The organism is Qipengyuania marisflavi (assembly GCF_005884405.1).
In the GTDB taxonomy this organism is placed as follows: Bacteria; Pseudomonadota; Alphaproteobacteria; order Sphingomonadales; family Sphingomonadaceae; genus Qipengyuania; species Qipengyuania marisflavi.
This window is the reverse complement of sequence record NZ_VCAO01000001.1, coordinates 1-57008: the sequence shown is the minus strand read 5'-3', so window position 1 is coordinate 57008 and position 57008 is coordinate 1. Positions and strand designations below refer to the sequence as shown.

Below are 57008 nucleotides of genomic sequence, written 5' to 3'. Positions count from 1 at the left end.
GCCGCCCTGCTCCATACCCGGTGAGCCAATCGGCATTCCCGGCACGGCCAGTCCGGTCACATCGGTGGGCCGGTCTTTCAGCAATTTGGCAATGGCCTCGGCAGGTACATGCCCTTCGATGATATAGCCTTCGATCTCCATGGTGTGGCATGACCATAGCTGCTGAGGGACACCCAGCCGTTCTTTCAAAGCCGCCATATCCGCTACATCCTGCGCCCCCGCCTTCCAGATGGTCGCGCCATGCAAGGCAGCAGCCGCAATTGGCATCACGGTACATTGTGTAGACGGCGCTATGGGCAGCCGGGGCACAGGCCAGCACCCCCAATGCGAGCGAGACGAACAGACCCGCATTGCGGAGTTTGAGCGAAAGGGAGCCAATAATGATGCGTCTCCGACAGCAGCAGAGTGAGGTTGCTCCCCTACGCTGTCGATCTCTGTGGGATCAAGGTGTGGCCGTGATTAGTGGCACAAAGCCTGCGTGAGCCAAGCGGTCACGAAATGGTAGCGGAGGAGGGTGGTAGCGGAGGAGGGAAATATAGAGAGCATATAACGTGCTGATTTACCTAATAAACTTTTTGAGTCGTCTTGCAAATACCCCCATCAATACCCCCAAAATCGGACAGATGAGATAAAGCGCCTTTGGCAAACGACGACTTGTTATTCGTAGTGACTGGTAAAACGAGCGTCGGCCGTTTTTGGGCCGATCAGAAGGCGAAACGCCAGGTCACGATCCATGCGCCTGATCGGACATCGAGGGCATGTCATGGTCGGGCATGGATGGCATATAGTGGCCCGCATGAGGATCGGGTGTGTTGCTAGGCTGGGCATTCACCGGCGGGGGAGTGGCCGCAGGGGACGACGCTACTACCGGAGTGCTCGCCGGTCGGTCTGGTTGCCTACCGGCAGTCGCAGCTTCACCCGACCGGTTCGTGTTGGCCTCTCCAGCGGGAAAGGCAGCGTTGTCTCTTTCGCCTTCGCCAGCACCTGTGCTCTCGGTCGGCGGGGCCGTATACAGTGGCAAGGCTTCAGCTTCTGATGAAGTGTCCTGCGTCTGATCACAGGCAGCGAGCCCTAGCCCCAATGCCGCCGCAGCAAGGGGGGCAACAAACGCGTTCCGATTTGATCTGCGCATCATTCTATCCTTCAAAGCCAGAAGATACCAAGATGATTGGCACCGTGCGCAAGCTCGCCGCCCAGAAATCCCTGCACCAGCACTAGAGCGGCCATGGCAAAGATTGCGGCGCGAAACGCGGTCCGGCTCGCGGAAGCACGGCTCGCCAGATAGGCCATCGCCAGACCGAGAACCGCGATCAGCATTCCGTTCCAGCGATGAACCTGCATCGCAGTATCTCCGCCGAACCAGAGACCGGTATGGATCCAACCGAATATGGCCGCCACGACCGCCCCGGCGGCACCGCCATAAACAAGTACGCGCACTGCCGACTCTAGGCCTGTGCCCTTCCGTGCGATGACGAATAGCTCGGTGAGAGCGGCCATAAAGAACAAGGCGATCGGAAAGTGTACGGTGGCGGGATGCAGCGACTTGAGCACACCGACCACGCCCTTGTCGCCTTCGTCTGCATCTTGTCCCTTCGCCCCGTCATGATCAGCAGCCGTGTCGCCGTGCCCCTGCGCAGCCTGGATATCTTTTGACGCCGCATCGGAGACGACAGCACTGGCCGCTTCGCCATGTTCCTCGTCGCCATGGGCCTGGGCCGGACTTATCCAGAGCAGACTGGCGGCCACAATAGCCATGAATTGTATTCGTTTCATTCTCTACGGGCTCCGGTCTTGGCGATGGTCGTGCAACCTATTGTGTCTGTAATGCTCTGCGAACCTTCATCTCTTGCGGTGATAGAGCGCGGCGATCGTCGACGCGTGAGGGTTCAAATTTTACTCACGAGATGGTCGGACCTCCTGCCTTGCACCGCGCCCTGGTAAGAGTGTGGCCAGGCTCAGGCACAAAGCGAGAGCCCGGCCACCGCCTCCTAATCGTCTTGCGCCATGTTCTCGTGAGCCGCCATCTGCTCCATCATGTCATGCATCATCATCATGTGCTGGTGACAGGCCGCCATCATATCGGCGTTGTCCCCCTGCATCATGCCCGCCATGTGTTCCTGCATTTTTGCACGATGTTCGGCCATAAGCCTTTGGCGTTCGGCAGGATCGCTCGCCGCGTGGGCCTGCTGCATCAGCGCGCGCATTTCAGCCATCTTCTCGCGGTGGGCCGTCATGGCCGCCGAATCCTGCATCATATGGCCAGCGTGTGACTGCTGCTGCGCCGCCGCTTGATCCCCGTGGTCATGCTGTTGCCGGGCCATTGCCGGGGTGGTTGCCAGGCCGGTGGCGAGCGCGAAAGCTAGAACTGTCAGTTTCATGGTCGATTTCCTTTCGTCGGTCTTGCGGTGGATGCTGTGTGCAGTCATCCTCTTTACGCAGCCGCCATCTCTTCCCCTCAAACAATCCGCAGCAGCGGTGGGGCTGGTGGGCCGAAGCACGGCCGGTTGCAGCGGTGCTGTTTTTCGGCCACCTTTTTGAGAGAAGCCGATAACGACGAATGGGGAGTATCATGGTGCCAGCAGAGCCGTCGGAGAAGCAGTCGTGAGCACGGTCAATGAGAACGGCAGCTGGGATATCCCGGAGCCCGATCATGCCGATCTGGTGCAAATGCGCATTCGCCTCATTACTCTCGAGAACATAGTTCTTGGCCTTTTGTCCGGGGCGAGCGATGAACAGATCGAACAGATTAGGAAACGTGCGGACATGATCGAACCGCGCCCCGATGCGAGCCGGCACCCGCTTACCGAACTGGCAGCAGGTGACATGCGGAAATTTCTCAAACGCGCTGCTCGCATGGCCGAGTCGGAGGGCCGCGAAAATCATGACTGATCCGGGCTTTGGGGCAGCGAAGGCGCTATGCAGGAAGTGGAAATCCGGCCGCTTGCTATTTGCTGGCGCAGATTTTTCGGGCGTACCTGCAACATGACCAGAACCCATTGGCTGATCCTTATTTGCGGGAGCCTGATCGCGTTCGTCTGGGAGATTTTCCAGATGCCATTCTTCGAACCGGGTGATCTCGAACCCTTCGAGCGGACCATTCGCTGCGGCATTGCAAGCCTGGGCGATGGCGTGATCCTGCTGACAGCTTATAGCCTTGCAGGATTACGTGGCGGGCACGCGTGGCTCTGGCAAGCCGCCAAAATGCCCTATGCGATCTATTTCGGCTTCGGGCTTGTCGTCGCGATCGCCGTCGAAATGATCGCCACATCGCTTCCGGCAAACAGTTTCCTGAGCTGGCGCTACAGCGAGTTGATGCCGCAAGAGCCAGTGACGGGACTGGCGCTGATCCCGATCGCGATGTGGACGATCGTGCCCGCGCTAACGATCCTTCTGGTCCGCTTTGCCCGAGCCGAACCTGATTAAACTGGGAGCGGCTTCAGGGGGCATTCGGCACATGTTTCGCCCGCCGCCTGATCCTGGGAAACCGGTTGGCAAGCAGGACAAAGCCCGAAACCGCGATGATTGTCCCGCCGATCCCGAACAGTAGCAGCCACCAGCTGTTGATGCGGTCGCGCTGCGTCCAGTCCATGATATGCAGCCCCCAGATAAAATCGAACAGACGCCAGGTGTCGCTGCGGGCAGCGAGCACCGAGCCGCTCGATGCATCGATGTAGACGCGGGTATTGTCCTCATCGCCATAGGTAATCTGCCACGCGGGGAACGGACCCCGGAATTCGGTCCCGACAGCACCTTCGATGAGGCGCGTGGTCGCTATGGTGGTTGGTGGCCCCGTCCAAGCATGGCGAGCGATGGCCTGTGCGCTCGCGCTCGAAAGAGGCGAAAGGAGAGCGCCGCTGTTCGGGTCGCGGAGCGAGACGCTTTCATCGTCCCGACGGATCTCGGTTACTGTCCTGCCGCCGACCGCGCGCGTCGCAAGGGAAACCACCCCCTCCCTGCTATCGAGCCACTCGGGCATGGCAGCATTAGCGGGCAGAACCTCCGGTGCGCGCGAAACGACATGTTCGGACCGGACCTCTTCGATGTCGAGGAACGACATCAGCGCCCCGGTGGCCATCCATAGAAGCACCTGGACGCCGACAAAGACTGCCAGCCATTTGTGAAGCTTGCTGCCCAGCACATGCAGACGCAGCTTGAAAGAGCGTGTCGCCAATCGGTGTTCCCCCGATCAAATCAGTTGTTACGCGGCGCTCGTGACGACGAATGGTACTGAACGATCTTCCAGCCATCCGCATCATGGGCAAGCACCGAGGTCGCAACGCCTTCGCGGTCGATCACGCGGCCGTCGGCCAGTTCGATCCGATAGGTGTACGATTCGCGGCCATACGCCATATGTCCCATCCGGGTGACTGCGAGCGTCGGTTCGCCGAAGGTGAAGCTGGTTATTGCATCGAGTTCCGGTCCCAGGTGATGCTCCATGTAATACGTGAAGCTGCCTTCCGCCTTGCCGTTTTCGTAAACGAAGGATTCCTCGGCAAACAGCGCGGCCATGGCCTCTGCATCGCGCGACGTCAGGGCATCCCGATATGATGTCAGAACCGCCTCGGCTTCCGCAACGTCATCATTCATCGCATCCATATGCTCGGCGTGGTTCATGCCCTGCTCCGTATGGTCCATCTGCGTCGAAGCCATAGGGTCCGAGTGCGCGGAATGATCCATGGATTGTGCCAGGGCGGGAGTGCCGCCTGCAGCCAAGGCCAGGGCGACCGCGCTTAGAGATAGTCTTATCCTCATTGTATATTTCCTTCTCTTAAAACCAGAATCGCATGCCCACGACGTAATTCGTCACGCTAGGGTCTTCCCCTGCGGCGCGTGCAAAATCGGCACTCTGACCGATCCGCCACTCCTGGGAGACGCCGACATAGGGCGCGAATTCGCGTGCGAACTCGTAGCGAAGACGCAGACCTGCCTCGATCCGGTCGAGGCCAGCGCCAATGCCGAGTTCGGGAATATCCTGAGCCGAAAGAGCGATTTCGGCTCGCGGCTGGAGGATCAGCCGCTGCGTGATGCGCTGATCAAGCTCGCCCTCGAAGCGCGCGGTTACATCACCCTTGTTCGATACGAACGCTGCAACGTCGACCTCGAACTGGTAGGGAGCAATGCCCTGTATGCCAATGACAGCATGGGTGCGCTCGGGTCCTGTTAAATCCTGGCGCACACCTGTCTGTAGGTCGAAAAAGGGAGCGATCGCCCGGCTCCAGAGTGCCTGGACTTCGGCTCCCTCGACAGGCTCACCGAAGCTGCCTTCGCCCTCGGATTTGAACCAGAACTTGTCGATATCACCACCATAATAGCCCTGGATGTCCCAAAGATATCCATCCACTCCCTCGCGGGCGCGGTATTCGAGCCGGTCGCCCTGAAACCAGAAGCGCATCCCGCCGTCGGTCTCGCGGACAAGTTCGCGCCGCGCTTCGTTCATGGCTTCCTCGCCCCAGATCGCGACCGCCGCGCGCGCGGGACCGCTCCCGGCTTCGGGAGGAGGCGGCAGCAGCGGGATATCGTCGTTCGAGCCCATCTGCATCGCCGAATGGTCCATGCCCTGCATATCCTGCGATCCCGTCTGCCCATGGTTCATCTGGCTGTGATCCATCTGCCCATGGTCCATCGACGAGTTGCTGGCTTCCGCCTGACCCATGTCGCCTTGGTTCATCTGCGAATGATCCATCGCGCCTTCGGCAGGCGTGCCATGCGGCATCGAGCCATGATCCATTCCTTCATGACTCCCGGGTGTAGTCTCCGGACGGGCAGCGTCCATCGGCATTGCCATGCCCGAATGACCATCCTGAGCGGTCGTCGAACCATGAGACATAGTCGAATGGTCCATCGTCGAATGATCCATGGCAACTTCAGGCTGGGCCACTGGTTCGCAAGCTCCTTCGGCTACCGGGTGCCCCATCGCGCGATGGCGCTGGGCTTCTTCTTCGCACTTTGTCTTGGCGTCAGCCTGCGCCTCGGCGCTCTGCTGCGGCTCCGCGGGCGAATGACCGGCATGCTGCGCCGCAGCGGGGGAGGCGAGAACTGAGCCGACTGCGATCGATGCGAGCAGGCTGGTAATACGAATCTTCATGCTTCGCTCCCATCGGGATTGGCGACAGTGACGATCTGAAACATCCCGGCATGCATGTGGTAGAGAAGGTGGCAGTGGAAGGCCCAGTCGCCCGGCTCGTCCGCCGTCAGGTCGAACTGCGCGCTGCCGCCCGGCTGCACGTTAACCGTGTGCTTGAGCGGCTGACGATCGGCAGGTGCGCCGTTAACCAGTTCGAAGAAGTGCCCATGCAAGTGGATCGGGTGCGCCATCATCGTGTTGTTTATCAATTTGACACGCACGCGTTCGTTATAGGCAAAGCGGATCGGCTCGTCGGAGACGGCGGAGAACTTCTTGCCGTCGAACGACCACATATAGCGTTCCATGTTCCCGGTGAGATGGATTTCCATCCGCCGCGAGGGAGTCCGCCCCTCCTGATGAGGTGTCAGCGAGCGGAGCTTGCGATAGTCGAGGGTGCGGTGGGGGACATCGGCAAGGCCGATGCCGGGGTCGCCCATACGGTCGACCGGGTTCATCGAGACCATGTCGAGACCGGGCCCGACCTTCACGTCGGGAGGCAGGAGCGATGTATCGCGCATCTGCATACCTCCCGCCATGCCAGCCATTCCGGCCATCTCCGCCGAACCGCCATCCATACCGGACATCCCATCCGCGCCAGCCGCTCCGCTCGATCCGTGGTCCATTCCGGCCATACCGCCGGCGCCATGATCCATGCCGGTCATACCGGCATCGTTGCTGCCAGCCCCGTGGTCCATACCGCTCATGCCCATATCAGCCATGGTCAGAAGCGGGGGATCGCGCAGCGGCGGAATGGCCGCGCGCGCGCCAGGCGCGCTCGCAAGCGTTGCGATCCCCATTCCGGACCTATCCACCGACTCGGCCACCAATGTGTACGCCTGCTGCTCACCCGGCGTCACGACGACGTCGTAGGTCTCCGCGACGCCGATCTGGAACTCGTCCACTTCGACCGGCTCGACGTTCTGCCCGTCGGCTTGAACGACGGTCATCGGCAGGCCTGGAATGCGGATATTGAAGAAGGTCATGGCCCCGGCATTGATGAAGCGCAGCCGCACGCGCTCGCCCGGACGGAAGAGATATTCCAGATTGTCGAGCGGGCCATGACCGTTCAGCAGGTAAGTGTAGGCTGGGGCCGACACATCGCTAAGGTCGGTCGGCATCATACGCATTCTCGCCCACATCCGGCGATCCTCGCCCGAAAGCGGATAGTCGTCGGTCCAGGTATTCATGTTGTAGTTGAAGTAGCCTTCGCCCTTCTTGAGCTTGTCGAAAATCGTGTGGGGCGACATTTCGCTGAATTCGCTGAGCACCACGATATATTCGCGGTCCGCCTGGACCGGATCGGGTCCAGCCGGATCCACCACAATGGCGCCGTAATGCCCGGCCTGTTCCTGCAGGCCGCTATGCGAGTGCCACCAGTAGGTGCCCGACTGGCGCACCGGGAATTCAGCGGTGAAGGTCTCTCCGGGCTTGACGCCGGGGAAGCTTACACCTGGCACCCCGTCGAGTTCGAATGGCACGAGCAGCCCGTGCCAGTGGATCGAGGTGTCTTCCTCGAGCTGGTTATGGACGTTCAATCGGACGGTCGTGCCTTCCTTCAAACGCAACAACGGGCCGGGGATCGTGCCGTTGACGGCGATGGCGCCGCCGCGTCTGTTGCCGGTTGCAAAGGCAGACCGCGCGACAGTGAGGTCGATATTCGGCCCGGATACTTCATCCAGCCCTTTGCGGGCGTTTCCTGCAAGGATGTCCGCGCCGCGCGCCCAGGCCGGCATGGCACCGGAGAGACCAAGCAGGCCCAGCCCGCTAGCACTTGTTCCAAGGAATCTTCGGCGATTGAGGGCAGGCATAGGGGGCTCCTGAAAATGCGTATACCGTCACATACGCGGTCAGCTGCCCTACCCCTCAAACTTTTCGAACCGCTCCTTCAGCCGGTTGCGCGCACGATAGATGCGCGTCTCGACGGCTTTCTCGGTGGTGCCGAGCAGCTCGGCAGCCTCGGCCTGGCTGTACCCCTCGACAGTGACCAGCACGAGCGCCTCTTGTAGGCGCACCGGCAAGCGCCCGATTTCGGCCTGGACCAGCCGCAGCTGTTCGCGGGCTCCGGCAACATTTTCGGGATTAGGGGCATCGTCGGCAACGGCGTCGGCTTCCCGCCCATCCGGCAAACCAAGGAAGCCAATAACTTTCCTGCGGCGGAGCTTGTCGCGGCACCGGTTGAGAACGATTGTCGTCAAATAGGGACCGATGGGCTTGCTCGGATCGAGGCGATGACGTGTCAGCCAGACCGACGCGAGACCGTCCTGAACGACATCTTCGGCCCGCGATGGTGAACCCAGCATGCGCGTGGCAAGCGCAATCAACCGGGCGATCTCGCTCTCGACGAGAGCTGTGAACGCCCGCTTGTCACCGGCTATCGCCCGCCCGATCAGAGCTTCATCCGAAGTGTCATCCACCGCTGCCAAGGCTGGTCAGTCACGCGGATCGCGCGTGAGGGCCGCGGACACTTTCCGGTCGAACTGGAGCTGCTGATCGGAATCGAGAATTTCCCGCATGTCGAAGACGTGGCGCACGGTCGCTTTTTGCAAATCGCCCATGCGCGCATGCACCTCGTCGATCGCGGCACTGACTTCGGGCCCGTATTCTTGCTCGGTTTCCATTGCCTGGGCGAGCTGGGCGTTGGCTGCGCGCGCAGAGGCTTCGAGCCTTGCCTGTTCTACCGCGAAACGCGCTTCGAGCGCATCGAGCCGCTGCTCCTGGTCAGCCGTGAGCGACAGCTCATCGTGCACGAACTGGTGCAGGCCGCCCTCGGCATCGTTGTTGGCCCAGCGATCGGCGGCAAGCGCTCCTAGGCATCCGGCGAGCGCCGCCAGCAGGACCGCAAGGACAAGGTGAAACTTCTTCAACGTCTATGACCCCACATGAAGCAATGCAGCGGGTGACAGGGATTCTCCGCCAACGAGGCTCTCGCCAACAATTTCTGTAGGAGCGCCGTTTTCGGACGGCCATCCGCTGGTCCCTGCGCCTGCCGTTAGGCCGACGACAAACAGACCGGCGAACAAGGCCATTCTGCGCCGCTGATCGGCAATTTCCCCCAGCTGCCCTGCGCGCTGCCAGACGCCGTTCATGAAGTCGGGCGGCACGTCGCCAGCCTTCTGCGAGGCCATGGTGCCGAGCATCGCATCGAGTGTCTGATTGTCACGCATCCCTTGCTCCTGTCGGTTGCACGGTTCCTATACGCGATGCTTCGCGCAAACCCTCAAGTTTCTTTTTTGAGGGGTGCGGGTCGGCGACGCGTAAGAGGAGTAAGTCAAGCAACAGCGGCAAGTACCAGCGTCGAATAGGAGCCATGGCATGAAAAGCGCGGCAGTTCCGCCAAAAGAGCGCGAGTTCACTCCGCCGCTGGGCAAAAGCTGGCTCACGCCGTTCTATGATCGCGCGATCGCAGTCTTTACGCGCGAGAGACGGTGGCGCCGCGCAATCGTCGAAAAGGCCGCATTGCTGCCCGGCGACAAGGTCATCGATGTCGGGTGCGGCACCGGGACCTTGCTCAGGGCGCTGATGGCCAACTGCCCCGAAGCCGGCTTCATCGGCGTTGAGCCCGACCCCGCAGCGCTGGCTATCGCGCAGCGCAAGTTCGGTGCCGGAGCCGATATGGTCCGGTGGCACAACGGCTTTCTCGATAGTCTCGAGCTTTCCGACGGCTGGCGGCCAAACAAGATCGTCAGCAGCCTCGTCCTTCACCAGGTCCCCGTATCGCAAAAGCGCGCGATCCTCGACCAGATCGAGAACCTGCTCGCCCCCGGGGGCATGGCGCTGATTGCCGACTATATGCGGCAGGATGCTCCACTCATGCGCGCGCTGTTCCGTTCGAGCGTTCAGCTTCTCGACGGCGTCAAGGACACCCAGCCGAGCGCCGACGGAGCCGTCGAGAAATTGCTCGCCGAGATTTTCGCGGACGCCGAATTGCTCGATCGTATCCATACCGCGACCGGAACCATTTCTCTCTGGCGCGGCATCAAGAAAGGCAATGCTCAATGAACCTCATGAAAGATTCGAGACCGCTACGCCGTTCGCTGGCGGCCTCGCTCCTCCTCGCCATTGCAGCCTGCTCGAATGCGGCCCAGGCCGCGACCTACACCATGTTCCGCGACGCAGGGTGCGGCTGCTGTCTCAATTGGGCCGGTCACGTAGAACACGGACTCGAAGCAGAGGTCGCCTCGGTCGACACCGACGACATGGCTGCGCTCAAGACAGCCAGGGGTGTGTCGCAGGATCTGTGGTCGTGCCACACGATGGAAGTCGATGGCTATATCATCGAAGGCCACGTGCCCGCCGATGCCATCGCGAAACTATTACGCGAAAGCCCCGAAGGCGTGGCAGGCCTGGCTGTGCCCGGAATGCCGCTTGGCTCGCCCGGAATGGAAGCCGGGGACCGGGTGCAGCCGTATGATGTCATCGCCTTCGGCTCAGGCGGGCAGCGCGTTTTCGCATCCTACCCGTGACCATGGACAAGCCATCTCAGCGCCAACTCTAACGGAGGACCATCATGTCAGACTATTCGGTCAAAACCTCAATACTGATATGGGGCTGGACACTCAGCCTCTTCCTGCTTTTCAGCTACCTGATCTGCATCGGTTTCGGCCTGCTCGCGCCCGAACAGGCGCATATGCACGAAGCGTGGGCGCCGCTGCTTCCCGGGTTCGAATGGCTGACCATCTCGGGCTTTCTGGCAGGCGCTCTCGGCAGCTTTTTGTACGGTTGGTACATCGCGATCATTGGGGTGCCAATGCTGCGATTTTTCCGGAACCGATTCAGGACGTAGCAGATCGGCGGCGATGGCCGCTTGCCTTGAAACTCGCGGAGCGTTTTTCGGTCGCGCAGGCAGTCCGCTTTAGGCCGCAATTTGCTCGAGCGCCCCGAGCAAAACGCAACTCTCCGGCTTTGTCCTGAAAGTTTTTTGAGGGACGCGGCAAGGGCGAACGTACTGGTCGACATAATCTTTCTTTCACGGGAGACCATCGACAGGGGAAAGTCTTGCAAGACCATGAGCACGAGAATCAAAGCGAAACGGCTGGCTCGATAACCCTGCTGGGCGGCGTTGCGATGGGTACCGGCGTCATGATCGGTGCCGGCATATTCGCGCTGACCGGGCAGATCGCCGAGCTCGCCGGTCCGCTCTTCCCCCTGTCTTTCATCGCCGGCGCGCTGGTAACTTCGCTGGCGGCCTACAGCTATATCAAGATGTCGAACAAATGGCCGTCTTCGGGCGGCATCGCGATGATCTTGCAGAAGGCCTACGGACCCGGCGTCATTGCCGCGTCGGCATCGCTCCTGATGGCTCTGTCGATGGTCATCAATGAAAGCCTCGTGGCCCGCACCTTTGCGACTTACGCGCTGCGCCCGTTTGGCCTCGAAAGCAGCGGGTGGCTCGTTTCGCTGGCAGCGCTTGCACTCATCATCTTCGCCTATCTCGTCAATGCAGCGGGCAACAAGTCGGTAAGCGGCTTCTCGCTCATCATGTCCGCCATCAAGATCGGCGGTATCGCGCTGTTCGCAGTCGCGGCGATCTGGGCCAGCGGATTTTCATCAGGCGCATTTTCGCAGTCCGTTTCGCTGACCAATGCAGAAGCCCTGCTCGCCTCGGTTGCTTTCTCGATCCTCGCCTTCAAAGGCTTCACCACGATTACCAATAGCGGCGGCGAAATCGTTGACCCGCACAAGAATGTCGGCCGAACCATCATGATCTCGATAGCCGTCTGCATCGTGATCTATCTGCTTGTCGCAGTGGCGGTGGGTTCGAGCCTGAGCATATCCGAGATCGTCGAGGCGCGCGATTATTCGCTCGCGGCTGCGGCGCGTCCGGCGCTGGGAGAACTGGGCTTCTATTTCACCGTGGCGATCGCGATCGCCGCCACCACTTCGGGCGTGATAGCGAGCGTATTTGCCGTGTCGCGCATGCTTGCGATGCTGACCGACATGAAGATGATCCCGCACAGCCATTTCGGCATGAGCGGCGGGATTCGCAGCCACATGCTGGTCTATACGGTGGTCATTGCCGGGACGCTTGCGGTCCTGTTCGATCTGTCAAGGATCGCCTCGCTGGGCGCCTTCTTCTACCTCGTCATGGATATGCTGGTTCACTGGGGCGTCCTGCGCCACCTGCGCAAGGAAGTCGGCGCGCGCGCAACAATACTTCTGACAGCGCTCGCGGCAGATGGCGTGGTCCTCGCAGCCTTTACCGCGGCCAAATTGCGCAGCGATCCTGCCGTTGTCGCCTACGCGGCGATCGGCATCGTCGCAGTCTTCGTGGGAGAATGGATCTACCTCTCGCGCAATTCCGAAGCGCCCGCATCTCCTGAAGATGATGGGTCAGGAGAGAAAAGGTGATGGCACCTTCTTCAACCAGCTTTGCCGCTTTTACGCCGGGCTTTTTCGAAACCGTTCACCGAAAACCGGCGTTGAGCACGAGAAACGTCAGGCAAAACAGATGGAGCGATTCATGACGACCCGAACAGCGGCGGTCTACCGTATGGTCATGGAGGACCATGTCTGTCCCTATGGCATCAAGACGGTCGATCTCCTCACACGGCAAGGCTTCGAGGTCGAGGATCATCACCTGACCAGCAGGGAGGAAACCGACGCATTCAAGGACAAGCACAACGTCGAGACCACCCCGCAGACCTTTATCGAAGACAAGCGCATTGGCGGCTATGACGATGTCCGCGAGTTCTTCGGCAAGAGCCGTTCGCAGCCAGAGGAAGGCGAGACCAGCTATCAGCCGGTCATTGCGATTTTCGCGGTCGCGCTGCTGCTCGCGCTAGGGCTGAGCTGGGCGTTTTTTGACGATCTGTTCACCGTCCGGGCCGCGGAATGGTTCGTCAGCCTGTCGATGACCCTGCTCGCCGTCCAGAAGCTTCAGGACGTGCGCAGTTTCTCGACAATGTTCCTCAACTACGATCTGCTCGCACGGCGCTGGGTGCCCTATGGCTTCGTCTACCCGTTCGGCGAAGCCGCTGCCGGCATTCTGATGACCGCAGGCGCGCTGACCTGGCTCTCGGCCCCGCTGGCATTGTTCATTGGCACCGTCGGCACTGTCAGCGTCTTCAAGGCTGTCTACATCGACAAGCGTGAGCTCAAATGCGCTTGCGTCGGTGGGGGCAGCAATGTGCCGCTCGGCTTCGTCTCGCTGACCGAAAATCTGTTCATGATCGGAATGGGTCTGTGGATGGGCGCGAAGCTTCTCGCATGATCACCGCGCTCCTTCTCGCCGTCTTTCTGTTCCTTGCAGCCGTCGCTTCCCACCTTGCCATTCTGGGTGTCGGCCACCGGCTTCTCGATCGCCGCCGCGATACGCTGGGAAAGCTTGCAGTCTCGCTACTCGTGCTCGCGTCGCATTTCCTGGTCGCGATCCTTTTTGCCGCAGGTTTCTGGCTGGGCGCGCAATGGGGCCTGGGAGGGTTCGACAAGGCGCCTTCCATGGACTGGATGGACTACTTCTATTTCTCGCTCATCAACGTGACCACACTGGGCCTGGGCGACATTTATCCGACCGAGCACCTGAGAGTTCTCGCCGGCGTCGAGGCCCTTACCGGCTTCGCTCTCATCAGCTGCTCGGCGCAGCTATTCTGGACCATGATGCAAAAAGGAGAAAAAGCATGACCGAAAAGACCTCCCACTCGGACAAGGGAGGGGGCGGCAGCTACTGGCGATTCATGGCCATGGTGTCGACCTCGACCGTGATCATGTTCTTCCTGATGTATGCCAACACCTTTACCGTCGATGATCTTTTCTGGAGCGAAACGCGCTTCTGGATGATGTTCGTCATGGGCGCGATGATGATGGTTGTCATGCTGCTCTTCATGTGGGGCATGTACAAGGACCGGACCAAGAACTTGATCATCCTGGGCGTCGGGGCCTTTGTGTTCGCGCTCGCACTATGGCTGGTGCGCAGCCAGACCACCGTTGACGATACCGAATATATGGCAGCAATGATCCCGCACCACTCAATCGCGATCATGACCAGCGAACGCGCGAGCCTGAAAGATCCTCGCGTGCGCGAACTCGCGCAGGCCATCATTGTCGCACAGCGCCGCGAAATCGCCGAGATGAAATACCTCATAGACGATATCGAGCAGAACGGTCCTCGAACCGAAGAACGCCTGCCCGAGGAGATGCAGCCATGAACAAGATAGCTTTCACGGCGCTCATCGCGCTGCCGCTTGCCGCCTGCAATTCGAACACCGCTCCGGGCAACGACCGCGAAGCCCAGCTCGACCCGCCTGCCACTGCCGCGCCGATCGAGGACGCGGCCAGTGCACTGGCAAATGTTGACCCGGGCCTCATGCTTCCCGGGACCATGAATGACGCGGACCTTGCTGCTCTGGGCGCAGGACAGGCCTGCCAGTTCCGCCTGACCGAAGTGGCCTTTCCCTCGTTTGTCTATGACGGTGACGGGGGCGGAGCGATCAAGATCAATGGCAAATTGATCCCCGTGACCGCCGATGGCCCTGGCAGCTATGCGAACGGCGAGCTTCGGATCAAAACCCGCATGCTGGATGATGAAGGCGATGCGGGCCTGCAAATGCAGGAGATGATCGTGGCAGCACCAAGAGCCAAGGATGAGTTCGGCTTTTGGGGTTATACCACCTGTCCGGCCGACGGAGCCTGATACTGGCAGGGCGCATGGGCGGGCCGTCGGCTAACCCAAGCGCCCGCGCCTCCGCCCTTCGTCGCCCTCACCATTTTTACAGGAACAAGCAGATGACCGATACGAGGCCCATCGCTGTCTTCGGCGCAGGCGGGAAGACCGGCACCGAGCTCTTGAGGCGTGCCATTGCCCGAGACATACCGATCCGCGCCTTTGAACACACCGTGCCTGGGCCAGGCGAGCGGGTGGGCGACTTCGAATATATCGAATGCGATGTGCTGTCGGATAATTTCGCGGGCGATCTCGATGGCTGCCGCGCGGTTATCTCGACCCTCGGTGTCGCTTTCGGTCCGGGCAATGCGATCGATCCACCGCCGCTCTATACCGATGGCACGCGCAACCTGCTCGAGGCGATGGCACAAGCGAAGATCGACCGCATTGCCGTAATCTCCGCTGCCTTCGTCGAACATCAGTCGAGCGTCCCGGCCTGGTTTGAACTCACTGCCAAGCCTGCATTGTTCAATATACTCGAGCAGATGCGCTCCATGGAAGTGATGCTCAGCGACGCCCAAGGTATTAAATGGACGGCCGCACGGCCGGGCTGGCTGCTGGATGAGCCTTACACTGGCGACGCCGTGATTACGGACGAGCGGCTGGCGGAAGGCTGTTTCCGGTGCCGTCATGCTGATCTCGCGGCGAGCCTGCTTGAATTCGTGTGCGAAGACACCTGGATCAACGCAAAGCCTGCCATCGGCAGGCCCGAAGCCGAACGTTTCGAAAGTCCTGGTGCCATCAAGGCCGAACTCGGTATCGATTGAGCGTCGTATCATTTATCGTTCTGTAACAAGCCCGAACGTTACAAGTTTTGAGCAACAGATAAGGAAAATTGTATGTTTCTGGAGAAGATCAAAACCCCTGGCCTCTCGCACCTTTCCTACATCATCGGTTCGGGCGGACAGGCAGCGGTCATCGATCCGCGCCGGGACTTCGAGGTCTATGTCGAAAGGGCCCGGGCTGAAGGGCTGGAGATAACGCATATCTTCGAAACCCATCGCAATGAGGATCTGCTCAGCGGCTCGCCGATCCTTGCGGACTTGACTGGTGCGACGGTTCACCACGGTCCCAATCCGGCCGGAAACGTGGCCTTCGCCAACACTACGCGCGAAGGCGATTGTTTCGAGCTGGGTCAATTGAAGATCGAAGTGCTTGAAACACCTGGACACACCGACGATCATCTCGCTTTCGTCATCCATGACAGCGAATATTCCGAGGGACCGGTCGGCGTCTTTACCGGCGATGCCTTGTTCGTCGGCGATGTCGGACGCACCGATTTCTATCCCGAGCGCAAGGAAGAAGTCGCGGGCCTTCTTTTCGACTCCCTGCAGAAACTTTGCCGCCTCGGCGACCAGGCGATCATCTACCCGGCGCATGGTGCGGGCTCGGTCTGCGGGTCGGGAATGGCGGACCGGGAATTCTCGACAATCGGCCACGAGCGGCGCAACAACCCGCGCCTGCGCATCTCCGACCGCGATGAGTTCATCAAGGCGAAGGTAGCAGAACACCACTACCAACCTCCCTATTTCCGGCTGATGGAACGGCTTAACCTCGAAGGGGCCGATGCCGCGCCGCGGATTATGCGGCCAAGGCGTCTGGGGCTGGACGACCTTCGCGAGAGCGGCGCCGATCACCTGGTCGATGTGCGCGAGCCGCTCGCCTATGCCGCCGGTCATATGCCGGGTGCCATGTGCCTTCCGGTGGGAATGATACCGGCCTTTGCCGGATGGTTCCTCGGTGAAGGCGACAGGATTGCCCTCGTCGCTTCCGAGGAAGACCAGCTAGCCCACGCCATGGCCCATCTGGTGCGCATCGGTCTCGATAATGTTGTCGGCGGCTATGTCGGCGTGGTTCCAGCCGCTGCTCAGGGCAAAGCGATGCGCAGCATTCCCATGATTGGCACCGAGGAAGTCGCGCGCAGGCTCGATCAAGACAGCTGCGAATGGACTTTGCTCGACGTGCGCGACGCGGACGAACGACAAGATGCAAGCATCGACGGGTCAGAGCATATCTATGTTGGCGAGCTCAACACGCGATGGAAAGAGCTCGACCGCGACCGCCACTACACGCTGATGTGCGCGAGCGGCATGCGGGCGAGCGTTGCGGCAGGCTGGCTCGCAAGCCAGGGCTTCAAGCGCCTCGACATCTATCTCGGTTCCATGGGCGCTTGGAAAAACGCGCATGGCTGAAGTTTGGCCTGTCAGACTTCGAGGCGCAGACCCCGCAGCCGCAGCGCATTGCCTATCACCGATACGGAAGAGAGGCTCATGGCTGCGGCCGCAATCATCGGGCTGAGCAGCACTCCGAAGAAGGGATACAGCACGCCTGCCGCGACCGGAATGCCGAGTGTGTTGTAAGCGAAGGCGAAAAACAGGTTCTGCCGGATGTTGCGCATCGTCCCACGCGACAGCACGATGGCCTGCACCACTCCTGTCAGGTCGCCGCGAACCAGCGTCACGCCTGCGCTTTCGATTGCGACATCGGTGCCGGTGCCCATCGCAATACCAACATCGGCGGCAGCCAGCGCAGGAGCATCGTTGATCCCGTCCCCGGCCATGCCGACCCGGCGACCTTGCGCTTTCAGCTCTTCGATCTTGCGGTGCTTGTCTTCGGGCGAGACATTCGCATGCACTTCGTCGATTCCCATTTCACGGGCGACCGCTTCGGCAGTGCCGCGGCTGTCGCCCGTGAGCATAACGACCCGGATATCGCGCTTGTGCAGTGCCGCAATGACCGCTGCACTGGTAGGCTTGATCGGATCGGCCACCGCGATGAGCCCTGCCGGACGGCCATCGAATGCCACGAACATCACTGTTTGACCCTGCCTGCGGCCACTTTCGGCCGTGCCGAGCCAGGCCTCGTCATCGATCCCGACGCGCCGCATCATCTTCTCATTGCCGATCGCAACCCGGCGGCCCTGGACATTGGCTTCAACACCTTCCCCGGTCGTCGAAGCGAGATCCGTGGCATTGGCGGGCGAGACCCCGCGCGTCCGCGCACCTTCGACGATGGCGTGGGCCAGCGGATGTTCGCTCCCCATTTCGACGCCTGCAACCGCAGCCAGGAAATCGGCTTCGTCGATTCCTTCTGCTGGCGTCACCGCCACCAGATCGGGCTTGCCCATCGTCAACGTGCCGGTCTTGTCGACCACTAGCGTATCGATCTTCTCGAGTGTCTCCAGCGCCTCGGCATTGCGGATCAGGATGCCATGCTGGGCACCCTTGCCCGTGCCGGTCATGATCGACATCGGCGTAGCGAGACCAAGCGCGCAGGGACAAGCGATGATCAGGACCGCAATGGCATTGACCAATGCGTAGGCAAGCGCAGGTGCGGGACCCCAGATTCCCCAGACCACGAAGGTGGCGATGGCTATCACCACCACCGCAGGCACAAACCAGCCCGCCACCTGATCCGCCAGTCGCTGGATCGGTGCGCGGCTGCGCTGCGCCTCGGCCACCATCTGGACGATCTTGGACAGCATCGTGTCCTTGCCCACGCCGGTTGCGCGCATAATGAACCCACCAGTCTGGTTGACTGTGCCGCCGATGACTGTGTCGCCAGCCTGTTTGGCGACCGGAAGCGGTTCGCCGCTGATCATGGATTCGTCGATGGCGCTCGATCCCTCCTCGATTTCTCCATCGACCGGAACCTTATCGCCGGGGCGGACGCGCAGACGATCGCCTGTGGCCAGCTGGTCGAGCGGCACCTCGCGCTCATCGCCGGAGCCGAAGATCTTGACCGCGCTGGGCGGTGCCAGCTCGAGCAATGCGCGCAAGGCGCTCGAGGTCGAGCCCCTGGCCTTGAGCTCGAGGACCTGTCCGAGCAGGACAAGCGTGGTTATGACCGCTGCCGCCTCGAAATAGACCCCGACCCGTCCCGAATGGTCGCGGAACGCTGCAGGGAACAGATCGGGCGCGACCGTCGCCACCACGCTGAACAGATAGGCGATGGCAACGCCAAACCCGATCAGCGTGAACATGTTGAGATTGCGCGTCTTGAGCGACTGGATGGCCCGAACGAAGAACGGCCAGGCTCCCCAAAGAACAACCGGTGTGGCAAGGGCAAACTGCGCCCATTGCGCCCAGGCAGGTTCGATCAGCCCGTCGAAACTGAGCCCCGGTGCCATGTCGCTCATCGCGTAGACGAACAGAGGCAGCGTAAGCAGTGCGCTCCACCAGAACCTACGCCGCATGTCGACCAGTTCGGGGTCGGGGCCATCGCCCAGCGAAACCGTTTCCGGTTCGAGCGCCATGCCGCAAATCGGGCATGAACCTGGCCCGGGCTGGCGGATTTCAGGGTGCATCGGGCAGGTGTAGATCGTGCCTTCGGGCACATCCTCGACCGCGTCGAGATGCGCGCCCGAGAGATAGAGCTCGGGATCGGTGACGAACTTGTCGTGACAGCGCGGCGAACAGAAATAGTGTTTCGCGCCATCATGCGTCGCGATATGCTGAGCCCCGTCGATTGCAACGCTCATGCCGCAAACCGGGTCGATCGCAGTACCCTCGATTACGCTCTCGTTCTTGCTCATCGCCTGTCCTTCCTAGCTCTTCACGACTACGAACTGCCCCATCATGCCTGCATCCTCGTGTTCGAGAATGTGGCAGTGATACATGTAGGGCAGGTCTGGGTCGGTGTGTTCTTCAAAACGCAGGAGAAGGCGTACCTGCTCGCGCGGGTTGACGATCACGGTATCCTTCAAACTGGTTTCCAATGGTGGGGGCGCTCGGCCATCGCGGTCGATCACACGAAACTGGACGTTATGGATATGAAACGGGTGGGCCATCATCGAAGCGTTGGCGATCTCCCAGATTTCCCATTGGCCGACCGGCACACGTTCGTTGATCACATTCATGTCCATCGCAGCACCGTTAATGGACATTCCGCCGCCCATCATGCCCATGTCGAGAACGAAACGCCGGGTTCGGACGGCTGACGACAGGTCGGGTGGAGCAAGCGATGCCAGTTGTGTCGGCACCCTGATGCGCTGGGCCGAACTTGCCGGCCTGATATCGAGGATTTGAAACACGTCTGCGGAAGCATCGCCGCTATCGCCGCGCCCCGTCATCCCGCCGCCCATCATTCCGCGTCCGCCCATCATGTCCATGGCGTTTTCGGGACTGCTGGCAAGAAGGCGAAGCGGGCGTCCTTCCGAGAGATCGATAATTACCTGCGCGCGCTCCCCCGGGGCGAGCCTGACCGAGCGGACGATGTGCGGACGATCGAGCAAGCCGCCATCGCTCGCGATCAGTTGCATCGAACGATCACCTTCGAGCGAAAGATCGTAAAGGCGGGCGTTCGATCCATTGAGGATGCGCAGCCGCAATTGGCCTGTCTGTGCGTCGAACACAGCGTTTTCAGTGCCGTTGACGAATATCCGGCTCCCGCGCACGCCCATCATCCGCGTGTGCATGCTCAGCGGGTACACCAAGCGGCCGGATCCATCGATGACGCGGTCCTGCACGATCAGCGGAATGTCGTCGACGCCATAGTCGCTCGGCAAGTCGAGGCGCTCTTCCTCGTCATCGCGAACAAAAATCGGCGCGGCAAGCCCGGCATAGACCTGCGGCCCGGCTTCGCGTTCCAAATGCGAATGACACCAGTAGAGCGAAGCCCGCTGGCGAACTTCGAAAGAGGGGCTCCAGCGTTCGCCGGGACGGATCAACTGATGCGGTCCGCCATCGGCTGCGGCAGGAAGTTCGAAACCATGCCAATGGACCGTAGCGCCTTCGGCCAGCTTGTTGTCGATATGAAACTGCACCCACTCGCCCCGGCGCATTTCAAGCGTCGGTCCCAGATAGGGTGCGTCGATGCCGATGGTGGGCGAAGCAACACCGGGGACGAATTCCTTCTGGCCCGGTGTCAAAGACAGGCGGAAAACCCGTGCGCCCTGCTCAATCTCGCCACGCTGCAAGGGCGGTATAGCGAGTGGATTGGACCCGTCAGTGCTGTCCAGCATCGATGCGTCTTGCGCTTTGCATCCCGCAAGCGGGAACGCGGCAAAGCCTGCAGCAGCAAAACCAGCGCTTTTGATCAGTGTGCGGCGGTCCACGGGGAATGCCTGGGTGATGCGCGGTATCCGGATCATGCTCCTCCTGTTTCGCGATGGGCGGCACCAGATTTGCCTGGCACCACCCAACCTATTTACTCCTTCGTGATCGACGTGATCACACTGCCTTCAGAACCAGTACGAAATTCAAAGGCAATTCCCTCACCGACGCTTACTTCGCTGCGCAGTTGCTCATCGGCTTCAAAAGCCATGGTCATCGCAGGCCATTCGATCGCTGGGACCGGACCGTGGTCGACGGTTATCGTGCCCGCTTCGGCATCGATTGCAGTGACCGTGCCTTCTGCGCTGACGGTTTGCATTTCGCTGCCAGGTTCCATCATTGGCATATCCTCGCCGTCCATCATCATTTCATTTTCTGCCATCGGCATGTCGTTCATGTCGGCAGTGTCCTGGCCAGAATCGCAGGCCGCCAGCGCCAGCGGAAAGGCCAGTAGGCTCATGAGGGTTGTGGTACGCATTCTTCTTCTCCTTGCGGTTGGGTTGGCCGTTCGGGCCGGGGGCGCCGCATCAACAAATATGCGGCGGGGATAACGAACATCGAAAGCAGCGGCGCGGTGATCATGCCGCCCACCATCGGCGCGGCGATGCGGCTCATGACCTCCGAACCTGCGCCGGTTCCAATGAGGATAGGGAAGAGACCGGCAAGAATGACGGCCACGGTCATCGCCTTGGGACGCACGCGCAGAAGAGCACCCTCCCTGATGGCTTCGCCCACGCCGTCCGCATCGAGGGCACCGCTGCGCCGGGCCAGCGCAGACTTGAGGTAGATCAGCATGATGACGCCGAACTCGGCAGACACACCGGCAAGCGCAATAAAACCCACCGATGTCGCAACAGACTGGTTGTAGCCCATCAGATAGAGCAGCCAGAAGCCGCCGGTGAGGGCAAAGGGCAGCGTGCCCATAACAAGTAGCGCTTCGTCGAAGCGGCGGAAGATCAGGTACAGCAAAACGAAAATGATGCCGAGCGTCGCGGGAACGACGACCTGCAACCGCTCATTGGCGCGGGTGAGATATTCAAACTGGCCCGCGTAGGAAATGCTTACACCGGCAGGCAGATCGACGCCCTCTGAAACTGCCGCCTGAAGATCGCTTACGACCGAGGTCAAATCGCGCCCGCGCGTATCGACATAGACCACGCTGATGAGACGGCCTTGCTCATTCTTGAGCATCGGGGGGCCATCGCTGACGCTCACCTGCGCTACGGTGCCGAGCGTAATTTGCTGGCCAGAGGGGGTTAGCAAAGGCAGCGCGTGCAGTTCTGCGAGGCTGTCGCGGATCTCGCGCGGATAGCGCACATTGATGGGATATCGCGCCAATCCTTCGACCGTTCTGCCGATATTCGCGCCGCCGATCGCGCCTGACACAATCTGCTGAACATCGGCGATATTCAGCCCGAAACGCGCCGCAGCGACCCGGTCGATGTCCACATCGACATAGCGGCCTCCCGAAAGACGCTCTGCCAAAGCGGAGCTGACGCCGGGAACCTGTTTTGCGACATTCTCGACCTGCAACGCCACGCGCTCGATCTCGCCAAGGTTCTCGCCAGACACTTTCACGCCTATCGGGCTCTTGATACCGGTCGCGAGCATGTCGATGCGATTGCGGATCGGGGGCACCCAGACATTGGCGAGCCCCGGCACCTGCACCGCACGATCAAGCTCTTCGACGAGCTTCTCCGGCGTCATTCCGGGTCGCCACTCTTCTCGAGGTTTGAACCGGATGGTCGTCTCGAACATCGTGAGCGGTGCCGGGTCTGTTGCGGTATCCGCGCGTCCTGCCTTGCCGAACACGGTGTCGACTTCGGGTACGGATTTGATCAGTCGATCAGTCCGCTGAAGCAATGCCGACGCTTCACCAGGAGACAGACCAGGCAACGCGCTTGGCATATAAAGCAAGTCGCCTTCGTCGAGCGGCGGCAGGAATTCTCCTCCAAGGCGGGTGAACGGGACCAGCGCTGTAAGGAATACGAGGCCTGCCACAACCAATGTGGTTTTCGGTCGGCGCATTACCCAATCAAGACCGGGCCGGTAGGCGTTGGTCAGCAAGCGATTGAGGAGGTTGGTGTCCTCCTTGGGTATCTTGCCGCGGATCAGCCAGCCCATGAGTACGGGAACCAGTGTCACCGACAGAATGGCGGCCGCCGCCATGGCATAGGTCTTGGTAAAGGCCAGTGGGGAAAAAAGGCGGCCTTCCTGCGCCTGCAGAGTAAACACCGGCAGGAACGATAGGGTTATGATCAGGAGGCTGAAAAACAGCGCTGGCCCCACCTCTTTCGATGCGTCCGCAATCAGTTTCCAGCGTTCATCGTTGGACATCTGCTCGTCGGGATGGTCCTCTTCCCAATGCTCGATATGCTTGTGCGCGTTCTCGATCATGACGATGGCAGCGTCGACCATCGCGCCGATTGCGATGGCTATGCCGCCCAAGGACATGATGTTCGCATCGACCCCTTGAAAACGCATCACGATAAAGGCCGCCAGCACCCCCAATGGAAGCGTGACGATCGCCACCAATGCTGACCGCACATGCCATAAGAATAGCGCGCAAACGATCGCGACGATAATAAACTCGGCGATGAGCTTTCCGGTCAGGTTTTCGATCGAGGCATCGATCAGCTTCGAACGATCATAGGTCGTGACAATCTCGACCCCTTCGGGAAGACTGGCCTGGAGCACGTCGAGCTTCTCTTCGACAGCCGCGATGGTTGCCCGCGCATCCTCACCCTGTCTGAGCACGACAATACCGCCTGCGACCTCGCCTTCGCCATTGAGTTCGGCGATTCCTCGCCGCATTTCGGGGCCAAGCTGGATCGTGGCGACATCGGACAAGGTGACGGGGATACCGTTACCCACCGATTTCAGCGGAATCTGTCTGAAGTCGTTGAGAGATGTGAGATAGCCCGAAGCGCGGACCATGAATTCGGCCTCGCCCATTTCAACCACCGATCCGCCGGCCTCCTGATTTGAGGCCTGGATGGCACGCACGACATCGCTGTATGTGACGCCAAGCGAAGCCATCCGGTAGGGTTCCAGCACGACCTGGTACTGCTTGACCATGCCGCCAACGCTTGCAACCTCTGCAATGCCGGGGATGGTCTGGAGCTCATAGCGCAGGAACCAGTCCTGAAGACTTCTGAGCCCAGCAAGATCGCTGTTCCCCGTTCGGTCGACGAGAGCATATTCGTAAATCCAGCCCACCCCCGTCGCGTCCGGCCCCAGCGAGCTTGTCACACCTTCGGGCAGTTCGTTTTGCACTTGGTTGAGATATTCCAGCACGCGCGAGCGCGCCCAGTAGAGGTCCGTACCGTCCTCGAAGATCACATAGACGAAGCTGTCGCCGAACATCGAATAGCCGCGCACCGTTTCCGCGCCCGGCACCGAGAGCATCGTCGTTGCGAGCGGGTATGTGACCTGATCCTCAACGATGCGCGGAGCTTGGCCCGGATAATTAGACCGCACCACGACCTGCACATCAGACAGATCGGGGATCGCATCGACAGGCGTTGCGCGCACCGCCCAGAAGCCAGCCAGCGTGACCGCGATAGCCGCCAGAACGATGAAAAACCGATTGGCGATCGATGCATCGATTATGCGCGCGATCATCGGTCGGTCTTCCGAATGGATTCGATACGCGGACCGGTGTCGTGCTGCGAGAACGTAAACTCGACCTTGTCGCCCGGTTCAATACCGTCAACTAGAGCGGCGTCTTCGAGTGCGAAGGGCATGACCATGCTCGGCCATTCGAGAGCGGGAACCGGCGCGTGATTGAGAGTGATCGAAGCACCAGCGATTTTCGTCACTCTTCCCGTAGCGGTGTACGTCCTCATGTTTGGCGAGCCTTCCGACGCCATGCTCATGGTCCCATCGATCGACCTGACGTCGATCCCGCTAAGACTTGCTTCGGAGTCGATCAGGAACTGACCTGAAGTGACGACCTGCTCGCCCTCCGCAAGGCCTGCGAGTATCTCTGTCCTGCCATTCGCTTCGCGCCCGATTTCGACCTCAGCAGGCAGGAACGCGCCTTCATCCTGCTTGAGCATCACGAGATTTCGGCGTCCGGTTCGAATGACCGCCTCCGACGGTACCAGCAAGGCTCGCCGTGTGTCGGGTGAAAGCGACACCTGCGCGAACATCCCCGGTTTCAACCTGCCGCGCGGATTGGGTAGCTCAGCCCGAACGGTGATGGTTCGGCTCGCGGCATCGGCGCTTGGAAGGATGGCAACAATCCGTCCCGCAAATCGCTGATCCGGATACGCTGCCAAGGTCGCACTGATGGGCTGGCCCTGCCGGACATTTGCGGCCTGGACTTCAGGAACCGAAGCTTCAAGCCATATCGGCGTAAAGCCCGTAATCTCGGCCAAAGTCTGACCTTCCATTACAGTCATGCCCGAGCGCACCCCAAGCATTGTTACGGCACCGCCCACGGGAGCCGTGACGGTGATCGTGTTTTGAGCTCTGCGTGTGCGTTCAACCGACGCGATCATTGCGTCGGTCATGCCGAGCAAGCGCATGCGCTGCCGCATCGCGTCTGCAAGTGCCTGATCGCCGGTATCGAGCACAGCAATGTATTCACGCTGCGCGCCGCCCCAGTCAGGGACAAGAATGTCGACTATCGGAGCGCCGCGACGCACGACATCGTCCTGTGCAAGACCATAGGTGCGTTGGACATATCCGCCCGCTCTTGGCTGGACGATGGCAACATCCCGGCTGTTGTACGCGAGGACGCCCGTCACGGTGATTTCCGGCTCGAGAACTCCGAACTCGGCCGCTGCAGTGCGAATGCCGAAATTCTGGACAAGGCCCGGATCGATCCGGACGCCCGCTTCCGCAGCTTCTCCCGCGCACTTGGGAACCAGCATCATGTCCATGAAGGGCGACTTACCGGGCTCGTCAAAGCGTTGTCCGGGCACCATCGGATCGTACCAATAGAGCACGTCCTCACAGTCAGTATCCGTCGCCGACCCAGCCCCGCTGCTCTCGCCGCCGAGCATGTGAAGACCGTAGCCAGCAGCCAGGCTGACAAGGGCAATACCTAGCCCAGCCGCAAACAAGCGTTGGCGCTGCGTAAATCGTTCGAGCACGGAGTTCATGGCCTGCCCTCCCCGTATGTGAGTTGTAGTTTGACCGCCGCCTGCACCGCCGCCTGTTCGCGTTCGAGAATTTCCAGCTCGAGCAGGGCAAGTGCGGATTTCGCCGCAATCACATCGACGAGATCGGCACGCCCGGCCGCAAAGCTGGCTGTCTCGAGCTCAACGCGGTCACGCGCGAGCGGAAGAAGTTCATCACGCGCGCGGCGCCATTGGCGCGTAGTGCTGCGCCAAGTGGCGAGATGGGCTTCGAAATCCGCAACCAGCGCGCGCCTGCGATCCTCGCGGTCGGCCAAAGCGGCAGCGGCATCGGCTTCGGCGGCGGCGATGCGCGGATTCTGCCGCCGGTCGGTGAAGATCGGAAGAGTAATCGACCCCATGACCGACACCGCATCGCCAAACGCCTGGTCGCGACGACCATAGGTGACGCTCACCCCAAAATCCGGCCGCTTTTCAGCGCGAGCGAGCGCCACACCGGCTTCGGCCCGATCTTGTTCCGCATCGGCCAGAATGAGTTCGGGATTCTCTTCCAGTTCGAAGCGAAGCTGGTTTTCATCCAGAGCCGCCGTGGGAGCCTCACCCAAGGCAACCGGGTCAGGGAACGGTATGTATCGGGAAAGCTGCGCTTGCGCCGTCTCGCGCTCGGCCTCGATCGACGTCGCTGCATCCTCGATCCCAAGCAGTTCGCGCCGGATCGCCAGACTCTCTGCCGGGCGGGCCGACCCGGAGGCGACGGCGCTGTTCGCTGCGGGTACGAATGCCCTCAATTCGTCCAGCGCGGCGTGGGCAAGCTCAATCCGCGCCTGCGCATAATAGAGCCTCACCCAAGCCGTTCCCGCATCGGCGAGGAGATCACGGTCGGTCACACCCAGGCGCGCTTCGGCTAGCCTCACTTCCGAACTGGCAACGCCAAATTTCGCCCGTCGGCGGGCGAGGTTGGGTATCTCCTGCTCGATACCGATGGCGACTTGCGTAGGAAGTTGCCGGTCAAGCTCGAACGCCGCGGGACCGCTGACCGGAAGATTCATAACCCCTGCGCGTACACGCGGGTCAGGAAGCTCGTCTGCCGCTTCCGCAGCCTCGCGCCGTGATTGCACACGCAGCGCGCCAGCTTCTAGAGCGGGTTGCTCGACTCTTACCGATGCAAGGGCTTCTTCGTATCCGACAGACTGCGCTTGCGCAGCTTGTGCGCTGAGCAGGGCCGAAAACGGCAACAAGCCAATTCGCCAATCCATAATTCTCACTCTTTCAAAGCGAACTGGCCGGGAACGACTGCGGCGTACGCGTCAATCGACACGGCGCAAGTCAAGTAATCCGTCAAGCTCGCAAACGGCGCAGAGCACCGCCCGGGAAATGCTAGATGGTGAGTTCAGTTTGTGGAGGGGGAGATTCCGGCGGTCGAGGCTGGCCGTCGAGCCTGCTGGCGCTAGCGGCCAGATACGTAGGCGCAACAGGAAACGGTCCTGCATGCGCCAGTCCCGGACCCGCAAGCGCTAGCGGCGGGAGGCAATTCATGGCTACGAGACAATCGAGGCTCATCTCGCAGCATGAGCCATGCTGTTCGGTGGAGTCCGTTTCGGAAACCATCTGTTCGGGCATCGCGTGTTCAGACATGCAGTGCTCGGCCATGCTTTGCGCCATTTCAGCACAATCAGCCGACCCAGCCATATCGCTCTGCGGAACGGCCGCTTGCGCAGCAACCTGCACAAACAGTCCGAAACTGAAGCAAATCAGGGTCAAGGCGCGAACAAACTTCACGAACCTGCGATAGTCTGAATACGGAGCCGAGGCAATCCAGCGACCAAAATGCGAATTTCGAGCATCATCTTCCGAATTCGTCGCCTTTGATATGTTCGGTGCCCGCTTCCTTATGCTTATCCCTGTGCGCATCGCGAAGGATATCGATCCCGCCATACAGGGCAATGCCAGCAACCGCGATCCCAACCACGAGATCCGGCCAATTTGCGCCTGTAAGCATAACGATGATCCCGGCGACGATGATGCCGCCGTTCGATATGAAATCGTTGAAGCTAAAGGTGGTCGCTGCGCGCAGATTAACATCCTTTTGCTGAAGCTTCTGGAGCATGCGCAGGCAGATGAGGTTCACCACCGCCGCGATGGCCGCCATGGCGATCATCATCAGGCCGCCCGGCTCCGAGCCTTCGATGAAACGCCTGACGGCATCGGCGATAACACCTCCGGCGAAGATCAGGAGCATGATGCCTGAGAAACGCGCGGCCCCTCGTTTCCAGGATTGCGAACGGGTGAGAGCCAGAAGACTGAGCGCGTAGACAAATGCATCGGAAGAATTGTCGAGCCCGTTGGCCAAGAGCGCGTTCGAGTCCGCAAAATAGGCAACGACAAAGAAACCAACCGCGATTGCGACGTTGAGCCACAATACGATCCACAATGTGCGTCGTTTGTCCGCCGAATCCAGATCGAAGTCATCGTTGCAGCTCATACTGGCTTCTCCGCTATGTCTTTTGTGCTGCCCTTCTCTTTATACGCCAGAAGGCGAAGCGCATTGGCGACCACGATCAGCGTTGATCCCTCGTGAACCGCGACAGCGGGGCCTATCCCGAGACCGAAAATGGTTGCCGGGATGAGCACGACAACAATTCCAAGACTGACGATCATATTCTGCCGGATGATCGACCGGGTCTGTCGGCTCAGATCGACGGCGAAAGGCAGTCGGGCGAGATCATCGGCCATCAGCGCGACATCGGCTGTCTCCAATGCAACGTCCGATCCGGCAGCCCCCATTGCTATCCCGACGGTGGCATTCGCCATGGCCGGAGCGTCATTGACCCCGTCTCCGACCATCGCAACCTTGTCCTGGCCGGCAAGCTTGCGGATGGCCTTGACCTTGTCATCGGGCATGAGATTGCCCCAGGCCTCGTCGAGGCCGACTTCCGTTCCAACCGCATCGGCCACTCTTTGGTCGTCGCCCGAGATCATGATCATTCGGGTGATCCCGAGGCCGCGCAACGCTTCGAGCGTCGCCTTTGCCGCCGCTCGCGGCGTGTCGAGCAAACCGATCGCTCCGAGATCGCGCGTTTCCGAGCGAACGCCCATTGTCGTTCGCCCGCGCTCGCGCATGCCCTCGATAGCATCCGACAGTTCGGCACTGAGCGGAGGGACCCCGTCTTGCCCGAACATTTCGAGCTTTCCGATCCACACCCGCTCACCGCCGACAAGCGCGGTGATGCCCTTGCCTGTGAAGCTTTCGAGATTGGTAGCTTCGGGCAGAGTCTCATCGCCGAGCCGCTGCTTGCCGTCCCTGACAATCGCCTGTGCCAGGGGATGATCGCTCAGATTTTCAGCCGCCGAAGCAATCGCAAGCAGTTCGTTTTCAGATACACCCTGCTCGGGTTCGACATCGGTAATGCGGGGTTCGCCTTCGGTAAGAGTACCGGTCTTGTCGAACGCGATGGCCTTGAGCGCACCGAGATCCTCGAGCGGCGCGCCGCCCTTCACCAGAATGCCGCTGCGTGCAGCTCTGGCCACTCCGGACAAGACCGCGCTCGGGGTCGCGATCGCCAAAGCGCACGGGCTCGCAGCCACAAGCACCGCCATCGCCCGGTAGAAACTGTCGCGGAACGGCTCGTCGATGACAACCCATGCGAAAAGGAGCAGGCCGGCCAGAGCGAGCACGGCAGGCACGAAAATTCGCTCGAAGCGCTGCGTGAAGCGCTGGGTAGGAGATTGCTGAGCCTCGGCTTCGCTCACCATTTGGACGACCTTGGCTAGGGTCGTATCGCTCGATCGCCGGGTCACTTCCACTTCGAGCGCGCCCGATCCGTTGATCGTCCCCGCGAAGACGCGATTGTCATCCGCAAGATTGTCAGGATTGGCGCGCGCAGAAGCGACATCCGAAACCGCGCTCTTGTCGACCGGCACGCTTTCGCCGGTCACCGGAGCCTGATTGATGGCACTGACGCCGTCCAAGATGAAGCCGTCAGCCGGAAGGCGTTCGTTCGGACGCACGATTACCACGTCGCCTAGCGCAAGCTCCTCGACCGGGATCTCAACTACGTCAGGTCCGCGCTTTACCCGTGCGGTGTCCGGGGCAAGCTCGGCGAGCGCTTCGATAGCTTTCTTCGCGCGCCCCATCGCGTAGTGTTCGAGCGCGTGGCCGAAACTGAACAGGAACAGCAGTAGCGCGCCTTCGGCCCATTCCCCGAGAAAGGCGGCGCCCGCAGCGGCGACAAGCATGAGGCTGTCGATTTCGAACCGGCGGAGGCGCAAATTGTCCCACGCCTCTCGGAGAGTGAAGAAGCCTCCGAAGAAATATGCCGCTATATAGCAAGCGAACGGCAGCCAGACCGGATGCCCGTCCCACAGTTTCTCGATCCCGAAGCCGATGGCGAGAAATGCGCCCGAAGCGAGCGAGAAAAAGAGTTCAGTATTAGCGCCGAAGATGCCGCCGTGACTGTGCCCGGAATGATCTTTATCGTCATGGCGGTGTTCTTCAGCATCCCTGGCATTTGCGGCGATTTTGTCGGCCTTGATTGAAACCCCCAGTTCTTGCAGCGCATTGGCAATCGCGGTCTCATCGGTACGCCGGCGGTCGAACTCGGCGACCAGCTTTCCGCTCGCATCGGCATTTGCTTCAAGTACGCCGGATTCGCGGGCTACCAGATCTGCGACCGTCTGCGCCCGGCGCACCGAATTAATGCCCTCGGTTTGCCACACAACATGCCCGTAGCGCCCGGAAATTTCCGCTCCTGCTACGTGCGCAAGTTCTCTGATCCGCGCGATCGTGAGACGATCGGGATCGTAAGATATTGCAAGCTGGGCAGGTGTACTGTTCGATCCTGCAAGGACCTCGACCGCATGCACCCCGGCCCGCGAACTGAGCAACGACTGCAGCCGAGCGATACATCTGTCGGTGTCGCTCGGAATGTCCGGGAGAAGCGACGATAGTTCGAGTTCGATATTCCGTGTCACTAGCTGTCGCTCCTCGCTGCTGCTGATGTCTCAACCTGGGTCGCGCGCGGTTTTCTCGCGAAGATCAGGCTTACAATGGCTGGCAATACGAACAGGGTGAGCGCGGTGGCGGTGATCAACCCGCCAATGACAACCGTAGCCAATGGACGTTGCACTTCGGCCCCGGTTCCCGTCGCAAGCGCCATCGGAACAAAGCCGAGCGATGCGACAAGCGCTGTCATCAACACTGGCCGCAGCCGTGCGATCGCGCCCTCGATGATCGCGTCGCCCAGTTCCAAGCCTTGTTCGAGACGCTGCTTGATCGCTGTGATCATGACGAGGCCGTTCAGCGTCGCAACTCCGGAGAGAGCAATGAACCCCACCGCTGCCGAGATGGAAAAAGGCATGCCGCGCATAGCCAGGAAAAAGACCCCGCCAGCCAGTGCCATGGGGATTGCGCTGAACACCGCCAGCGCAGGGACCCAACCGCCGACCGCCAAATACAGGAGCAACAAGATGACGCCGAAGGCGAGCGGAACCACGATCAGCAGACGCTGCTGAGCCTGTTGCAGGTTCTGGTACTGACCGCCCCATTCGATGAACGATGCGGAAGGCAAATCAACGCCTGCAGCGACCTCGGATTGCGCCTGTTCGACGAATGACCCAAGATCGCGCTCGCGCACGTTGGCGGATACGATCACCAGCCGGCGACCCTGCTCGCGCCGGACCTCGGCCAAGCCATCAATCACCTGAAACTTTGCCACTGCGCGCAACGGCACGGTTCCTCCATTGGGAAGCACGATCGGCAATGATCCGAGCTGGTCGAAGTCATTGCGATTTGCATCCGATAGCCTGACCACGACATCGAAACGTCGATCGCCTTCGAACACCAGCCCTGCGTTTCGACCTCCAAGCGCTATGGCAACGGACTGCGCCACGTCTTCGACCGTGAGGCCGTAGCGCGCAATCGTTGGCCTATCGAAGGCTATATCGAGCGTCGGAAAACCCGAAACCTGCTGGACCTTCACATCGGCCGCGCCCTCGACACCGCGGAGCACGACCGCGACCTGGTTTGCAGCCGCAGTCATAGCCGTAAGATCATCCCCGTAGAGTTTGACCGCGACATCGCCGCGAACGCCTGCGATGAGCTCGTTGAAGCGCAGCTCGATGGGCTGGCTGAATTCGTAGAGATTACCAACGAGATTACCGAGCGCCTCTTCCATCTCGCTTACAAGCTGATCCTTAGACAGCGAGGGGTCCGGCCATTCTTCGCGCGGTTTGAGGATAACATAGGCATCCGAGATGTTCGGCGGCATAGGGTCGGTCGCGACCTCTGCCGTGCCGGTGCGCGAGAATACCAGCTCAACCTGCGGGAATTGCTTCAATCGCGCTTCGACCTGGCGCTGCATTGTAAGCGACTGCTCCAGTGGGGTGGAAGGAATACGCAATGACTGGACAGCCAGATCACGCTCGTCGAGCTGCGGTGTAAATTCGCTGCCGATGAAGCTGAAGACAAGCGCCGCGAGCGCGAACACGCCGACTCCGGTACCGATGACAGGCCATGGACGGGCAAGCGCTCTGCGCAGCAGCGGACCATAGCGCTCTTTCGCCAATCGGATGGGCTTTGCTTCCTGCTCGTTGATTTTCTTGTTCAGCAAGAGAGCGATCATCGCTGGGACGAAAGTAAGCGAGAGTATGAATGCTGAGGCAAGTGCCAGCATCACCGTGATGGCCATGGGCGAAAATGTCTTGCCCTCAACCCCGGTGAAGGTGAGGAGCGGCGCAAAAACCAGAAAGATGATCGCCTGGCCATACACCGTTGGCTTGATCATCTCATGCGCCGCTGCCCGCGTCTCGGCAAGGCGTTCGCGCAGTGTGAGCAAACGTCCCTCGTGCTCCTGCCTTGCGGCGAGGCGCGCGATGCTGTTTTCGACGATGATGACAGCGCCATCGACAATCAGGCCGAAATCAAGCGCACCAAGACTCATCAGGTTGCCAGATACGCCAAGCCGGTTCATGCCAATAGCTGCCATCAGCATCGACAAAGGGATGACCAGAGCTGCAATGATGGCGGCGCGGATGTTTCCAAGCAGCAGGAACAAAACGACAATGACGAGCAGCGCGCCCTCGACAAGGTTGTTGCGTACCGTCACGATGGTCGCATCGACGAGTGTCGAACGGTTGTAGACGATCTCCGCCTCAACTCCTGCTGGAAGCGACGACCGTACCTCGTCGAGCCTGTCGGCAGCACCCGCAGCTACGGTGCGGCTGTTTTCGCCTGCGCGCATCAGCACAGTACCGACGACGGCTTCCTCGCCATTCAGCGAGGCTGCACCTGTGCGGAGATCGCCGCCAATTTCGACCGTTGCCACGTCGCCGACGCGGATCGGCACACCTTCGCGCGTTGCCACCACTGCCTGCGCAATGTCTTCTACGGAATTCAGCCGGGAATCGACCCGTGCAAGAAGAGCTTCGCCAGCCCGTTCGACAAAGTTGGCGCCTTCGGCCTGGTTCGCCGCTTCCAGCGCGGTAATCAGCTGGTCGAGCGAAACGCCGTAGCCGTTGAGGCGGTCGGGGTCTGGCTGCACCAAGTACTGCTTCTCAAAGCCACCGATCGAGTCTACGCCCGCCACGCCGTTGGCCGAACGCATCAGCGGCGCGACGACCCAATCCTGTACCGTACGCAGATAGGCGGCTCTCGCCACCGCCGTGTCCAATCGCTCGCCCCGGTCCGTGACAAAGCTGCCGTCATTCTGCCAGCCAACAGCACCACCCTTGGGCGCATCGGTTCCGCCCGGATGCTCAAACTCGATGGTATACATCAACACCTCGCCGAGACCGGTCGCAATCGGACCCATCGACGGCTCCGCGCCTGCAGGAAGCGAAGAGGCGAGCGTGGCGAGCCGTTCCTCCACCTGCGATCGCGCGAAATAGATATCCGTGCCTTCCTCAAAGATCGCCGTGACCTGGCTAAAGCCATTGCGCGAGATCGAGCGGGTCATCTCCAGTCCCTCGATTCCGGCCATGCCGGTTTCGACAGGGAAGGTTACCTGCGTTTCGATCTGCGAGGGCGAGAGCGCCGGTGCCTCGGTGTTGATCTGCACCTGAACATTGGTGATGTCCGGCACCGCATCGATGGGCAATCGGGCGAGATTGAAAGCCCCCCAAATCGCTACGCAGAGGGCCAGAACCACGACCGCCCAGCGGTTTCGAACAGACCAGTCTAGGACGCTGCCAATCACGCCATCATGGCTGCTGCGCTCCTCCTCGAAGCCGCTTTCAGACCGATCAATGTCCATGTTCGGCCTCCTCTTTTCCGAGTTCGGCTTTGAGCAGGAAGGCGTTTTCGGTCGCGATCCGCTGGCCATTCTGCAATCCGGACTCGATCACGATGCGCCCTCCCGAGCGCGATCCCGTCACGACAGGCATCGCCCGAAAGCCGGTACGCGTGCGAACGAACACCACTTCACGGCCTTCGACCATCTGAACTGCGGATTCAGGCACCGAGATCAAGGTCGCATCGGTTTCACCTGAGGGCCGGATGCGCGCCTGCAAGAATGCGCCTGGCTGCAATCCGGGGACCGCTCCAGCGAGCGAAATAACTGCGGTTGCGCTGCGGCTTTCCGGATCGAGCGCGGGGGTTATCGAGCGCACACGTCCGCCGATCTCCCGCTCCTCTCCGAATTCCAGCGTTGCCTCGTCGCCGGGCCTAATTCTCGCAGCATCACTGGCGGGCAGAGCAACCTGCACTTGCAAGCCGCTCGCGTTCACGATCTGGAACATCTCTTCACCGGCGGAGACGTAGGAGCCAAGCACGATCGGCGCGCTGGTGATCTGCCCTGAAATCGGACTCGTCACGGCCAGCGAACGTCCATCCCCGCTGACACCAGCAGCGGCGGATGCAGCTTGTGCGCGTGACAGCTCCGATCTTGCCACTTGCAGATTGGCCTGCGCCGCTTCGAGATCCTGCCGGGCCGTCACATTGGCCTCGAACAGCCGCTTTTCGCGGTCGTAGAGCGCAGACAGTTCATTGACCCGCGCACGCGCGGTAGCGACCTGCGCAGCCAGTCCGGCAGCATCAGCGCTCTCGATCCGCGCGATCGCCTCCCCCTGCCTGACATAATCGCCCAGCATCTTGTTCACGCTCCTCACCACACCGGATGCACGCGCATCGATCCGTGCGCTGGCATTCGGCGCCGCGGCGACGGTCGCTGGGAATACAAGCTCCGTTGCTGCGCCGAATTGGACAGCTTCGATTTCTATCGACGAAGCTGCGATCTGCTTCGCGTCGATCAGCAGAACGCCTTCGGGGACTTCGCTCTTTTCACCTTGTTCCGCTTGCTGGTCGGGCCCGTTTGAGTCAGCGGGCCAGAAGACCCAGGCCAAGGCGGCCAGCAAGATCAGGACACCGATTACGGCGATCAAATGGCTACGTTTCATGGAAATGGGCCTCACTGTGTGGTGAGCCAGATGAGCCGCGCCGCGAGCAGGCCGCGGGTCTCTTCTGCCTGAATCAGATTTTCACGAATGGCGTCGCGCGCTTCGGCAGCCGCCAGAACTTCGATCAGCGGAAATCTGCCATTGCGGTAGCCGATTTCGACGAGCCTGAGCGCTTCCTCAGCCTGCGGCAGGGATGCGCTGGAGAGGGTCTCCACACGCGTTTCGGTGGCCAGATAAAGCGTTCGCGTCCGCTCGAACTCCACGCGGTAGTCCGCCTCGGCTATCGCCTCGCTCGCGCTTGCCGCGCGGTATTGCGCCTCGGCGGCTGCGATGTTGCCCTGGTTGCGGTTGCGAAAGGGAAGCGGAATGGAAATCCCGACGATGAACGCTTGATCGCTGCTTTCCTCAAAACGGCGCACACCTGCCGACAGCGTTGGGTCGGGAACGCCAAGCGAGCGCTCACGCGCAATTTCGGCTTCAGCAAAGGTGGTTCGAGCGCCCGCAATGCGCAGTTGCAACGGATCTTCGGAAACCGGCGGCGCAAGGGGCGGCGATAAGTCAGGAAAGACGTTCGATACTGCGGGATTGGGCTGTCCGGATACCCAGAGAGCCGCGAGCGCCTGACGTGCTGCTAAATCGTCTGCTTGTGCAGCCTGCAATTCGGCCTCCGCCTCGGCAAGCGTAGCTTGTGCACGCATAGCTCGAAGAGGCGGCTCCCGCCCGACCTCTACAAGCACGTTGGCGATCCGCGTCAGTTCACGGTTTCGCTCGACGATTTCCCGCGCGAGAACGAGGCGCTGGCCTGCGGCGACGGCCTGCACATAACGCTCGCGCACCCCCAAAGCGAGTTGCGACAAGGCAAATTCGCTCTGCAAGCCGGCGAAATCGGACGATGCGCGTGCGCTCGCGATGCGTGCGCTTCGCTTGCCGCCGAGTTCGAGCGGCTGACCGATCGCTAGGGTATATTCGGTCGATCGCAGCCCGGAGAAAGCGCCGGAGCCCGCGATGTTCTCGGCCTCAAGCGATAGCTCGGGATTGGGTCGGAGGCGTGCTTGGTCGATAGCCGCACGCGCGGCTTCGGCCTCCGCCTGAGGGCCGTAAACCCGTGGATTGCTGGAAGGGTCATCTTCCCCTTCAATGCCGACGCCCGCTCGAGCGAGCGCTTCCTCGAGTGTAACTGTTTCCTGTGCCAATACTGGCGAACCCGTGGACACGGCAATCAAGGCCGCGGCCAGTGCAAAGCACCGCATTATTGTATCTCCTGACTGAAACCAATCGAGCGCGCGCAGGCGCACTCGCACATGATTTGCTGTCAGGCTTTGGGAGGTTGGATCAGAACCGGCGGCGCGCGCGAGGTGAGCATCGAAGTCGCAAGCAGACCCTTCAGGCTATTCGTGCGCGCAAAGGGCGACCCCAGGAACACTCCACTATCGGCGAGACCGAAGCTGCAATTGTGATGATGCGTTGCCGAATGATCCTGACCATCATGGTCCGGCTCGGGATCATTCCTATCGAAGTGGTCAGCCCCATGCGCATAAACGTGATCGGCCGCATGAACGAAGCTTTCGCCTTCTGAAGCATGCGCGTCAGGTAACGATAGGACACTACCGAAAAGAATGGCGATGATCGCAAGGAAGGGCAACACAAAACGCGGCACGTTACTCAACCCTTTAGGAGCCTTGCAAAGCTCGCGCAACCACGGCTGTCTGAGCGCTTGTCTTTTCATGATCACGATTTGGCACCGACGAATTCATACGCACAACCGGCTAGAAACTCGCGGAAATGAACTTCACGCAGAAACTGGCGTGCTGGAAGCCAAGGGCGGAACTCTTCATATTCCCGCGCCACACCGAACGGTTTGGTCAGCAATATGCCGATTTCAATCAGCCATCGCGGCCAGCGCTCGGGGTGCTTCAGGCCAAGCAGGGCCATCCGGCCACCCGTCGGGAGAGCAGCCGAGGCGCGCTCGATGATCGCGGCGTAGTCAGGTGGCATTTCCAGTCCAAAGGTGCTGATGACTGCGCTAGTCTCGCTCGGAAAGCGGAAGGCGGCTACGTCTGACTGCACAAATTCGACATTACTTGCTCGCAGGCGCTTCGCTCGTCGACGGGCTTGGTCGAGCATGCCTTGCGAAAGGTCGACCAGCGTCACCTTGCCGCTTGGTCCTACTCTCTCAAGCAGAAACGCGAGGTTTGCGCCGGTGCCAGCACACAGATCCACCACATGGTCGCCGGCGTTGAGTTCAAGCCGGTTAACCAGATCGCGTCGCCAGCGACCAAGACCGGCCCACCGAAACCCCGAGACCAATCGGTCATAGATTCCCGCGTTCTTGTCGTAGAGGCGTTCAACCTGTTCGTTGGAGAGAATTGCCATGGCGCGAGCTAGCGAGCTTCGCCAGAAGAGATCGTAAGAACCTCTGAGAGGTCGTCCGGGTATGGCATTGGCGCGAACGCGCTCACGTTTGCGCGTCCGGTACTCCCCCAAGGAAGCCGTCCGGTGAGATTGCCAAGGGGAGCGAGCGAAAGACGTATGACCTGCCCCAGAACTTCCCGGCCATCGCGGGTTTCAACCGCATAGCCCAGCATCGTCATATGTGAACGAAGGTGCGGCCCGAAGAAGCCCTGGCCCAGAATATGTTCTCGCTCGAGCGCGGTCCAAGCCAAAGCCCGGTCACCAGACTGCCTGGCGGTACGGAAAACGCGCCGCTCAGCTTCGATAAGTTCAATAATGTCCTTCTTTGCCACAGGATTTTACCGTTCTGCTTGCATCCTCGAATTGTCTTATGCACCTTGTAGTGGCTACAAGGTCAAGCATTGCGAGAAACCCATGAAGATTGGTGCCCTGGCGCGGAAGACCGGCACGACCGCCGAAACCATCCGCTACTACGAACGGACCGGATTGCTGGAGGAACCACCACGCACCGCCGGCAACTACCGGGACTATGGCCCGACCGAATTGGCCAGATTGCGGTTTATCCGCCGCGCACGCGACCTCGGCTTCACCATGGCGGAGGTGCGCCAATTGCTTTCTTTGGCGGATGATCCATCGCAATCGTGCGAAGCCGTGGACTCTATTGCCAGCCTCCACCTGCGCGAGGTGGATCGGAAGCTTGGTGACTTGCGAAAACTGCGAACCGAACTGCGCCATATGGTCGACGACTGCCAGCACGGAGCGGTTGGCGAATGCCGGATAATCGAAGTGCTTTCCGGCTAGCCGGACAGAGGGCGTTTATGGGAGCAGTGACGGGACGCAAGACATGATCATCTCGAAATTCGGGGCGTGTTCTGACATATCTCGTCGGTGCGTTCGACAACAGAACCGATCCAGTCATCGATCTCGGATTCGACCCAAACCGTGCAACGGGGACCGAGCGAACGCGACTTTGGAAAACGGCCTTCGCGCATCCGCTGATAGATTGCCGTTCGGCGCAGGCCCACGCGCGCCATGACCTCGGGAAGACGAATGAGCCGGTCTGGCGTTGGCTCGACAGGAACGGCTTCCGCGTCCGTTTCGAGACCGGTCGTCATTTCAGAGAGCGAAGCTTTGTTCATCCTGCCGCTCCAGTTGCGCGAGGTGATCCGACAGGAGACCGGCGGTGCGGTGCGCGGTCCCCTTTGCCCAGCGCGGTCTCACATCGAGCAGCCTCTCGCCCAGCGCCTGATCCAAAGCAGACGGCAACTCGCTTATGAAGGTTTCAAGAAATTCCAGCACGCCGCTATTCTGCCAATCCTCGCTACGCTGCGAGTACCCCGCGAGTGCCAGCATCAGGGAGGTGCGCGGCGCGTGTCCGCTCGCGTCAAGGATGGCCAGCGCCTCTGGCAGTGTGGCTGACCGTGTCCCGGCGAGGATGCGTCGGAGCGCGTCCTTGTTGATATTCGTCTGTGCGGCAATCGTCCGCCGGGACTTGCCACTTTCGTCCACGGCATGGTCGAGGAAAGCTGCGACTCCTCGCGATAGTTCTTCCCATTTGTCGTTTGCGTTTCGCGCCATTGTTCCTGCTTCCGGTGATCTTTAGCGAATCACCAACAGGCTAGGCAACGCGTCAAACTGTAGGAAAGGAAAAAGAACAAATAAGGAACACGTAGGAAACCGGCTCATCGTCACACGATTTGATTCGCGCAGATTCCGGTCCCTCGATCTCAGATTTCGGTATGGGTGGCGCAATGATCGGTATTCTTGGCCGCAATGTCTGCACCGGTCGCGCAAAACCCGGTCAGATTGCCCAGAATCGACGATTTCTCTTGGTCGGAATACCGCGTGCTGCAGTTTCCGTTTTCCTACACCCTGCCTTCCAATCGAGGAAAGAACATACAGCGAACGCATCGCTGCCAATGTTCGAAACGGAGTTCCTCGATGACCAAAGCAATCACTCTTCAGCGCCAATCCAGCAAAGGCATTCGTGCCCGCAACTATATTCTTCCGGCCGCCATTGCGCTCGCCTGCGCCGGTGCCGCCTATGCCGGTGCCGATACGACCTTTGATCCGGCGCTGCAGAAATTTACCGACTTCCTCGAAGGTTCGGGCGGGAAAATCATCACCGTCCTCAGCCTTGCCGGCGGGCTTATCGCGCTCGCCTCGGGCCGCTTCGCCCTCGGGCAGGTCGCGGTCCCGGTCGGTGTCGGTATCGGCGTCGGCACCGGTGTGCCGATCGTCACCTCGGTCGTGACCGCGACCATCTGATCGCGGTCTAACGACGGGAGGGCGGCATGGCCGACAGATACCTCGTTCCACGGCGGCTCGACGATCCGGAGCTCATCGGTTTCTGGACCATCGACGAGTTTGCGGGACTGCTCGTCCCGTTCGCCTGGGGCATCCTTGCGCAGCACATCATCATCGGCACCGGCCTATCGGTCATGACCTGGTTCGCCCTTCGAAAGGCCAAAGCTTCAGGTGCAGGGTCGAAACTGGTGCATGCTGCCTACTGGTATCTGCCGGGGAGCTTCCTCGGGCTGAAAGCCACGCCGCCCTCCCACTGTCGCCTGCTCGCAGGCTGAGGGAGGACATCCATGAAACACGAATTCGCCTACGAGGAAGCGCAGCGTCACCTCAAGCAGCGTAACCGCTTTGCCGCGCTGGCATCCGTTCTCGGCCTTACCAGCCTGCTGGCGGTCGGCGCGGCGGCAACGCGCGAGGAAAGCATGATCCTCGTGCCTGTCACGAGCGAGCGCCTGACGCTCGGCAGCGGCGCGACCGATGCGCACTACCTCGAGCTTGTCACCCGCGACACCGCGCTGATGCTGCTCAATCGCGCACCCGAGAGCCTCGACTACTGGATGGAACAGGTCCTGAAGGTGGCAGATCCCTCTGCGCACGGCCGCCTCAAGGCCGAGCTCGTCAAGATCGTCGACGAGCAACGCGGCTCGGACATCAGCCAGGCCTTCGTCATCTCGCGGATGGAGGTCGACCCGCAGGCGCTCACCGCGACCGTCACCGGAACGCTCAAGACCTTTGTCGGCGCGCAGGTGATCGCGAGCCAGCAGCGCAGCTTCGAATTCAGCTGGAACCGCCGCGGCCTCAGCCTCGGCCTCACCGGCTTCCGCCAGCTCCCAACCGAAACCGAGGAGGAGAACCCATGACACTCCTATCCCGCCCCTTCCCCGCCGCGCTGACCAGCGTTGCGCTGGCAATCGCCACGGCCGCCTACGCTTCACCGGCACATGCCGACCAGTTCGTCGAGGCCGCTGATGGCGCCGCGATCGATTGCGTGCTCGCGCGCGGCGCGCTGACCCGTATCGCCCTCATCGAGGATGGTTTCGCCAATGTCTCGAAGATGGCGAGCGGCTATCCCTACAACGATTTCGAGGTGACCCACGAACCGGTGCGCGGCGACATTTATGTCTCGGTGCCGCTGCAATATGCGAGCGCCAGAGTCAGCTTCTTCGCGACCAGCAGCGCGGGCTATGTCTATAAGTTCGCCTGCCGCGTCGATGGCGAGGAAGCGAGCCAGCTCTTCGTCACCAATCCCGCGCTCGCCAAGTCCCAGGCGAGCGAATGGGAAGGCTATGCAGCGACGCGCGACGAAGCCGCGATCCGCCTGATCGAGGCGATGGCGAGCGACGGTGTTCTGCCGGGCTTCCGGGCGCGCGCCGAACTCTCGCGACCACGCCGCACCGACAGCCTCGAAGTGCAGCAGGTCGCCGAATATGAAGGTGCCGAGCTGATCGGTCAGGCCTTCACCCTGCGCAATCTCGGCCCGATGCCCGTCGACCTTGCCGGTGAACGCGAGGCGCCCGCCGGGGCGCTGGCCTTTGCCTATGGCCGCGACAGTCTCCAGCCCGGCGAGAGCACGCAGGCCTTCCTCGTCTTTGCGAAGGGAGGGCTCGAATAATGGCCGATACCGACAGACACGATACGCCCGCCGCAGCGCCCAAGGACGAGACGCGCGGCGAAGCCCGGCGCAATCTCAACCGCACGGTCGCGCAGCGCCAGAAGCTGCTGCTCGCCGGCATCGGCGGGGTGGCACTCATCTCCGGTTCGATGTTCATCTTCGGCGGCGAGGATGAAGCCGGCGCCGGCGGCGCGGGCGCGACCACGATCGAGACCGGCGCGCTGGTCAATCGCAATCTCTCGCAGCGCGAATTCGTCGCCACTTATGGCAACCGTCTTGATGCGCAGGGCCGCGCGATCAAGGACCTGCAGGAAAGCCAGCTTCCCAAGGCCTCGATCGAGCAGGAGCTCGAGACATTGCGCGGCGAAAACGCGCGGATGATCAGCGACGGTCAGGCGGCGATCGATGCGATCTCGGCCGAGAACGCCGCCTTGCGCTCGGAACTCGAGACGGTGCGCGCCAATCCCCCAGTTACGCCGGTTCCCTCAGCCGATCCGCGGGCTCCGGGCTTCCCTCCCGGAGCGCTCGAGCCACCCAGCGAACCCAAGGCAAGCCTGCTGAGTTTCTCATCCGACAAGCCGGGCGCCGCCAAGACCAAGGCAATCGAAAGCGCGCCGACGCTGCTGCTCGAGGCAAGCCGCGATTACCTGCCGCCCAACAGCTATGCACCTGCCACCGTGATCGTCGGGGTCGACGCCTCGACGGGCGTTACCAGCCAGAGCGATCCGCTGCCCGTGGTGCTGCGTATCACCGGTCCGGCGCGCTCGGTGCTGCAGGGCAACAAGCTTCTCACCACCGATCTCACCGGCTGCCTCGTCAACGGCGCGGCGCGCGGCGATCTCTCGGCCGAGAAGGTTTACGTCAAGCTTGTGCGCATGACCTGTGCGCAACCGGGCGGACGCTTTGCGGTGAGCGAGGTCAAGGGGTTCATCGCCTTTGCCGGCAAGTCGGGCGTTCGCGGCAATGTCGTCAGCCGCGAAGGCAGCCTCGTCAGCCAGGCGCTGCTCGCCGGGATCGTCGGCGGGTTCGGACGCGGCTTCTCGGCCAATGCCAACGGCATCTTTGCGCAGCCTGTCGGCAGCGACGGCAGGCGCGACGCGCTCTCGCCGACCGACATTCTCGCAGGCGGCCTCGGCCAGGGCGCGGGCGAAGCCGCCGACACGGTCAGCAAATACCTCATCGAACGCGCAGAACAGTACCAACCCGTCGTCGAGATGCCGACCGGCATCGCAGTCGAGATCGTCTTTCTCGACGGCGTCCATGTCAGGAGCACACCCCAATGAACTACTCGAACCAGCGGCCCGGCCTCAAGGCGCGCGCCGCGCACATATCGCTCGCCGCCGCCAGCGCAGCAGCCCTCCTTACAAGCGGTGTCGCGGTAGTGACCGCCATGCCGGCGCAGGCCGCGATCACGCAGAATGTGGTTGAAGCGCTCAAGCTTCGTCTGCCCAAGACACCGATCGACGCGCTCGATTGCAAGACATTCGCGCCGTGGTGCGAGGTCGTCTCGGGAGAGACGCTGTTCTACATCGACGAAGCGGCACGCTACCTCTTCGTCGGGCGGCTCTACGACATGGAGGAGCGGCGCGACGTAACCGCCGCGCGCCTGCTTGAACTCAATCCCGACCTGCTCGCCGCCGGCGCAGCCCGCGCTGCCGGCGAGGACACTGCCGGTCGGCACGACGTTGCAGAACCCCGCGACAGGCGGGCCGCGACGCATGTCGATCTCAAAGTCTTGCCCGCAGTAGGCGCGATCCTGTGGGGCAATCCCAAGGGGCCGAAGCTGGTTGTCTTCTCGGATTTCCAGTGCGGCTACTGCAAGCGGCTCACCGGCGAACTCGAGAAGGCAGGCGTCCTTGTCGAGGAGCGGCCGATCTCGATCTTCGGCGCATCGAGCCGCCGCATGTCCGAGGCGGTGCTGTGCGCCGCCGATCCGGTCGGGGCGCTCCATGCCGCCTACACCGGCAAGCACCTCGAACCGCGCGCTGCCTGCAAGAAAGCAGCTGCGCTCGATGCCAACGAAGCCTTTGCACAGGCCAACGGCTTTGCCGGAACCCCGGTGATCGTCAGAGCGCGCGACGGTGCGGTGCTGCACGGCTACCGCGATGCAAAGACACTGCGCGCATTTGCCAATGCCAAGACCGGATTGAAGCAATGAGCGGCCGTGTGACCCGTGTCGGAGCGACGGCAACCCTCTCCTTGATGATCGCCAGCTGCGCGACGCTTGGCGGCAACGTCAAGGGCGACTTTTCCTGCCGCGCGCCGGAGGGAAGCTGCGCGCCAACCTCGATGATCGACGATGCCGCCACCCGCGCTTCACAGGCAGAACGGTCCGGTCATGCCTCTGCGCGAGCGCACGGGGTCGGTGATCGCGAATTGCGGATCGTCGTTGCGGGCTACCGCGACGAGGCGGGCCGCATCCACGAGGCCCGGGTCGTTCATGTCGTGCTGCCCGATCGCGCTGCCGAGCGCTGGCGCGCGCCGCGTTCGACCGGCGACGTTCTGCGCGCACTGGCGCGCCCGGCTGAAGCGGAAGGCCCGCCGCCCGCCGCCGCAGAAGCACGTCCATTCCAGCATTCCAATCCCTCCCCCCAGCAGCCTCCCGATGTCCTGGTCATCCCCTCACAGGATCTGACGGAGCTGCCCGGTGCCAAAGCGCCGGACCCCGGGGCACCTGGTCGTTCCCCCTCCCCCGGCCAGGTGCCCCACCCTGTTCTGCCCGAAGGAGAGCCCAAGTGAACCTCTCGCTATCCTCTGCGCGCGACGCGCTCCTCGCTGGCCTGTTCGGCGATGCGAAGAAAGCCGACCATGCGCAGCCGCGTTTCGCGCTCGACATGCTGTCGGACTGGCTTCCGTACCGCATCTATGACGAGGGCCCGGGGCTCTACCGGAACGCGCACTCGAAGGGCTTCATTCTCGAAGTCACCCCGCTCATCGGCGCCGATGAGCGCACCGGTGAAATCCTCGGGCAGTTCTTCTCCGAGAGCCTGCCGCAAGGCGCCTGTTTGCAGGTGCTGAACTTCGCGTCTCCGCGCATCGGCGCCATCGTCGGCCCCTGGTTCGCGCCGCGCTACGAGCAGGGCGGGATCTACGAAGCGATCGCGAAGGCCCGCACCAACCGGCTCTACGATCTCGTCTGGAAGTCGGGCTCGGCACACGCGCCGTTTCATGCGCGCCATGTGCGTCTCGTGCTGTCGCTGGGCGTTCCGGTGCCCGGAAACGTGACCGATGCAGAACTCACCGAATGCCGCGACGGGATGGCGGGGATGCTGAACTCGCTCGGCCTTGCATCGAACAGGCTCGAGCCCGCAGGCCTGCTCGCACTGGTCGACGAACTCACCTCGCCGACGACAGCGCGCGAACCCGATCTCACCCACTGGAACCGCGAGGACACGCTCGACGCGCAGGCCATCCGCCGCGATATCGAACTCGAGGTCGAGGACGACCGGCTTATCTTGCGCACCGAGCGCTTCCGCGAGACCGGGCGCTCGCGAGATGGCGTGCCTCAGGTAGGTGAATGCTATCCCGACCGCTTCGATGTGCGCCATTACGGCGTGCGCTCTACCCCTGAGCGCTGGGCACCGTGGGAATGCGCGCGGCTCATCGGCGACATGTTTACTGACAAGCTGCGCTTTCCCTGTCCCGCCGCGACAATGCTGTGCCTGCACTATCCCGACCAGGAGGCCGCCTCGGCGCGCGCCGGCTACAAGTTCATGCGCACCACCAGCCTTTCGGAAACGAAGAGCGCGCGCTTCCTCCCTAGGCTTGGCGAGCAATCGGCCGAATGGAGACACGTCCAGGCCGAACTCCAGGCGGGCAAGAAGCTCGTCAAGCTGTTCTATGGTCTCACCACGATCTCGCCGCTCGGCGAAGGCGATGCGCATGAGCGCACGGTCAAGGCGATCTACAAGGCGGCCGGATGGGACCTTGCCGACGAGCGCTTCCTCCAGCTCCAGGGCCTCGTCGCCTCGTTCCCGTTGAGCCTCGCCGATGGTCTGGTCCACGACCTTGCGCGGCTCAAACGCTTCCGGACCATGCTCTCGACCACCGCGGCCAATATCGCCCCCCTGCAGGGCGAGTATCTCGGCGGGACGATCCCGCACCTGCTGCTCCTCGGACGGCGCGGCCAGCCCTTCTTCTGGTCGCCCTTCGAGAACGCGGCGGGCAACCACAACATCGCGATCTGCGGAAAGTCGGGCTCGGGCAAGTCGGTGCTGCTGCAGGAGCTGTGCGCCGCGCTGCGCGGCGCGGGCGCCAAGGTCGTGGTGATCGACGACGGACGCAGTTTTGAGCATTCGGTCAAGTTACAGGGCGGCCGCTTCGTCGAGTTCACGCTCGCCTCGGGATTCTCGCTCAACCCCTTCTCGATGGTCGACGATGCGCGCGCGCATGAAGACGAGGATTACCGGCTCGACTGCTTCGCCATGATCAAGGCCATCGTTGGCCAGATGGCGCGGCCAAGCGCCGCGCCTTCGGACACGGAGCGCGGGCTGATCGACCGCGCGGTGACGCAGGTGTGGGAAGCGCTCGGCAGCGGCGGGGCGATCGACGACGTCGCGCATGCGCTCCATCAGAGCGAGAACGAGGCGGGCAAGGATCTCGCCACAGCGATCGCGCCCTTCTGCCGCGGTGGCAGCTATGCCGGGTTCTTCTCGGGGAAAGCGAGTTTCGCGCTCGAAGACGATTTCACCGTCTTCGAGATGAGCGACCTCGCGTCCCGCGAGGAGCTTCGAAGCGTTGTCCTCTCGGCAATCATGTTCATGACCGGTCAGGCGATGACGCGCTCGTCGCGCTCGACCAAGAAGCTGCTGCTGATCGACGAGGCCTGGGCGATGCTCAAGGGCGGTTCGATGGGCGAGTTCGTCGAGACCTATGCCCGCACCGCGCGCAAATATGGCGGCGCGCTTGCGACCGCGACCCAGTCCTTGAACGACTACTACAAGTCCGATGGTGCGCGCGCCGCGCTCGAAAACAGCGACTGGATGCTGGTGCTCCAACAGAAGCCCGAGACCATCGCCGATTTCCGCAAGGAGGCCCGGCTCGACATGGACGACCGGACCGAGACGCTGATCCGCAGCCTCAAGCGCTCGGGCACCGAGTACAGCGAGATCTACCTCAAAGGTCCCGAGATGGAAGCCGTTGGACGCCTGGTGCTCGACCCACTCTCGGCAACCATCTTCTCCTCCGATCCTGACACCTATGCCGCGATCCGCCGCCATGTCGAAAACGGCATGCCGCTCGAGCGCGCAGTCGCGCTGGTCGCAGGTGTGGAAGGAGGCGCATGATGGTGCTCGAGACCACCACGCTCATAGATCGCGTGCCGCTTCCGTCAGTCAGACAAGCCCGCGACAAGCACCGTGTGATCGACTGGCTGGCGCTGTCCCAGGGCACCTGCCTGGTGCTGATCGAAACGGCAAGCTTCGCGGCGAGCACGCTGCTGCTGGTCCTCGGCCTGCCGCTGTTCGTGTTCCTTCTCATCGCTGGATGGGACCTGACGGCGCTGTTCGCGCAGATCGGCAATCTTGCCGACCATTACCGCACCGCTGAACCGGTCGCGCGCCGCTTCTTTGCCCAGGACCTCCAGATCGCATTCCTCATCGCAGCCGGCGGCCTCGCCCTGCTGCGATTGCCGGCTTTCCTGCGCCGCCTCGATCGCCGCCTCGCCGAAGGATCTCCCCGCCATGGATAGACTGAACCTCCCACTTAGCCAGCTGGGCCCGAAACTCCTCGCCGTAGCCTTGCTCGTTGCCGCGCTCCTGTGGGGTGCGTGGATTACGCAGCAGGTCACCAGCTCGCCAGAGCAGCGGATCGTCACGGTCCGGCTCGCCGAGACCATCGGGACATTCGTCGAGGAAGCCGCGCGCGCCGATGCCGATCCGGCGGTCGTCCAGGCGGCTAGCCTTGCCTACCTCAAGGCCGCCGAAAGCGCCGTTGCCGACATGGGCCATGACGGCCGCGTGGTGCTGGTTGCCGAGGCCGTGCTCGCGGGCGCTGCCGAAGACGCAACCTCCGAACTCGAGCAGCGCATCGCGGACAAGCTCGCAGGGGAGATCCAGCCATGAGCCTGCCCCGCTCGATCCGCCGTTCGCTGCTGCTCTCGGGGCTGGTCCTGCTGCCGCTCGCCTGGGCGCCGCTCGATGCCTTCAGCAAGGACCACGCTTTCCTCATCAATGCGAGCCCGAGCCTGCCAAACTGGGCGTTCTGGCTCGACAAGCGCGCGCCGATCGAACGCGGCAGCCTGATCTTCTTTGAGCCGCCGCAAAGCGAACTCGTCGAAAGGCATTTCGGAAAGGAACCGCAGATGTTCGGCAAGCACGTGCTTGGCATGCCGGGCGATGTCGTGCGCCACGAGGGCGATGCGGTCTTCATCGACGGAAAGCAGGTCGCGAGCCTGCTCGAGGTCACCCGCCTTGGCGTGCCGCTCACGCGCGGTCCCGAAGGCGCAATACCGGAAGGTTGCTACTACACCGGAACCGACCATCCACGCGGGCTAGACAGCCGCTACGGGGAAATCGGCTTCGTCTGCCGCGGGCAGATCCTCGGCAGCGGGAGGGCAATCCTGTGATGCGCTCTTTCCTTCCGATTGGCGCGCTTCTCCTCGCCATGCTCCCTGCCAGCCTGCAGGCACGAGACTACGGCCAGCGCGGCGCGGTCTTCCCTGTGATCGAGCGCGACCTGCTCGAACAGATTCATACGCGCCTCGCGCAGATGGAAAAGTCGGGCGAGACCGCGCGGCTCAACGAGGAACTCAAGCGTCGCACGATCGCACGCGTCAACCGACCCGATCCGGTTGCCGGCCTCATTCGCGCAAGCGCAAGCCGCAGCTGGGCGTTCGATCCGACAATCGCGCTTGCTGCCGATATCCGGGGCGCAAAAGGCGAGCTGATCCATGCCGCCGGAACCCGGGTCAATCCGCTCGACAGCGTCAAGCTGCGCTCCGACCTCCTGTTTCTCGACGGCGACGACCCTGCGCAGATCGCCTGGGCGCTGAGGCAGGACGCCAATGCCAAGCTGATCCTCGTGAAAGGCGCACCGCTCGAGCTGATGAAGGCCCGTCAACGCCGCTTCTATTTCGACCAGGGCGGCAAGCTGACGCAAAAATTCGGTATCAAGGCTGTTCCCGCGCGGGTGCGCCAGAACGGGCGCTTCCTCGAAGTCAGCGAGATTGCGCTGCCGCGCCGGAAGGCACAGCCATGACCGGAATCCGCGCCTTCCTCGTGCTTTTCACGGCGATGCTGTCGCTGGTCTTCGCATCACCCGCTTCGGCCGATGCCGGTCCGGGCAAGTGCACCGGGCAATTCGTCAATCCGATCACCGACATCTGCTGGTCGTGCCTGTTCCCGATCTCGATCGGCGGGCTCGAAATCTGGCCGAGCAATCGTCCCGATCCGGACAACCCCGATTTCCCGCTGTGCCTGTGCGGTCTTCGGCCCGGCATCGCGATGGGGTTCTGGGAGCCGGTCCGGCTCGCCGATGTCAGCATGAAGCCTTGGTGCTTCGTGAACCTCGGCGGCATGAAGCTCGATCCCGGCTTTGATGTCGGCTTCCGCTCGATCTCGGGTCCTTCGGCCGTGGGCGGCGCCAGCCAGTATTATTCGAGCTGGCACGTCCACTGGTATGCCTATCCGCTGATCTACTGGATGGAGATCGTCGCCGATTTTCTGTGCCTCGAGCCGGGTTCGATCGACATCCTCTACATCTCCGAGATCGATCCGCTGTGGCAGGACAGCGAGCTCACCGCGATCATCAATCCCGAGGCCGTGCTGTTTGCCAACCCGCTGGCGCTTGCCGCGTGCGCGGCGGATTGTGCTGCAGCGACCGCGAACCTGCCGCTCGACGAGATGTTCTGGTGCGCGGGCTGCCAAGGGTCGATGTACCCGATGAACGGCAACGTCTCGGCCTCGATCGGACACGTCCAGGCCTCGCGGCTCGTGCTCTCGCGCTTCGCCTACAAGCTCCACCGCGAGCTCGTCTCATGGGGGACGATGGGGTCGAAGGGCCTGTGCGGCAAGTACCTGATGCCGGTGATGAGGAAGCAGCAATACCGCTTCCAGGCCACCAGCCCCAACCCGGCGACCAAGGGCCGCTACGCCTGCCCGCCCATCGGTGCATCCACCACCTTCCAGTCCCCCGGACAGGTCATCCCCGCGATCGGCGAAGACATGGGATACCTCGTCTGGCGCAAGAGGAATTGCTGCGCGCTATGAGAAACGCTTTCCCCATACTCGTTGGCCTGAGCCTCGTGATCGCTGCCGGATTTGCCGCCGCTTCTGCGCAGGATGCCGGACCCGACCTTGACCTCGCTGAGATCCGCGCGCGAGCGGCCGAACATGCCGTCGACGCCGAGGCGCTCGCCACGTCGGTCAGGACAAAAGCGGATACCCTCGCAGAAGACGCGCGCGCCGCGCAGCAAACGGCTTTCGACAATCGCGCAGGCTATGCCGAGACTGCGCAGGCGACCGCGAATGCCGGGCCGCTCGATCTCGATGGCATGATCCGCGCCCAGGCCGACGCGGAAGTGGCAGCGATGGGCGACACGCCCCGGTTCATCGCTTTTGCCTCATTGGCAATGCCCGAGCCCTCATTGAAGGCGCTGGTTCGCGATGTCTCGAGGGCCGGCGGCGTCACCGTGCTGCGCGGTTTCCCGCAAGGCGACAGCGCGCGCTTCAAGAAGCGCATCGCCGCAATCTGGAGCGATGGCGATGAGGCCGGCGCGCTCGGGATCGACCCGCGCCTGTTCCGCGCGTTCGATATCAAGGTTGCCCCGAGCTTCGTGATGATCGCGAGCGATTTCAGCCCCTGCGACGGGTTCGACTGCAAAGACGTCTTGCCGCCGCACGACCGCATTGCCGGCAATATCAGCGTGGCCGAAGTGCTCGACACCTTCGCTTCGGGAGGCGGTCCGGGAGCGCAGCTCGCGCGCCTCCATTCCCGCAGGCTCGAAGGAGAACGGCCATGAGGCTCATACAATCGCTTCGCATAGGACTGCTCGGTCTTCTCGCCGTCGCCGCGCCCCTTTCCGCGCAGCAGCAGGACGCGCGGGCCGATGGCAAGGCCTTTGGCGAAAGCCTGCGCGGCGAAGCGCAAGAAGCTGCCAAATCGCAGCCCAATGCAGCAAACCTGCCCAACTACGACCGCAACGCCGTGCGAAACCTGGAAACGCTCGCCGACGCTCCCGAGCGGATCGAGAGCAATGCGGCCGCCGCTGCTACCGGACACCAGGGCTATCGGGCAATGCGCGACAGCGTGGCCAATCGCGCGCGCTTCGATCCAAGTGAGATCGAGGACGTTATTGCGCGCAGCCTCGCCATCAACGAGACCCCGCTCGACTACACCAGCGGCATGGCAATCTCGGGTGGCCAGGGTAATTGCGTGCCGCTGCCGACCGGGTCCGGATCGGCTGGGACCTACACCGCTACATGCAACTCTGGCACGCGGATCGACCAGTCGGTGGGTCAGTGCGCGGTGCCGCTCGTTGCCAGCGTGACCCGGCGCCAGCAATGGCACTATCTCTGCAATGAGACGAGCACAGTCTATGGATATCCCTGGTGCTCGGCATTCGATGGGGGGTCGTGCCGGATCACCGGGTATCGGCCCGGACCCTGCCTCCAGTGGCGGGAGGACCAGTTCTATAGATACTGCACCGAACCTGGCGATCCCATCGCTGAAATCACATGCGACACTCCGGATGCGCGCTACACGCCCTATGCGGTGACCACGGACAACTCGATCGATACCTTTTCCGACGAGAGCCAGTGCATCGGATTTGCCGATAATGGCGATTGCACACTCGACAATGAGATCTGCACCGATGCCGATCCGCAGACCCGCGTGATCGACGGTGTCTCGGTTACGCGGCCCTGCTGGGAATGGCAGCGCAGCTACACCTGCACATCGCGCGAGGCGGCGAGCGACTGTTCGGATATCGAAAGCCAGGGCACCTGCCGGTTCATCGGCGAGGAATGCCTCACCGACGAGATGCCCTGCGAGACCTGGGAGCGCATCTACGAATGTCCCCTGCCCGGTACGGACATCTCCACCCAGTATGTCTGCGACGGCGATGTCTATTGCATTGATGGCAGCTGCGAGACGATCGAGCGCACCGCCAATGATGAGTTCAAGGATGCGGCGGTCGCATTGCACGCCATGGACGAGGCGCGCGGCCAGTTCGATCCGAACACGCTGACGCTGTTCCGCGGCACGCGCAACACCTGCTCGTCCAAGGTCTTCGGCGTCCTCAACTGCTGCAAGGGCAAGGGCTTCCCGCTCATCCCCGGAATCAGCCTGCTGGTCGCACTCGGCTGCAGCCGCGAGGAAGTGCTGCTCCACGAACGCGATGCGCAGGGACTGTGCGCCTATGTCGGGACCTATTGTTCGGACAAGTTCCTTGGCGTCTGCCTGACGAAGAAGAAGGTCTATTGCTGTTTCGAGAGCAAGCTCTCGCGGATCCTGCAGGAACAGGGCCGCAAGCAGCTCCCCAAGCCATGGGACAAGCCCAAAGAAGAACAATGTGAGGGGTTCACTCTCGACGAGTTTGCCCGGCTTGATTTGAGCCGGATGGATTTCAGCGAGGTCTATGCCGAGTTCACCGAGGCCGCGCGGCTGCCCGACGAACTCGAGACCAGCATCCTCATCCAGCAGAGGATCGAAGATTATTACGCAAGGGGCGGCCAATGACCCATCTGCATCACCTCACGGCGCTCGCGCTCGGCATAGCTGCCCTGCCCGCCACTCTGGCCCAGGCGCAGGAGCGGCAGGACACAAGATCGACCACCGCTGCCGACGCGCTCTACTGCCAAGAGCGTAGGCTCGGCTACTGGTTCTACTGCGTGAAGCCCGCTCCCATTGAAGAGCCACAACAGCCTGAAGCCGAGCCGGTCGCGGCCAGCCAAGAACTCGACGCGATCACCTCCGAGCTGCGCGAACTCAAAGCGCGCGCGATTCTCTATCCGACCGAAGCCAATGTCGCGGCCTATATCCGCTTTCAGCGCGCGCAGCTCGACCGCGCCTCGCTGTTCTCCGATGTCTGGCAGCGGGCGATCTGGCGGGACCCGGACCTCGACTACACGCTTGAGCGCCCCGTCGGAGCGGTCGCCAAGAAGCAGTGGCAGGATGCCCGCAGCGCGGAGCGCGATCACGTCATGGCAACGCTCTCGCAGCGCTACGGCCTGTTCTATTTCTTCAGTTCGACCTGCGGCCCGTGCGAAGTGATGGGCCCGATCGTCAAAGGCGTCGCCGACCGATGGCGGATTACCGTACGCGCGATCTCGACCGATGGCGGACCCTCGAGACACTTTCCCGACTATCGGGTCGAGACGAACCAGCGCGGCAAGCTTGGTCTCGAAGGCAAAGCCACCCCCGCCCTGGTGCTGTGGGATAGCGTGACCAAACGCCCGATTCCGATCGGCTACGGCGTGCTCTCGGCCGACGAGCTGCAGGACCGCATCTACCTTCTCACCTCCAAGGAAGCCGGACATGATTACTAGCATCCGCAATGCGGCATTGACCCTCGCCGCCGCCAGCATGGTTGCCTCACCGGTCGCCGCGAATGTTGGCGACAGCATGGACCGCTTCATGGATGACATGGGGGCGGCGGCGAATGTCACGGGCCCAACCGCCTTCGAAGGCCAGTCGGCGGGATATTACAGCCTCGGCAATGTCTGGACACGCTTCCCTCAGAAGACGACCAACATCGCCAATCTCCAGCTGCCGCGCGCAAGGGCGGGCTGCGGAGGCATCGATATCTTTGCCGGGTCTTTTTCCTTCATCAATGCGAGCGAGATGGTCGCGCTCCTGAAAGCCGTCGCCAACAACGCGGTCGGCTTTGCTTTCAGCCTCGCGATCGACACCGTCTGTCCCGAGTGCAACAAGATCATGCAGGAGTTTTCGCAGAAGGCTCAACTCATGAACAATCTCTCGATCAACTCCTGCGAAATGGCGCAGGGGCTGGTCGGCGGCCTGTGGCCCAAGGGCGATCTCGCCGACAAGGCGATCTGCGAAGCCATCGGGAATTCCGAAGGCATTTTCACCGACTATGCGGCCGCCAAACACGGCTGCGGCACGCGCGGCCAGCGCGCGTCAACCAACGAAGGCGGCGGCACCGACTACGCCGACGTCAATCCGGGCGTCGCGCGCAACTACACCTGGCACGTCCTGAAAAAGAGCGCCTTCTTCAATCCCGGCGGTACCTTCGACCGCGAGCTTGCAGAATACGTCATGACGCTGATTGGCACGGTCATCTACGTGCCGCCCAAGGATGATGAACCCGGCAAGTTCGTGCCCTTCGCGGGCGACGCGTCCTCGACGCTCGTAAGCGCGCTCCTAGACGGGACGCAGGGCCAGACCGTGCGCGTGTTTCGCTGCGACGAGACCGATCTCTGCCTCAATCCCACCTTCGAGCAGATGAGCCTTTCGAATGCGAAGGCCATCCGCCCGCGCGTCGCGCTCCTCATCGGCAATATGGTCGATGCGATCCGCGCCGATACCGCAATCGGCAATGCCGAGAAGGAACTGCTGCAGGTCGCCTCTGTCCCCTTATACAAGATCCTTACCGTCCAGGCCGCCTATGGACGCGGCATGCCGACCGACGATCGCGAAACGCTCGCCGAGATCGCCAGCATCGACCTGCTCTATGCCATCCTCGACCGGATCGTGTCCGAAGCCGGGCGTTCGATGGCAAGCTTCATCGCCGCCGATGAAGCCAAGCTTGCGATCTGGCGCGGCCAGGTCGCCGAAGTTCGCTCGGGCATTGTGCAGCGGCAAGCAACGGGTCAGGCCAAGGTCTCGGCGATAATGCAGATCATCGAGAAAACGGCGATGATCGAAAACGCTCTCGCCGCTTCGATGTCGCCCTCGATGTCCGCAGCGCTCGACTGGTCACGCGGCCTCCAGTCCCGCTCGATCATCCCCTGAGGCGAATACCATGGTCGAGATCTTCACTACCGGCGGCGGCGAGTACATCGTCAATGTCTTGAACGCCGTCGCCGCGTGGACCGGGGCCGGTGGCTACAAGAGCCTGATCCAGGTAGCGCTGGTCATGGGCATGGCGCTTGCGGTCATTGTCGTCGCGTTCAATCAGGACTGGCGCGCCTGGCTCAACTGGTTCCTTGGCGCGACGCTCATCTACATGTGCCTGATGGTGCCGCGCATGGATGTGCAGGTCACCGACCGCGTCAATCCGAGCCTTGCACCGGCAGCAGTGGCCAATGTCCCGCTGGGCCTAGCGCTCATGGCAAGCTTTACCAGCCAGGCGGGCGACTACCTTACCCGTTCCGCAGAGCTCGTCTTTGGCCTTCCCGACGATCTCAACTATTCGAAGAACGGCATGATTTACGGCGCGCGCCTGCTCGAAGCGACACGCTCGCTGCGCATTGCCGATCCCGAGTTTGCCGCCAATTTCGACGAGCATATCCGCCAATGCGTTTTCTACGACCTGCTCCTCGGCCGCTATTCGATGAAGGAATTGTCGGAGAGCAACGATATCTGGGCGACCATCGCGCCTGGCAGTGCCGCGCGTGCACAGCGCTTCGTCACCCGGCAGGCGGATGATAGCGTCACGGCCTCGATCATCACCTGCCGCGAAGCCTATACTGCGCTCTCCAACCAGTGGGCCGGGCTTATCGATGAGATGACACAGGTCGCCGGGCGCCAGCTCTACCCCCGGCAGACCGAAACGCTCGCGAAGGCCAAGCTCATCGCCGACCTGCCGATTGCCTATCAGTACCTCACTGGCGTCTCGAAGGATGCAAGCAGCATCTTCCGCCAGGTTCTGACCATTAACGCCATGAACCAGGCGATGCATGGCTTCGCCGGAGCAAGCGGCGCATCGAGCGTCGATGTGTTCGCTCAGACTCGCGCCGATATCCAGACCGAAAGGACCTATTCCTCGATCGCGCACAACGCGATGAAGTGGGTCCCGATCCTCAATGTCGTCCTGACGGTCGTATTCTACGCGCTCTTTCCGGTGCTCTTTCCGCTGTTCCTGATGCCCAAGACCGGACCGATCGCGCTCAGAGGATACGTCACGGGGTTCTTCTATCTCGCCGCCTGGGGACCGCTGTTCGTCATCCTGCACATGATCCTGATGCTCAAGGGCGCGAGCGATGTGGCGGCAGCGGGCGGCGCAGCCGGTCTCAGCCTAGCGACCTTCTCAGGCATGACCGACGTCAACAACGATATCGGTATCTTGGCCGGTTACCTCGTTGCATCGATCCCGTTCCTTGCCGGCGGGGTCGCCAGGGGCGCGCTCGCAATATCGGGACAGGCAACGAGCTACCTCAACCCGAGCCAGAACGCGGCAGAAGAGGCGGCGCGCGAAGCGAGCACCGGCAATGTTTCGCTCGGCAATACCAGCCTTGAGAACTCGAACGTGTTTTCGCGCCAGTTTGCGCAAGCCAGCCTCGCGCCCAACATTGGCTACGGCGCCGCGCAGACTCGAGCCACGGGCGAAAACGGCACCCAGACCACCGGCTTCCCTCAAGCCGAATTCGCCACCGTGCCGACCTCGAGCTATCCGTTCACCCCGACACTCGGGCGGGACTTCTCGAGCCGACTTGCGACCATGGCGAGCCAAAGCCGCGGCCAGAGCGAGACATTTTCGAACCTTGCCCAACAATCGACGAGTTCGGCTGTCACCCGCTTCAGCGAGCTGCGCGATGCCTACACCCGCTCGCGCTCGAACGAGAGCGTCAGTGGCACGTCAACGAGCGACAGCATCGGCAGCGCATTCAGCGAGGTCGACAACGCCTCGAAGACACTCCAGCAGCAATTCGGGCTCTCGCGCCGTGCCGCCGACGACATCACTGTATCCTGGTTCTTGAACGGCGATGCAGGGATCGGTGCGAAGAAGGAAGGTCGCATATTTACAGGTTCAGGTGGGATCAAAGGGGGACGCAACCAGAGTTGGACCGATAGCGATATCGGGATCGCTTCAGAAGACCGCTCACGCATTACAGGTGCGCTGCGCCAGCTCTCCGACAGCCGTAGTTGGTCTAGCACGCGGGAAGGTTTCTTGCGCGAGACGAGCTCTAGTTCGGAAGCACTGGTGTCCAGCAGCTCGGCAGGCATCACTGGACTTGTAACGGTTTTGTGCCGGTCACTGATCTCATTATGCCACTTTGGCTTCGAATGCGAGCGGGCTGATGCCGCCCAGATATGAATGGCGGCGGCGGGTATTGTAGAACCCGTTGATGTACTGGAAGATGGCGGCCTCGGCTTGTCGCCGTGTTGGCCAGCTCTGCCGCCAGATTAGTTCCGCCTTCAGGCTTTTGAAGAATGTCTCGACAGAGGCGTTATCATAGCAATTACCCTTGCCGCTCATCGATGGCCGCAGGCCGTAAGCCTGCAGCATCTTTTGATAATCGTAGGA

General features: G+C 61.8%; 56 protein-coding genes and 1 pseudogene (1 of these 57 running past the window's edge). 31 read left to right on the top strand and 26 right to left on the bottom strand.

What is annotated here, in order from left to right:
* The 3 genes from FEV51_RS00290 to FEV51_RS00280 form a co-directional block, all read right to left on the bottom strand.
* A protein-coding gene (locus FEV51_RS00290) for a DUF411 domain-containing protein (RefSeq protein WP_342773714.1) crosses the window boundary here: on the bottom strand, positions 1 to 267 show its 5' portion. It extends 69 nt beyond the left edge of the window; 267 of the gene's 336 nt are visible here — the first part of the coding sequence; its start codon is at positions 265 to 267; the stop codon falls past the left edge of the window.
* Between the two features lie 876 nt (positions 268 to 1143).
* On the bottom strand, positions 1144 to 1755 hold the full coding sequence (locus FEV51_RS00285; protein WP_246034377.1) for a DUF2231 domain-containing protein: 612 nt from the start codon (positions 1753 to 1755) through the stop codon (positions 1144 to 1146).
* Between the two features lie 233 nt (positions 1756 to 1988).
* On the bottom strand, positions 1989 to 2378 hold the full coding sequence (locus FEV51_RS00280) for a hypothetical protein (RefSeq protein WP_232725746.1): 390 nt from the start codon (positions 2376 to 2378) through the stop codon (positions 1989 to 1991).
* A 223-nt stretch (positions 2379 to 2601) separates the two neighbouring features.
* Between FEV51_RS00280 and FEV51_RS00275 the strand changes: the two genes are divergently transcribed.
* Complete coding sequence (locus FEV51_RS00275; RefSeq protein ID WP_007163866.1) at positions 2602 to 2889, top strand: hypothetical protein; 288 nt, start codon at positions 2602 to 2604, stop codon at positions 2887 to 2889.
* Between the two features lie 27 nt (positions 2890 to 2916).
* Positions 2917 to 3423: a hypothetical protein gene (locus tag FEV51_RS00270; protein WP_246034376.1), complete on the top strand. Its 507-nt coding sequence runs from the start codon at positions 2917 to 2919 to the stop codon at positions 3421 to 3423.
* Between the two features lie 13 nt (positions 3424 to 3436).
* On the opposite strand, the gene FEV51_RS00265 is transcribed toward FEV51_RS00270, so the two are convergent.
* The 7 genes from FEV51_RS00265 to FEV51_RS00235 all read right to left on the bottom strand — a co-directional run bounded on the left by FEV51_RS00265 (position 3437) and on the right by FEV51_RS00235 (position 9288).
* Positions 3437 to 4171, bottom strand: coding sequence for a PepSY domain-containing protein (locus FEV51_RS00265; RefSeq protein WP_246034375.1), 735 nt, complete (start codon positions 4169 to 4171; stop codon positions 3437 to 3439).
* Positions 4172 to 4191: 20 nt separating this feature from the next.
* Positions 4192 to 4650, bottom strand: coding sequence for a YybH family protein (locus tag FEV51_RS00260; protein ID WP_246034374.1), 459 nt, complete (start codon positions 4648 to 4650; stop codon positions 4192 to 4194).
* A 118-nt stretch (positions 4651 to 4768) separates the two neighbouring features.
* Positions 4769 to 6085 (bottom strand): copper resistance protein B, encoded by a 1317-nt coding sequence (locus tag FEV51_RS00255; protein ID WP_007163862.1) that lies wholly within the window; start codon positions 6083 to 6085, stop codon positions 4769 to 4771.
* Positions 6082 to 7932, bottom strand: coding sequence for a copper resistance system multicopper oxidase (locus FEV51_RS00250; protein WP_138615247.1), 1851 nt, complete (start codon positions 7930 to 7932; stop codon positions 6082 to 6084). Before FEV51_RS00250 ends, FEV51_RS00255 begins: the two co-directional genes overlap by 4 nt.
* A gap of 48 nt (positions 7933 to 7980) precedes the next feature.
* Positions 7981 to 8538, bottom strand: coding sequence for an RNA polymerase sigma factor (locus tag FEV51_RS00245; RefSeq protein ID WP_371876727.1), 558 nt, complete (start codon positions 8536 to 8538; stop codon positions 7981 to 7983).
* Between the two features lie 15 nt (positions 8539 to 8553).
* Complete coding sequence (locus tag FEV51_RS00240) at positions 8554 to 8988, bottom strand: periplasmic heavy metal sensor (RefSeq protein WP_138615246.1); 435 nt, start codon at positions 8986 to 8988, stop codon at positions 8554 to 8556.
* A 3-nt stretch (positions 8989 to 8991) separates the two neighbouring features.
* The gene (locus tag FEV51_RS00235) at positions 8992 to 9288 is read right to left on the bottom strand and encodes a hypothetical protein (protein ID WP_007163858.1); all 297 of its coding nucleotides are present in this window, start codon (positions 9286 to 9288) and stop codon (positions 8992 to 8994) included.
* A 148-nt stretch (positions 9289 to 9436) separates the two neighbouring features.
* Between FEV51_RS00235 and FEV51_RS00230 the strand changes: the two genes are divergently transcribed.
* The 10 genes from FEV51_RS00230 (at position 9437) to FEV51_RS00185 (ending at position 16975) form a co-directional block, all read left to right on the top strand.
* Positions 9437 to 10123 (top strand): class I SAM-dependent methyltransferase, encoded by a 687-nt coding sequence (locus FEV51_RS00230; RefSeq protein WP_086438291.1) that lies wholly within the window; start codon positions 9437 to 9439, stop codon positions 10121 to 10123.
* Entirely contained in the window at positions 10120 to 10587 is a 468-nt protein-coding gene (locus tag FEV51_RS00225; RefSeq protein WP_007163856.1) for a DUF411 domain-containing protein, read from the top strand. Before FEV51_RS00230 ends, FEV51_RS00225 begins: the two co-directional genes overlap by 4 nt.
* A 44-nt stretch (positions 10588 to 10631) precedes the next feature.
* Complete coding sequence (locus FEV51_RS00220) at positions 10632 to 10907, top strand: hypothetical protein (protein ID WP_007163855.1); 276 nt, start codon at positions 10632 to 10634, stop codon at positions 10905 to 10907.
* Positions 10908 to 11119: 212 nt separating this feature from the next.
* Positions 11120 to 12472, top strand: coding sequence for an APC family permease (locus FEV51_RS00215; protein ID WP_007163854.1), 1353 nt, complete (start codon positions 11120 to 11122; stop codon positions 12470 to 12472).
* A 112-nt stretch (positions 12473 to 12584) separates the two neighbouring features.
* A complete protein-coding gene (locus FEV51_RS00210; RefSeq protein WP_090480206.1) occupies positions 12585 to 13334 on the top strand; it encodes a glutaredoxin family protein in 750 nt (249 codons plus the stop codon).
* Entirely contained in the window at positions 13331 to 13744 is a 414-nt protein-coding gene (locus FEV51_RS00205) for a potassium channel family protein (protein WP_007163852.1), read from the top strand. Before FEV51_RS00210 ends, FEV51_RS00205 begins: the two co-directional genes overlap by 4 nt.
* Positions 13741 to 14268: a DUF305 domain-containing protein gene (locus FEV51_RS00200; protein ID WP_007163851.1), complete on the top strand. Its 528-nt coding sequence runs from the start codon at positions 13741 to 13743 to the stop codon at positions 14266 to 14268. The genes FEV51_RS00205 and FEV51_RS00200 overlap by 4 nt, the downstream gene beginning before the upstream one ends.
* Positions 14265 to 14753, top strand: a complete 489-nt coding sequence (locus FEV51_RS00195) for a DUF6692 family protein (protein ID WP_007163850.1) — start codon at positions 14265 to 14267, stop codon at positions 14751 to 14753. Before FEV51_RS00200 ends, FEV51_RS00195 begins: the two co-directional genes overlap by 4 nt.
* Before the next feature lie 92 nt (positions 14754 to 14845).
* A complete protein-coding gene (locus tag FEV51_RS00190) occupies positions 14846 to 15550 on the top strand; it encodes an NAD(P)-dependent oxidoreductase (protein WP_086438289.1) in 705 nt (234 codons plus the stop codon).
* 72 nt (positions 15551 to 15622) lie between these two features.
* The gene (locus tag FEV51_RS00185) at positions 15623 to 16975 is read left to right on the top strand and encodes an MBL fold metallo-hydrolase (RefSeq protein WP_007163848.1); all 1353 of its coding nucleotides are present in this window, start codon (positions 15623 to 15625) and stop codon (positions 16973 to 16975) included.
* A gap of 11 nt (positions 16976 to 16986) precedes the next feature.
* On the opposite strand, the gene FEV51_RS00180 is transcribed toward FEV51_RS00185, so the two are convergent.
* The 13 genes from FEV51_RS00180 to FEV51_RS00115 all read right to left on the bottom strand — a co-directional run bounded on the left by FEV51_RS00180 (position 16987) and on the right by FEV51_RS00115 (position 38057).
* Positions 16987 to 19317, bottom strand: coding sequence for a heavy metal translocating P-type ATPase (locus FEV51_RS00180; RefSeq protein ID WP_007163847.1), 2331 nt, complete (start codon positions 19315 to 19317; stop codon positions 16987 to 16989).
* A 12-nt stretch (positions 19318 to 19329) separates the two neighbouring features.
* Positions 19330 to 20874 (bottom strand): multicopper oxidase family protein, encoded by a 1545-nt coding sequence (locus tag FEV51_RS00175; protein ID WP_007163846.1) that lies wholly within the window; start codon positions 20872 to 20874, stop codon positions 19330 to 19332.
* Positions 20875 to 20930: 56 nt separating this feature from the next.
* The gene (locus FEV51_RS00170) at positions 20931 to 21314 is read right to left on the bottom strand and encodes a copper-binding protein (protein ID WP_234990067.1); all 384 of its coding nucleotides are present in this window, start codon (positions 21312 to 21314) and stop codon (positions 20931 to 20933) included.
* On the bottom strand, positions 21293 to 24460 hold the full coding sequence (locus FEV51_RS00165) for an efflux RND transporter permease subunit (RefSeq protein WP_138615245.1): 3168 nt from the start codon (positions 24458 to 24460) through the stop codon (positions 21293 to 21295). Before FEV51_RS00165 ends, FEV51_RS00170 begins: the two co-directional genes overlap by 22 nt.
* On the bottom strand, positions 24457 to 25947 hold the full coding sequence (locus tag FEV51_RS00160; RefSeq protein ID WP_007163843.1) for an efflux RND transporter periplasmic adaptor subunit: 1491 nt from the start codon (positions 25945 to 25947) through the stop codon (positions 24457 to 24459). Before FEV51_RS00160 ends, FEV51_RS00165 begins: the two co-directional genes overlap by 4 nt.
* On the bottom strand, positions 25944 to 27179 hold the full coding sequence (locus FEV51_RS00155) for a TolC family protein (protein WP_086438284.1): 1236 nt from the start codon (positions 27177 to 27179) through the stop codon (positions 25944 to 25946). Before FEV51_RS00155 ends, FEV51_RS00160 begins: the two co-directional genes overlap by 4 nt.
* Positions 27180 to 27766: 587 nt before the next feature.
* Positions 27767 to 28405 carry a cation diffusion facilitator family transporter gene (locus FEV51_RS00145; RefSeq protein WP_138615244.1) on the bottom strand — a complete coding sequence of 213 codons (639 nt, stop codon included), beginning with the start codon at positions 28403 to 28405 and terminating at the stop codon, positions 27767 to 27769.
* A complete protein-coding gene (locus FEV51_RS00140) occupies positions 28402 to 30894 on the bottom strand; it encodes a heavy metal translocating P-type ATPase (RefSeq protein ID WP_086438282.1) in 2493 nt (830 codons plus the stop codon). The genes FEV51_RS00145 and FEV51_RS00140 overlap by 4 nt, the downstream gene beginning before the upstream one ends.
* Positions 30894 to 34115, bottom strand: a complete 3222-nt coding sequence (locus FEV51_RS00135) for an efflux RND transporter permease subunit (RefSeq protein WP_138616261.1) — start codon at positions 34113 to 34115, stop codon at positions 30894 to 30896. The genes FEV51_RS00140 and FEV51_RS00135 overlap by 1 nt, the downstream gene beginning before the upstream one ends.
* 46 nt (positions 34116 to 34161) lie before the next feature.
* Positions 34162 to 35313, bottom strand: a complete 1152-nt coding sequence (locus FEV51_RS00130; protein ID WP_007163837.1) for an efflux RND transporter periplasmic adaptor subunit — start codon at positions 35311 to 35313, stop codon at positions 34162 to 34164.
* Between the two features lie 11 nt (positions 35314 to 35324).
* Positions 35325 to 36563, bottom strand: coding sequence for a TolC family protein (locus tag FEV51_RS00125; RefSeq protein WP_138615243.1), 1239 nt, complete (start codon positions 36561 to 36563; stop codon positions 35325 to 35327).
* A gap of 478 nt (positions 36564 to 37041) precedes the next feature.
* Positions 37042 to 37686 carry a class I SAM-dependent methyltransferase gene (locus tag FEV51_RS00120; protein WP_086438278.1) on the bottom strand — a complete coding sequence of 215 codons (645 nt, stop codon included), beginning with the start codon at positions 37684 to 37686 and terminating at the stop codon, positions 37042 to 37044.
* An 8-nt stretch (positions 37687 to 37694) separates the two neighbouring features.
* Positions 37695 to 38057 carry a DUF3703 domain-containing protein gene (locus tag FEV51_RS00115; RefSeq protein ID WP_138615242.1) on the bottom strand — a complete coding sequence of 121 codons (363 nt, stop codon included), beginning with the start codon at positions 38055 to 38057 and terminating at the stop codon, positions 37695 to 37697.
* Between the two features lie 82 nt (positions 38058 to 38139).
* On the opposite strand from FEV51_RS00115, the gene FEV51_RS00110 reads away from it, so the two are divergent.
* Positions 38140 to 38526, top strand: coding sequence for a MerR family transcriptional regulator (locus FEV51_RS00110; RefSeq protein ID WP_007163832.1), 387 nt, complete (start codon positions 38140 to 38142; stop codon positions 38524 to 38526).
* A 47-nt stretch (positions 38527 to 38573) separates the two neighbouring features.
* Here FEV51_RS00110 and FEV51_RS00105 read toward each other — a convergent pair whose 3' ends face one another.
* Both FEV51_RS00105 and FEV51_RS00100 read right to left on the bottom strand, forming a co-directional pair.
* Positions 38574 to 38840 (bottom strand): AlpA family transcriptional regulator, encoded by a 267-nt coding sequence (locus FEV51_RS00105; RefSeq protein WP_086438276.1) that lies wholly within the window; start codon positions 38838 to 38840, stop codon positions 38574 to 38576.
* Position 38841: 1 nt separating this feature from the next.
* Entirely contained in the window at positions 38842 to 39303 is a 462-nt protein-coding gene (locus tag FEV51_RS00100; protein ID WP_138615241.1) for a hypothetical protein, read from the bottom strand.
* A gap of 363 nt (positions 39304 to 39666) precedes the next feature.
* Between FEV51_RS00100 and FEV51_RS00095 the strand changes: the two genes are divergently transcribed.
* The 18 genes and pseudogenes from FEV51_RS00095 to FEV51_RS00010 all read left to right on the top strand — a co-directional run.
* On the top strand, positions 39667 to 39993 hold the full coding sequence (locus FEV51_RS00095; protein ID WP_011413834.1) for a hypothetical protein: 327 nt from the start codon (positions 39667 to 39669) through the stop codon (positions 39991 to 39993).
* Between the two features lie 26 nt (positions 39994 to 40019).
* The gene (gene traL, locus FEV51_RS00090; RefSeq protein WP_011413833.1) at positions 40020 to 40307 is read left to right on the top strand and encodes a type IV conjugative transfer system protein TraL; all 288 of its coding nucleotides are present in this window, start codon (positions 40020 to 40022) and stop codon (positions 40305 to 40307) included.
* Between the two features lie 12 nt (positions 40308 to 40319).
* A complete protein-coding gene (locus FEV51_RS00085) occupies positions 40320 to 40889 on the top strand; it encodes a type IV conjugative transfer system protein TraE (RefSeq protein ID WP_011413832.1) in 570 nt (189 codons plus the stop codon).
* Complete coding sequence (locus FEV51_RS00080; RefSeq protein WP_011413831.1) at positions 40886 to 41641, top strand: type-F conjugative transfer system secretin TraK; 756 nt, start codon at positions 40886 to 40888, stop codon at positions 41639 to 41641. Before FEV51_RS00085 ends, FEV51_RS00080 begins: the two co-directional genes overlap by 4 nt.
* The gene (locus FEV51_RS00075; RefSeq protein ID WP_138615240.1) at positions 41641 to 42924 is read left to right on the top strand and encodes a TraB/VirB10 family protein; all 1284 of its coding nucleotides are present in this window, start codon (positions 41641 to 41643) and stop codon (positions 42922 to 42924) included. The genes FEV51_RS00080 and FEV51_RS00075 overlap by 1 nt, the downstream gene beginning before the upstream one ends.
* On the top strand, positions 42921 to 43799 hold the full coding sequence (locus FEV51_RS00070; RefSeq protein ID WP_011413829.1) for a DsbC family protein: 879 nt from the start codon (positions 42921 to 42923) through the stop codon (positions 43797 to 43799). Before FEV51_RS00075 ends, FEV51_RS00070 begins: the two co-directional genes overlap by 4 nt.
* 44 nt (positions 43800 to 43843) lie before the next feature.
* Positions 43844 to 44380 carry a hypothetical protein gene (locus tag FEV51_RS00065; RefSeq protein WP_011413828.1) on the top strand — a complete coding sequence of 179 codons (537 nt, stop codon included), beginning with the start codon at positions 43844 to 43846 and terminating at the stop codon, positions 44378 to 44380.
* Entirely contained in the window at positions 44377 to 46926 is a 2550-nt protein-coding gene (gene traC, locus FEV51_RS00060; protein ID WP_011413827.1) for a type IV secretion system protein TraC, read from the top strand. The genes FEV51_RS00065 and traC overlap by 4 nt, the downstream gene beginning before the upstream one ends.
* Complete coding sequence (locus FEV51_RS00055; protein ID WP_011413826.1) at positions 46923 to 47330, top strand: hypothetical protein; 408 nt, start codon at positions 46923 to 46925, stop codon at positions 47328 to 47330. Before traC ends, FEV51_RS00055 begins: the two co-directional genes overlap by 4 nt.
* The gene (locus FEV51_RS00050) at positions 47323 to 47703 is read left to right on the top strand and encodes a TrbI F-type domain-containing protein (RefSeq protein WP_041685066.1); all 381 of its coding nucleotides are present in this window, start codon (positions 47323 to 47325) and stop codon (positions 47701 to 47703) included. The genes FEV51_RS00055 and FEV51_RS00050 overlap by 8 nt, the downstream gene beginning before the upstream one ends.
* On the top strand, positions 47700 to 48206 hold the full coding sequence (locus FEV51_RS00045; RefSeq protein ID WP_007163820.1) for a S26 family signal peptidase: 507 nt from the start codon (positions 47700 to 47702) through the stop codon (positions 48204 to 48206). The genes FEV51_RS00050 and FEV51_RS00045 overlap by 4 nt, the downstream gene beginning before the upstream one ends.
* Positions 48206 to 48838 carry a type-F conjugative transfer system protein TraW gene (traW, locus tag FEV51_RS00040; protein ID WP_011413824.1) on the top strand — a complete coding sequence of 211 codons (633 nt, stop codon included), beginning with the start codon at positions 48206 to 48208 and terminating at the stop codon, positions 48836 to 48838. Before FEV51_RS00045 ends, traW begins: the two co-directional genes overlap by 1 nt.
* A complete protein-coding gene (traU, locus tag FEV51_RS00035) occupies positions 48835 to 49848 on the top strand; it encodes a conjugal transfer pilus assembly protein TraU (protein WP_011413823.1) in 1014 nt (337 codons plus the stop codon). The genes traW and traU overlap by 4 nt, the downstream gene beginning before the upstream one ends.
* Positions 49849 to 49883: 35 nt before the next feature.
* The gene (gene trbC / locus FEV51_RS00030; RefSeq protein ID WP_246034373.1) at positions 49884 to 50600 is read left to right on the top strand and encodes a type-F conjugative transfer system pilin assembly protein TrbC; all 717 of its coding nucleotides are present in this window, start codon (positions 49884 to 49886) and stop codon (positions 50598 to 50600) included.
* Positions 50597 to 52318, top strand: a complete 1722-nt coding sequence (locus FEV51_RS00025; protein WP_138615239.1) for a conjugal transfer protein TraN — start codon at positions 50597 to 50599, stop codon at positions 52316 to 52318. Before trbC ends, FEV51_RS00025 begins: the two co-directional genes overlap by 4 nt.
* Positions 52315 to 53127 carry a conjugal transfer protein TraF gene (locus FEV51_RS00020; RefSeq protein ID WP_010412575.1) on the top strand — a complete coding sequence of 271 codons (813 nt, stop codon included), beginning with the start codon at positions 52315 to 52317 and terminating at the stop codon, positions 53125 to 53127. Before FEV51_RS00025 ends, FEV51_RS00020 begins: the two co-directional genes overlap by 4 nt.
* Positions 53117 to 54553: a conjugal transfer protein TraH gene (locus tag FEV51_RS00015; RefSeq protein ID WP_029140023.1), complete on the top strand. Its 1437-nt coding sequence runs from the start codon at positions 53117 to 53119 to the stop codon at positions 54551 to 54553. The genes FEV51_RS00020 and FEV51_RS00015 overlap by 11 nt, the downstream gene beginning before the upstream one ends.
* Before the next feature lie 10 nt (positions 54554 to 54563).
* Positions 54564 to 56723 (top strand): annotated as a pseudogene (locus FEV51_RS00010) (conjugal transfer protein TraG N-terminal domain-containing protein); the annotation flags it as partial.
* A 24-nt stretch (positions 56724 to 56747) separates the two neighbouring features.
* On the opposite strand, the gene FEV51_RS00005 reads toward FEV51_RS00010, so the two are convergent.
* On the bottom strand, positions 56748 to 57008 hold a 261-nt coding region (locus FEV51_RS00005), incomplete at its 5' end, for an IS3 family transposase (protein WP_138615238.1).

Bases quoted from the DNA above. Each gene is read 5' to 3' on its own strand.
- FEV51_RS00080 (WP_011413831.1), top strand. From the start codon at position 40,886: ATGACACTCCTATCCCGCCCCTTCCCCGCCGCGCTGACCAGCGTTGCG.
- FEV51_RS00285 (WP_246034377.1), bottom strand. From the start codon at position 1,755: ATGGCTATTGTGGCCGCCAGTCTGCTCTGGATAAGTCCGGCCCAGGCC.
- FEV51_RS00160 (WP_007163843.1), bottom strand. From the start codon at position 25,947: ATGAACTCCGTGCTCGAACGATTTACGCAGCGCCAACGCTTGTTTGCG.
- FEV51_RS00280 (WP_232725746.1), bottom strand. From the start codon at position 2,378: ATGAAACTGACAGTTCTAGCTTTCGCGCTCGCCACCGGCCTGGCAACC.
- FEV51_RS00120 (WP_086438278.1), bottom strand. From the start codon at position 37,686: ATGGCAATTCTCTCCAACGAACAGGTTGAACGCCTCTACGACAAGAAC.
- traW (WP_011413824.1), top strand. From the start codon at position 48,206: ATGCGCTCTTTCCTTCCGATTGGCGCGCTTCTCCTCGCCATGCTCCCT.
- FEV51_RS00015 (WP_029140023.1), top strand. From the start codon at position 53,117: ATGATTACTAGCATCCGCAATGCGGCATTGACCCTCGCCGCCGCCAGC.
- FEV51_RS00155 (WP_086438284.1), bottom strand. From the start codon at position 27,179: ATGGATTGGCGAATTGGCTTGTTGCCGTTTTCGGCCCTGCTCAGCGCA.
- FEV51_RS00205 (WP_007163852.1), top strand. From the start codon at position 13,331: ATGATCACCGCGCTCCTTCTCGCCGTCTTTCTGTTCCTTGCAGCCGTC.
- FEV51_RS00165 (WP_138615245.1), bottom strand. From the start codon at position 24,460: ATGATCGCGCGCATAATCGATGCATCGATCGCCAATCGGTTTTTCATC.
- FEV51_RS00065 (WP_011413828.1), top strand. From the start codon at position 43,844: ATGATCGCCAGCTGCGCGACGCTTGGCGGCAACGTCAAGGGCGACTTT.
- traU (WP_011413823.1), top strand. From the start codon at position 48,835: ATGACCGGAATCCGCGCCTTCCTCGTGCTTTTCACGGCGATGCTGTCG.
- FEV51_RS00130 (WP_007163837.1), bottom strand. From the start codon at position 35,313: ATGAAACGTAGCCATTTGATCGCCGTAATCGGTGTCCTGATCTTGCTG.
- FEV51_RS00095 (WP_011413834.1), top strand. From the start codon at position 39,667: ATGACCAAAGCAATCACTCTTCAGCGCCAATCCAGCAAAGGCATTCGT.
- FEV51_RS00220 (WP_007163855.1), top strand. From the start codon at position 10,632: ATGTCAGACTATTCGGTCAAAACCTCAATACTGATATGGGGCTGGACA.
- FEV51_RS00190 (WP_086438289.1), top strand. From the start codon at position 14,846: ATGACCGATACGAGGCCCATCGCTGTCTTCGGCGCAGGCGGGAAGACC.
- FEV51_RS00250 (WP_138615247.1), bottom strand. From the start codon at position 7,932: ATGCCTGCCCTCAATCGCCGAAGATTCCTTGGAACAAGTGCTAGCGGG.
- FEV51_RS00105 (WP_086438276.1), bottom strand. From the start codon at position 38,840: ATGACGACCGGTCTCGAAACGGACGCGGAAGCCGTTCCTGTCGAGCCA.
- FEV51_RS00230 (WP_086438291.1), top strand. From the start codon at position 9,437: ATGAAAAGCGCGGCAGTTCCGCCAAAAGAGCGCGAGTTCACTCCGCCG.
- FEV51_RS00085 (WP_011413832.1), top strand. From the start codon at position 40,320: ATGAAACACGAATTCGCCTACGAGGAAGCGCAGCGTCACCTCAAGCAG.
- FEV51_RS00100 (WP_138615241.1), bottom strand. From the start codon at position 39,303: ATGGCGCGAAACGCAAACGACAAATGGGAAGAACTATCGCGAGGAGTC.
- FEV51_RS00185 (WP_007163848.1), top strand. From the start codon at position 15,623: ATGTTTCTGGAGAAGATCAAAACCCCTGGCCTCTCGCACCTTTCCTAC.
- FEV51_RS00225 (WP_007163856.1), top strand. From the start codon at position 10,120: ATGAACCTCATGAAAGATTCGAGACCGCTACGCCGTTCGCTGGCGGCC.
- FEV51_RS00195 (WP_007163850.1), top strand. From the start codon at position 14,265: ATGAACAAGATAGCTTTCACGGCGCTCATCGCGCTGCCGCTTGCCGCC.
- FEV51_RS00025 (WP_138615239.1), top strand. From the start codon at position 50,597: ATGAGGCTCATACAATCGCTTCGCATAGGACTGCTCGGTCTTCTCGCC.
- FEV51_RS00180 (WP_007163847.1), bottom strand. From the start codon at position 19,317: ATGAGCAAGAACGAGAGCGTAATCGAGGGTACTGCGATCGACCCGGTT.
- FEV51_RS00075 (WP_138615240.1), top strand. From the start codon at position 41,641: ATGGCCGATACCGACAGACACGATACGCCCGCCGCAGCGCCCAAGGAC.
- FEV51_RS00235 (WP_007163858.1), bottom strand. From the start codon at position 9,288: ATGCGTGACAATCAGACACTCGATGCGATGCTCGGCACCATGGCCTCG.
- FEV51_RS00210 (WP_090480206.1), top strand. From the start codon at position 12,585: ATGACGACCCGAACAGCGGCGGTCTACCGTATGGTCATGGAGGACCAT.
- FEV51_RS00145 (WP_138615244.1), bottom strand. From the start codon at position 28,405: ATGAGCTGCAACGATGACTTCGATCTGGATTCGGCGGACAAACGACGC.
- FEV51_RS00170 (WP_234990067.1), bottom strand. From the start codon at position 21,314: ATGCGTACCACAACCCTCATGAGCCTACTGGCCTTTCCGCTGGCGCTG.
- FEV51_RS00270 (WP_246034376.1), top strand. From the start codon at position 2,917: ATGCAGGAAGTGGAAATCCGGCCGCTTGCTATTTGCTGGCGCAGATTT.
- FEV51_RS00070 (WP_011413829.1), top strand. From the start codon at position 42,921: ATGAACTACTCGAACCAGCGGCCCGGCCTCAAGGCGCGCGCCGCGCAC.
- FEV51_RS00055 (WP_011413826.1), top strand. From the start codon at position 46,923: ATGATGGTGCTCGAGACCACCACGCTCATAGATCGCGTGCCGCTTCCG.
- FEV51_RS00050 (WP_041685066.1), top strand. From the start codon at position 47,323: ATGGATAGACTGAACCTCCCACTTAGCCAGCTGGGCCCGAAACTCCTC.
- FEV51_RS00255 (WP_007163862.1), bottom strand. From the start codon at position 6,085: ATGAAGATTCGTATTACCAGCCTGCTCGCATCGATCGCAGTCGGCTCA.
- FEV51_RS00020 (WP_010412575.1), top strand. From the start codon at position 52,315: ATGACCCATCTGCATCACCTCACGGCGCTCGCGCTCGGCATAGCTGCC.
- FEV51_RS00175 (WP_007163846.1), bottom strand. From the start codon at position 20,874: ATGATCCGGATACCGCGCATCACCCAGGCATTCCCCGTGGACCGCCGC.
- FEV51_RS00260 (WP_246034374.1), bottom strand. From the start codon at position 4,650: ATGGCTTCGACGCAGATGGACCATACGGAGCAGGGCATGAACCACGCC.
- FEV51_RS00110 (WP_007163832.1), top strand. From the start codon at position 38,140: ATGAAGATTGGTGCCCTGGCGCGGAAGACCGGCACGACCGCCGAAACC.
- FEV51_RS00125 (WP_138615243.1), bottom strand. From the start codon at position 36,563: ATGCGGTGCTTTGCACTGGCCGCGGCCTTGATTGCCGTGTCCACGGGT.
- traL (WP_011413833.1), top strand. From the start codon at position 40,020: ATGGCCGACAGATACCTCGTTCCACGGCGGCTCGACGATCCGGAGCTC.
- FEV51_RS00200 (WP_007163851.1), top strand. From the start codon at position 13,741: ATGACCGAAAAGACCTCCCACTCGGACAAGGGAGGGGGCGGCAGCTAC.
- FEV51_RS00045 (WP_007163820.1), top strand. From the start codon at position 47,700: ATGAGCCTGCCCCGCTCGATCCGCCGTTCGCTGCTGCTCTCGGGGCTG.